The following is a 43,150-nucleotide window of genomic DNA, read 5'->3' on the forward strand; positions in this document are numbered from 1 at the left end:
TACTGAAACACCGCGGCGCCCGATCTCGCGACTGCGGCTCCTCCGCCCTCACCCTTCTTCCTCTTCTCCATGGGGCCGGGGCAGTTCCAGATCACCAAAAACCCCTGTAGCAGCTGCCGAAGGCTGCGTTCGGCTGCGCAGCAGTCGCGAGATCGGGCGCCGCGGTGTTTCAGTAAAACCGGGGGCTCGGGTTTTACGACTGCTGCGCAGCCGGACGCAGCCTCGTGCCTCGGCAGCTGCTACAGGATTGTTGATCTGTATAGAAGTTGTAACTGGGCGAACCGGATCATAGAAGTTAGAGTCTGATGGTTTCACGCAGGTTCGGACGTTGTTCCTGCGCCACTTCCAAGGAGCTTTTAATGCACACATTGCGCCGCAGCGCCGCCCTCCTCGCCCTCAGCGTTGGCACCGTCGCCAGCCTCCCGGCCCTGGCCGCCGACGAATTGCATTACAACCAGATCGCCCTGCGCGCCGAAGTCAGCCAGGAAGTGGCGCGCGACCTGATGATCGTGACGCTCTACACCGAAGAGCAAAACACCGACCCGGCCAAACTCGCCGCCGACGTCAGCACCACCATGAACAAAGCCCTCGGCCAAGCGAAACAGGTCAAAGACATCACCCTGCGCCAAGGCAGCCGCAACAGCTACCCGATCTACGACACCAAAGGTCAGAAGATCACCGGCTGGCGCGAGCGCGCTGAACTGCGCCTCGAAAGCTCCGACTTCGCCGCCCTGTCAAAACTCACCGGCGAACTGCTCACCGATCTGAAAATGGGCGGCATGGATTTCGCCATCGCCAACCCAACCCGCAAGGCCAGCGAAGATGCGCTGCTCAAAGAAGCCGTGACCGCGTTCAAGGCTCGCGCACAATTGGCCACCGATGCGCTCGGCGGCAAGGGCTACAAAATCGTCAATCTGAACCTGAACAGCAACGGTTATCCACAACCGTACATGCGCGCCCCCATGATGATGAAAGCGGCGGGCGCCGACGCCGCACCGGTGACGCCTGAAGTAGAAGCGGGCACCAGCCAGGTCAGTATGACCGCCGACGGCTCGATTGAAGTGTTGATGACGCCTTGATTCGATAACTCTTCACTCGCCAACCCTTCGCACCATGATCGTTCCCGCGCAGAGCGTGGGAACGATCAATGGTGCGTCACATCCCCCCATCTATGCCCGGATAGAGGGGTCCCCCTGAAAAAACGATATTTCCGCCCGACCCGTCAACAACGCTACTCTCCGAGGTATTCCGCTACCAAAATCCTCCGGGGACCTCATGCACAGAAACACCATCAAGCCGCTATTGCTCGCACTGACCCTGGCCACATTCGCTCCGCTGGCCCAATCCGCCACCACCCTGGTCTACTGCTCCGAAGCCAGCCCGGCCGGCTTCGACCCGAGCCAATACACCAGCGGCACCGATTTTGACGCCTCCGCTGAAACCCTCTTCAACCGCCTCACCCAATTCAAACGCGGCGGCACCGAAGTCGAACCCGGCTTAGCCACCAATTGGGACATCAGTAACGACGGACTCGCCTACACCTTCCACCTGCGCGACAACGTCAAATTCCACACCACCGACTACTTCACCCCGACACGCGACTTCAACGCCGACGACGTGGTCTTCACCTTTCAGCGCCTGCTCGACCCGGACAACGCCTTCCGCAAAGCTTACCCCGCCGAGTCGCCGTACTTCACCGACATGGACCTCAACAAAACCATCAAAAGCGTCGAAAAAATCGACGAGCACACCGTGCGCTTCAACCTCAATAACATCGACGCCGCGTTCATCCAGAACCTCGCCATGAGCTTCGCCTCCGTGCAGTCCGCCGAATACGCCGCGCAACTGTTAAAGGAAGGCAAAGCCGCCGACATCAACCAGAAACCCATCGGCACCGGCCCATTCGTGTTCAAGCGCTACCAGAAGGACTCGCAGATCCGCTACGTCGGCAACAAGGCGTACTGGAAACCCGAAGACGTGAAAATCGATAATTTGGTGTTCTCGATCACCCCCGACGCCGCCGTGCGCTTGCAGAAACTCAAGGCCGGCGAATGCCAGGTCAGCGGCTACCCGCGCCCGGCCGACATCGAAGTCATGGAAAAAGACCCGAACCTCAGCGTGCTCAAGCAAGCCGGTTTCAACCTCGGGTTCCTCGCCTACAACGTCACGCACCCACCGCTGGACCAACTCAAAGTCCGCCAGGCGCTGGACATGGCCATCGACAAACCGGCGATCATCAAAGCCGTCTACCAGAGCGCCGGGCAGCTTGCGCAAAACGCCTTGCCGCCCGCGCAATGGTCGTTCGATCCGAACATCCAGGACGCACCGCACGACCCGACCAAAGCTAAAGCGCTACTCAAGGAAGCAGGTATTGCGCCCGGCACCACCATCAATTTGTGGGCGATGACGGTCCAGCGCGCCTCCAACCCGAACGCGCGGATGTCGGCGCAGATGATCCAGCAGGATTGGGCCAAGGTCGGCATCAAAGCCAACATCGTCAGCTATGAATGGGGCGAGTACATCAAGCGCGCCAAGAACGGCGAGCACGACGCGATGATCTACGGCTGGACCGGCGACAACGGTGACCCGGACAACTGGCTCGGCGTGCTTTACAGCTGCGCCGCCGTGAAGGGCAGCAATTACGCCAAGTGGTGCGACCCGGCCTACGACAAGCTGGTCCAGCAAGCCAAAGTCTCCACCGACCGCGACGAGCGGGTCAAACTCTATCAACAAGCGCAGAAAATTCTTAAACAACAAGTGCCTATCACACCGATCGCCAACTCGACGGTGTTCCAGCCTTTGCGCAAGGAAGTCACTGACTTCAAGATCAGTCCGTTTGGCCTTACGCCCTTCTATGGCGTGGGTATAAATAAGTAACACCACGCGCCAACCGGGTGCGCCAAGCGCCCCGGTCGCCCTTCTGCGGTGCGTGGTTTGCACCGTAAAAGACGTGCGCAAACGGTCAAATGCGTCAAAATTTATACATATGCGACATTAAGGTACGTTCGTGCCACTGTTTAATGCTTGTAACAGCTCTGGATCTTGCAATGGGTATGGCCCCTGCATAAGTATCCGCAGGCACGACTCACGAGGTCGTCCTCTAATTCCAAAAATGACAACAAATCATGAGGCCACCATGTTCAAACACGCGGTCATTCCGTTTTTAGTCGGCGCCAGCATTCTCGCTAGCGCACCTTTCGCCCAAGCGGCGACTAACCTGGTGTTTTGCTCCGAAGGGAGCCCGGCCGGTTTTGATCCTGGTCAGTACACCACCGGAACCGACTTCGACGCCTCTGCAGAAACCATGTTCAACCGCCTGACCCAGTTCGAGCGCGGCGGCACCGCCGTGATTCCTGGCCTGGCGACCAGCTGGGACATTACCCCGGACGGCCTGACGTACACCTTTCACCTGCGTGAAGGCGTGAAATTCCACACCACGCCGTACTTCAAGCCAACTCGTGAGTTCAACGCCGACGACGTCCTGTTCACCTTCAACCGGATGATCAACAAGGACGATCCGTTCCGCAAAGCCTACCCGACCGAATTCCCGTACTTCACCGACATGGGCATGGACACCAACATCACCAAGATCGACAAACTCGACGACCACACCGTCAAGTTCACGCTCAAAGATGTTGATGCCGCGTTCATCCAGAACATGGCGATGAGCTTCGCCTCCGTGCAATCCGCCGAGTACGCTGCCCAGCTGCTCAAGGAAGGCAAGGCTGCCGACATCAACCAGAAGCCGGTCGGCACTGGCCCGTTCGTGTTCAAGAGCTACCAGAAAGATTCCAACATCCGCTACACCGGGAACAAGGACTACTGGAAGCCTGATGACGTGAAGATCGACAACCTGATCTTCGCCATCACCACCGACCCGTCGGTACGTATTCAGAAGCTGAAAAAGAACGAGTGCCAGGTCACCCTGTTCCCTCGTCCAGCCGACCTGAAAGCGCTCAAAGAAGACAAAACCCTGAAAATGCCTGAACAGGCAGGTTTCAACCTCGGTTACATCGCCTACAACGTGATGGACAAGGTCAAGGGCAGCAACGAGCCAAACCCGCTGGCCGATATCCGTGTGCGTCAGGCCATGGACATGGCGGTGAACAAGCCGCAAATCATTGATTCGGTTTACCAGGGCGCGGGCCAATTGGCCGTCAACGCCATGCCGCCGACCCAGTGGTCCTACGACACCACCATCAAAGATGCCAAATACGACCCTGAGAAAGCCAAAGCGCTGCTCAAGGAAGCCGGCGTCAAGGAAGGCACCGAGATCGTCCTGTGGGCGATGCCGGTACAGCGTCCGTACAACCCGAACGCCAAACTGATGGCTGAAATGTTGCAGTCCGACTGGAAGAAAATCGGCCTCAACGTGAAGATCACCAGCTACGAGTGGGGCGAGTACATCAAGCGCTCCAAGGGCGGCGAGAACCAGGCAATGATCATTGGCTGGAGCGGCGACAATGGTGATCCGGACAACTGGCTCAACGTCCTGTTCGGCTGCGACTCGCTGAGCGGCAACAACTTCTCCAAATGGTGCGACAAGAAGTTCGACGGCATCGTCAAGGAAGCCAAGCGCACCACCGATCAAGGCAAGCGCACCGAACTGTACAAACAGGCGCAACACGTCCTCAAGGACGCTGTTCCAATGACACCTATCGCTCACTCGACGGTGTTCCAACCCATGCGCAGCAACGTGCAGGACTTCAAGATCAGCCCATTCGGCTTGAATTCCTTCTACGGCGTCAGCGTCAGCAAATAAGATTTGGCAACGGCGACGTGTTTAACGTCGCCGCTGCTTTATCTGCCGGGAATGTAGGAATCAACTGACAGCTACAACCCCTGCGCACCGCACAAGCGTTGCAGGACGTTGGGTTGTTTCCTACGCGTTTTTCAGGCCTTTCCGTATTTACTGCCAGACCCACGGCTTCTACCGTCGGGATCTGACCAGTTGATGCGTGGGCTCTCGGTTTGCTGCAACGGGTTAGAGATCAATGCACCCACCACGTCCCCGGACGGGACGGTGGCGCATTGTTAAACACTAAAAAGAGGGAGCGTCATGCGCCATACCTTGGTTTTATCCGCGTTACTGGGCACCGGCCTGTTGGCCGCCACGTCCATGAGCCAGGCCGCCAGCAATAGCCTGGTGTTCTGCTCCGAAGGCAGCCCGGCCGGTTTCGATACCGCGCAGTACACCACTGCGACCGATAACGATGCCGCCGAGCCGCTGTACAACCGTTTGGCAGAGTTCGAAAAAGGCGCGACCAACGTTGTACCGGGCCTGGCGACACGCTGGGATATTTCCGAAGACGGCCTCACGTACACCTTTCATTTGCGCGAAGGGGTGAAGTTTCACACCACGCCTTATTTCACGCCGACCCGCGATTTCAATGCCGATGACGTGCTGTTCACGTTCAACCGCATGCTCGACCCGCAACAACCTTTCCGTAAGGCTTACCCGACCGAATTCCCTTATTTCAACGGGATGAGCCTGAACAAGAACATCGCCAAGGTCGAGAAGACCGGGCCGCTGACCGTGGTCATGACGCTCAACAGCGTCGACGCCGCGTTCATTCAGAACATCGCCATGAGCTTCGCCGCGATCCTGTCTGCCGAATACGCCGACAAGCTGCTCGCCGAAGGCAAACCGAGCGACATCAACCAGAAGCCGATCGGCACTGGGCCGTTCGTGTTCAAGAGCTATCAGAAAGACTCCAACATCCGCTACACCGGCAACAAGCAGTACTGGGACCCGAGCCGGGTCAAACTCGATAACCTGATTTTCGCGATCAACACCGACGCTTCGGTACGTGTGCAGAAACTCAAGGCCAACGAGTGCCAGATCACCCTGCACCCGCGCCCGGCCGACGTCGACGCGCTGAAGAACGACGCGAAACTCAAGCTGATCGAAAAACCCGGCTTCAACCTCGGTTACATCGCCTACAACGTGCGCCACAAACCGTTCGACCAACTCGAAGTGCGTCAGGCGCTGGACATGGCGGTGAACAAGCAAAGCATCCTCAACGCCGTGTACCAGGGCGCCGGTCAACTGGCGGTCAACGCCATGCCGCCGACCCAATGGTCCTACGACGAGACCATCAAGGACGCCGCCTACAACCCGGAAAAAGCCAAGGAATTGCTCAAGGCTGCCGGCGTCAAGGAAGGCACCGAAATCACTTTGTGGGCGATGCCGGTGCAGCGCCCATACAACCCCAACGCCAAGTTGATGGCCGAAATGCTCCAGGCTGACTGGGCGAAAATCGGCCTCAAAGTGAAGATCGTCAGCTACGAATGGGGCGAGTACATCAAGCGCACCAAGAATGGCGAGCACGACGTCAGCCTGATTGGCTGGACCGGTGACAATGGTGACCCGGACAACTGGCTCGGCACGCTTTATAGCTGCGATGCGATTGGCGGCAACAACTACTCGATGTGGTGCGATCCGGCCTACGACAAATTGGTCAAGCAGGCCAAGGTTGTCACCGACCGCGATCAACGCACCGTGCTCTACAAACAGGCGCAGCAGTTGCTCAAGCAACAAGTACCGATCACGCCAATCGCCCACTCGACGGTCAACCAGCCGTTAAGCGCGAAAATCGAAGGGTTCAAAGTCAGCCCCTTCGGTCGCAACGTGTTCTCGGGCGTCAGCCTGGAAAAATAACCGATTAGCCAGAAACGCTGAGGGCGGATTCCGCCCTCACGCAAGCGCTTTGCCTTAATTCGCCAATCAGGCCTAGAGCAAACGTTTGCGATGGTTCGAACGAGTTCAAACCAAATAGCCGGATCACCAAAAAAGACCGGCATCAAAAAAAAAGAAAGAAAGGAGCTTCACCCATGAAACTGAGCAGCACCGCGATATTAGCCTTGGCCATCAGCAGCATCACCGCCACGGCTTATGCAGAAACCCAGAGCCAGGCGTTCACGCCGGTTACCGTCAAAGAAAAAAGCGCCCAAAGCGAAGCCACTGGTTTCGTCGAAGGCCAATCCGTGACCGGTTCCACACGTAACTGGTATGCGAATGAGCAGTTCAAGCGGGGCACCAAGCTCAACTATCAGAAACATGGCGAGACCCGCGAGACTGATCGCCGGATCAACTGGGTGCAAGGCACGATCATCAAGTACAACTCGGGTTTCACCCAGGGCACTGTAGGTTTCAGCACCGAAGTGGCGGCTTACAACGCCATCGCCCTGGACCGTGATCGCAAGGACCTCGCGTCCGGCAACGGCGGTGCTCCGGAGCCAGGCCGGTCCGGTCGCGGCAACAACCGTACGCTGACCGAAAACGGCGGTGACGCGGTTGACCAGTGGAGCAAGCTGGGCCTGGCCAACGTCAAGGCACGCATCTCCAACACCACATTGACCGCCGGTCGCCAGAACTTCAGCAGCCCACAAGTCGACGTCATCGGCAACCGTCCACTGCCGTCGAGCTTCGAAGGGGTCACGCTGCACAGCGAAGAGCTGGAAAACCTGGCCTTCGACATCGGCACCTTCGATCGCAACTCGCCGCGCACCGAGCAGAGCCAGCGCAAATTCCGCTCCGAATACGGTGACGGCCGCGCTGAAGCGGATCACGTCAACACCGCCGGTATCACTTATCAGCCGTTCGCCAGTCTGACCACCAGCCTCTGGGGCACCCAGGCTGAAGACCTGTGGAACCAGTACTACTTCGGCGCCAGCCACGTATTGGGCGACAGCTCGGTACTGAGCCTGACCACCGGCCTGAACTACTACAAGACCGTCGACGAAGGCAAAAAACTGCTGGGCGAGATCGACAACGACACCTACTCGCTGTCGCTTGGCCTGACTCACCAGGCTCACAGCCTGACCTTCTCGTACCAGGAAGTGAACGGTAACGAGTACTTCGATTACCTGCACGAAACCAACGGCATCTACCTGGCCAACTCCTTGCTGTCGGACTTCAACGGCCCGAACGAGAAATCCTTCCAGATCGCCTACGGCCTGAACATGGCTGAGTACGGCGTACCAGGCCTCAAGTTCAACATCTACCAGGCTCGCGGCTGGGGCATCGACGGTACTCACTACGCCGGTGGCGGCTACGATGGCGTCCAGGCAATGGACGGCGAAAACCACTACGAATACGGGATCGGCGCGGCCTATGCCGTGCAGAGCGGCCCACTCAAGGCCACCGCTATTCGCGCAACCTACACCGCGCACCGTGCCAGCGAAAACCAGGCGGATGGCAGCCTCAACGAGTTCCGTCTCGTGACCACCATCCCGTTCAACGTTCTGTAACGCACTTGCCCGACGGCCGACTCATGGAGAGTCGGCCGTTGGGCTTTTATCTGTTCAACCGATTGCAGAGGGTTCTTGATGAAAATGCTTCCCCTACGTGCGGCCATCGCTGCCGCGTTGCTGAGTGTCGCTGTTGGCGTCTCGGCCAAACCCTTGGTGGTCTGCACCGAAGCCAGTCCGGAAGGCTTCGATATGGTCCAGTACACAACTGCAGTCACGGGCGACGCAGTCTCCGAAACCATCTTCAACCGTCTGGTGGCGTTCAAGCCTGGCACCACTGAAGTGATTCCGGCACTGGCCGATTCGTGGGACATCAGCGATGACGGCCTGACGTACACGTTCCACCTGCGCAAAGGCGTCAAGTTTCACACCACCGATTATTTCAAGCCGACCCGCGAGATGAATGCCGACGATGTGGTCTGGAGTTTCCAGCGTCAGCTGGACCCGAATCACCCGTGGCACAAACTGTCGAGCGTGGGCTTCCCGTACTTTGAAAGCATGGGCTTCAAGGAACTGCTGAAAAGCGTGGAAAAAGTCGACGACAACACCGTCACCTTCACCTTGACCCGCCGCGAAGCACCGTTCCTCGCCGACGTCGCCATGGCGTTTTCCTCGATCTATTCCGCCGAATACGCCGACCAGTTGTTGAAAGCGAACAAAACCGCCGACCTCAACAACAAGCCGATCGGCACCGGCCCGTTTGTCTTCCAGCGTTACGCCAAGGACGCCCAGGTGCGCTTCAAGGCCAACCCGGATTACTTCCTCGGCAAGCCACCGGCTGAAGCGCTGATCCTGGCGATCGCCACCGACAACAACGTGCGCCTGCAAAAACTCAAGGCCAACGAGTGCCAGATCGCGCTGTATCCGAAACCGGATGACATCCCGAGCATCAAGAAAGACCCGAACCTGAAAGTCGATGAAATGAACGCGATGACCGTGTCGTACATCGCCATGAACACCCAGCACAAATACATGAGCGACGTGCGGGTGCGCAAAGCCATCGACATCGCGTTCGACAAGGCGGCTTACGTCAACGCGCTGTTCGGCAAAGGCAATGCGACCGTGGCGGTCAATCCGTACCCGGACACGTTGCTGGGCTACAACCACACGCTGAGCAACCCGCCACGCGACCTCGACAAGGCCCGCGCCCTGCTCAAGGAAGCCGGCGTGCCGGACGGCACCGTGCTGACCCTGTTCACCCGTAACGGCGGCGGCCCGACCAACCCGAACCCGATGCTCGGCGCGCAGATGATGCAGGCTGACCTGGCCAAGGTCGGGATCAAGCTCGACATCCGCGTGATGGAATGGGGCGAAATGCTCAAACGCGCGAAAAACGGCGAGCACGATATGGTTTCCGCCGGTTGGGCAGGTGACAACGGCGACCCGGATAACTTCCTCACGCCTAACCTGAGTTGCGAAGCGGCGAAGAATGGCGAAAATTACGCCCGTTGGTGCAACGAGAAATTCCAGGCGCTGATCGACGACGCACGCGCTAAAGTAGACCCGGCCGAACGGGCCAGGTTGTACGAAGAAGCCCAAGTGGTCTTTAACCAGGACCAACCTTGGATCAACATGGCCCACACCCGTATGTTTACCGCAATGCGCAACAACGTAGAGGGCTATCACATTAGCCCCCTCACCACGAGTAACTTCGCCACCACTCAGGTGAAGTAAATAAGAAAACGCCCGGTGTCTCTGATCCCAGAAACACCGGGCACGCCTAACCGGCTGATGAGGTAGCACACAAGATGTTTAGTTTTATTGCCCGCCGACTGGGGTTGTTGATCCCCACGTTCTTCGGCATCACCTTGCTGACTTTCGCGTTGATTCGCATGATCCCTGGCGACCCCGTGGAAGTGATGATGGGCGAACGTCGGGTCGATCCCGAAATGCATGCCCAGGCAATGGAACGCCTTGGTCTGAACAAACCGCTGTATGCCCAATACCTGGACTACATCGGCAAGTTGGCCCACGGAGACCTTGGCGAATCGCTGCGGACGCGTGAAAGTGTCTGGACCGAGTTCAGCTCTCTATTCCCTGCGACCCTGGAACTGTCCATGGCCGCGCTGTTGTTCGCCGGCATCCTGGGCCTGTTGGCCGGGGTGATCGCGGCACTCAAGCGAGGATCCCTGTTCGACCATGGGGTGATGGGCATCTCCCTGGCGGGATATTCGATGCCGATCTTCTGGTGGGGCCTGATCCTGATCATGTTCTTCTCCGTGTCGCTGGGCTGGACGCCAGTGTCCGGGCGCATCGACCTGCTCTACGACATCGAGCCGCGCACCGGTTTCATGCTGATCGACACCTTGCTGGCGGATGACGTCGGCGCGTTCCTCGATGCGCTGCACCACTTGATCCTGCCAGCCATCGTGCTCGGCACTATCCCGCTGGCGGTGATCGCGCGGATGACCCGTTCGTCGATGCTCGAAGTGTTGCGTGAAGACTACATTCGCACCGCCCGCGCCAAAGGCCTGTCGCCGTCGCGCGTGGTATTCGTCCACGGCCTGCGCAACGCGCTGATTCCGGTGCTGACCGTGGTCGGCCTGCAAGTCGGCACATTGCTTGCCGGTGCGGTCCTGACCGAAACGATTTTCTCGTGGCCGGGCATCGGCAAGTGGCTGATCGAAGCCATTGGCGCCCGGGACTATCCAGTCGTGCAAAACGGCATCCTGCTAATCGCCTGCCTGGTGATTGTGGTCAATTTCGTAGTGGACATCCTCTACGGCTTTGCCAACCCACGCATTCGTCACCAGCGCTGAGATCACATGACCATGACCACTCCAGCTGCAACTTCAAATCAAGCGGTAACAGTCGATCAAAGCCTGCTGTACCCGTCGCCGTACAAAGAATTCTGGCACGCCTTTTCGCGCAACAAAGGGGCGGTCGCCGGCCTGCTGTTCATGATCCTGATCGTGTTCTGCGCGGTGTTCGCACCGTGGGTCGCGCCGCATGACCCGAGCGAGCAATACCGCGATTTCCTGCTGACCCCGCCAGCCTGGCTGGAAGGTGGGCAACTGCAATTTCTGCTCGGCACCGATGAACTGGGTCGCGACTTGCTGTCGCGTCTGATCCAGGGTTCGCGCCTGTCGTTGCTGATCGGCTTGTCGTCGGTGGTGATGTCGCTGATTCCGGGGATCCTCCTGGGTCTGTTCGCCGGTTTCTTCCCACGCCTGCTCGGCCCGACCATCATGCGTCTGATGGACATCATGCTGGCCCTGCCGTCGCTGCTGCTGGCCGTGGCGATTGTCGCCATCCTCGGCCCTGGCCTGATCAACACCGTGATCGCAATCGCCGTGGTGTCCCTGCCGTCCTACGTACGTCTGACCCGCGCAGCGGTGATGGGCGAACTGAACCGCGACTACGTGACCGCCGCGCGCCTGGCCGGTGCCGGCCTGCCACGCCTGATGTTCATCACCGTGCTGCCGAACTGCATGGCGCCGCTGATCGTTCAGGCCACCTTGAGCTTCTCTTCGGCGATTCTCGATGCCGCGGCACTGGGCTTCCTCGGTCTTGGCGTACAACCGCCAACCCCTGAGTGGGGCACGATGCTGGCTTCGGCTCGCGACTACATCGAACGCGCCTGGTGGGTGGTAAGTCTGCCTGGTTTGACCATTTTGCTCAGCGTGCTGGCAATCAACTTGATGGGTGACGGCCTGCGCGATGCGCTGGACCCGAAACTCAAGAACGCCGCCTGAGGAGATTCAAATGTCACTGTTAGAAATCAAGAATCTCAACGTCCGCTTCGGCGACGCGACTGCCGTGCCGGTAGTCGATGGCCTCGACATCACCGTGGACAAGGGCGAAGTCCTGGCCATCGTTGGCGAGTCCGGTTCGGGTAAATCCGTGACCATGATGGCGCTGATGGGCCTGATCGAGCACCCGGGGATCGTCACCGCCGACGCGCTGAATTTCGACGGCAAAAACATGCTCAAGCTGAGCAATCGTCAGCGTCGGCAAATCGTCGGCAAAGACCTGGCGATGGTGTTCCAGGACCCGATGACGGCGCTGAACCCGAGCTACACCGTCGGTTTCCAGATCGAAGAAGTGCTGCGCCTGCACCTGAAAATGTCCGGCAAACAAGCGCGCAAGCGTGCCATCGAGCTGTTGGAAAAAGTTGAAATCCCCGGCGCCGCCAGCCGTATGGACGCCTACCCGCACCAACTGTCGGGCGGTATGAGCCAGCGTGTGGCAATCGCCATGGCAATTGCCGGCGAACCGAAACTGCTGATCGCCGACGAACCGACCACCGCGCTCGACGTAACGATTCAGGCGCAAATCATGGACCTGCTCCTGGCGTTGCAGAAAGAGCAGAACATGGGCCTGGTGCTGATCACGCACGACCTCGCGGTCGTCGCCGAAACCGCTCAGCGCGTGTGCGTGATGTACGCCGGGCAAGCGGTGGAAGTCGGGCAAGTGCCGCAACTGTTCGACATTCCGGCGCACCCGTACAGCGAAGCGCTGCTCAAGGCGATTCCGGAACACAGCCTCGGCGCCACGCGTCTGGCGACGTTGCCGGGCATCGTCCCCGGTCGTTATGACCGTCCGCAAGGTTGCCTGCTGTCGCCGCGCTGCCCGTACGTGCAGGAAAACTGCCGTACCCAGCGCCCGGCCCTTGACCCGAAAAGCAACAGCCTCGCCCGCTGCTTCTACCCGCTGAACCAGGAGGTGGCGTAATGGCCGTCGTACTTACCGCCCGCGACCTCACCCGTCACTACGAAGTGTCCCGTGGCCTGTTCAAGGGCCACGCGACCGTGCGCGCGCTTAACGGCGTGTCGTTCGAACTGGAAGCCGGCAAGACCCTCGCCGTCGTAGGCGAATCGGGTTGCGGCAAATCGACCTTGGCCCGCGCGCTGACGCTGATCGAAGAGCCTTCCTCGGGCTCGTTGAAAATCGCCGGCCAGGAAGTCGCCGGTGCCGACAAGGCGCAACGCAAGCAACTGCGCAAAGACGTGCAGATGGTGTTCCAGAGCCCGTACGCCTCGCTCAATCCTCGGCAGAAAGTCGGTGATCAACTCGCCGAGCCGCTGCTGATCAACACCAATCTTTCCGCCGCCGAACGCCGCGAAAAGGTCCAGGCGATGATGAAGCAGGTCGGCTTGCGTCCTGAGCATTACCAGCGTTATCCGCACATGTTCTCCGGCGGCCAGCGTCAGCGGATCGCCCTGGCGCGGGCGATGATGCTGCAACCGAAAGTGCTGGTGGCGGACGAACCGACCTCGGCGCTGGACGTATCGATTCAGGCGCAGGTGCTGAACCTGTTCATGGATTTGCAGCAAGAGTTCAACACCGCGTACGTGTTCATCTCGCACAACCTGGCGGTGGTGCAGCACGTTGCCGATGACGTGATGGTGATGTACCTCGGTCGCCCGGTGGAAATGGGCCCGAAGAACGACATCTACGAGCGTCCGCTGCACCCGTACACCCAGGCGCTGCTGTCGGCGACCCCGACTATTCACCCGGACCCGAACAAGCCGAAAATCAAGATCGTCGGCGAGTTGCCAAATCCGCTGAATCCGCCGTCGGGCTGCGCGTTCCACAAGCGTTGCCCGTATGCGACCGAGCGTTGCAGCAGTGAAGAGCCGGTGTTGCGCTTGCTCGATAATCGTCAGGTGGCTTGCCACTATGCGGAGCAATTTCTGGAAAAAGGCGCGGCGTAAGGAAATTGTGGGAGTGAGCGAGCGGGTGTCAGTTGATTTTCAGGCGCCTGATAGATTGCTATCGCGAGCAAGCTCGCTCCCACAGGTTTCGGGCTGACAAGTAATGTGTTTGGTTTTACCGACCTCTTCCGCCTCGATTGCGCATCAATCCGGGCGGAAGGGGTTTTCTTTTGCCGGCGATTTACGTCTGGCTATCGCCTTCGTCTTCGTCAGTCATGGTGTCGTCATCGTCGGCGCTACCGCCCTGGCCTTGATCACCGGGCTCGGATTCAGACTTGGCGATCATCAGGTCAGCGTGGGTAACTTGCCCACTCGCGGCCTGCTTGTCGTGGCCCGGACACTCCGCCCACGCCCCCGCCGACACGCCGACGGACATCATCACCAACACCTTCAGAAACAGCACAACGCGTTGAAAAATGCTCATAGCCGATTCCATCCTTACAAAGTGCAGCGTGGGTATTCGTCACTCTCCAAGTAGGACGCTAACCGGCGCCGGTAATTGCAGCAGGTAGGAAGACTGCTTCGGAATAAGCGTTATGCCAACCAGCGATTTAACCCCTGCCCCTGCTTCCAATTCCCCTCGCCACAGGGTTTGTGGTCACCTCAAAACTCCGCAGAAAACACGACCTTGTAGGAGTGAGCCTGCTCGCGATGGGGCCTGCGGCTTCAACATATTCATTGGCTGATCAACCGCTATCGCGAGCAGGCTCACTCCTACAGGGGGAATGTGTTGGGCAATAAAAAACCCCGTGCTTTCGCGACGGGGTTTTGTTGTTACTGCTCAGCGCTTAGTGATGCTCACGGGTGGCGCGGAATTTCACGTCCGGCCAGCGCTCTTCCATCAGCGCCAGGTTGACCCGAGTCGGGGCCAGGTAGGTCAGGTGACCGCCGCCGTCAATCGCGAGGTTTTCCACAGCCTTGACGCTGAATTCTTCGAGCTTCTTCTTATCGCTGCAATCGATCCAGCGCGCGGAGTACACGGTGATCGGCTCGTAGGAGCATTCGACCTTGTATTCCTCTTTCAAGCGGCTGGCGACCACATCGAACTGCAGCACACCGACGGCGCCGAGGATGATGTCGTTGCTGCGCGTCGGGAAGAACACCTGCGTTGCGCCCTCTTCGGCCAGTTGTTGCAAACCCTGGCGCAGTTGTTTGGATTTCAGCGGATCGCGCAGACGTACACGACGGAAAAGTTCCGGGGCGAAGTGCGGGATGCCGGTGAAACCGAGGACTTCGCCTTCGGTGAAGGTGTCGCCAATCTGGATCGTGCCGTGGTTGTGCAGACCGATGATGTCGCCGGCAAACGCTTCTTCCAGTTGCTCACGCTCGGAAGAGAAGAACGTCAGCGCATCGCCGATCCGCACGTCTTTGCCGGTGCGCACGTGGCGCATCTTCATGCCTTTTTCGTACTTGCCCGAGCAGATCCGCATGAACGCGATACGGTCGCGGTGTTTCGGGTCCATGTTCGCCTGGATCTTGAACACGAAACCGGCGAATTTCTCTTCAATCGGCTCCACGGTGCGCTCGTTGGCGACACGGGCCAGAGGCTTCGGCGCCCAATTGACCACGGCGTCGAGCACGTGATCGACACCAAAGTTGCCCAGAGCGGTACCGAAGAACACAGGGGTCAGTTGGCCGTCGAGGAATTCCTGTTGATTGAATTCGTGACAGGCGCCCTGCACCAGTTCCAGCTGATCGACGAAGCGATCGTACTCATCGCCCAAATGCGCGCGCGCTTCGTCGGAATCGAGCTTCTCGATGATTCTGACTTCGGTGCGCTCGTGGCCGTGGCCGGCGGTGTAGACAATGATGTAGTCGTCGGCGAGGTGATAAACGCCTTTGAAATCGCGGTAGCAACCGATCGGCCAGGTGATCGGCGCAGCCTTGATCTTGAGCACCGCTTCGATTTCGTCGAGCAGTTCGATCGGGTCGCGGATGTCACGGTCGAGTTTGTTGATGAAGCTGACAATCGGCGTGTCGCGCAGACGGCAGACGTCCATCAGCGCGATGGTGCGTGGCTCGACCCCTTTACCGCCGTCGAGGACCATCAATGCCGAGTCGACCGCCGTCAGGGTGCGGTAGGTATCTTCGGAGAAGTCTTCGTGGCCCGGGGTGTCGAGCAGGTTGATCATGTGGTCGCGATACGGGAACTGCATGACCGACGTGGTAATGGAAATACCCCGCTGCTTTTCCATTTCCATCCAGTCGGAGGTGGCATGGCGGTCGGACTTGCGTGACTTCACCGTGCCCGCAATCGCAATCGCCTTGCCCATCAGCAAGAGCTTCTCGGTAATGGTGGTTTTACCGGCATCGGGGTGGGAAATAATGGCGAAAGTGCGGCGTTTCGCGACTTCGGCGGCCTGTTTGGTCATGGGAAATCGCCTGGCAGGTGATTCAAAAAAGGGCGGCGAGTATAGCCCAAAACACATCCTCCAAACCACCGTTCGCCCCATGTAGCAGCTGCCGAGCCCGCGAGGCTGCGTTCGGCGACGAAGTCGTCGTAAAACCAGACGCACGCTGTATCAGGCAGACCGCGAAAGGTGACTTGATGACAACTTTGACACCGGACCCAGCCTCACAGGCTCGGCCGCTGCTACATCGGGTAATCGAGATTTAAGGTGGCTAATTGCTGCCAAGTATGGAACCTTTTAAAAGGTGCAGACGTCCACTCCCCTGCTACAGAACTCGTACAGGGGCTGAAAAATCAGCAAGTTAGCCTGACGAGGCTGCGCTTATGGCTTGATCTCATGCGGTTTTACCAGCATGAAGAGCTGCTTCTCGCGAACGTTGATTGCCCCGGCAGCCAGTAATGGCATTGCCACAAGGGACTGCGTTCGCCGACCAAGAAAAAAAAGGAGTCCGCCTGTGGCTATTCGCTATGGCAAGGGGCTTATTGGAGGCGCGGTTGTCGTCGCTCTCCTGGCCCTGCTGGTCCATTGGATTGGCATCAACACGATCGAACATTACCGCGACGATTTGTTGTTTTACCTGCAAGCTCATCTGATTCTCGTCCTCGCTTCCATGCTGGCCGCCCTTGTAGTGGGCATTCCCGCCGGTATCTTCCTCAGCCGCCCGACCATGGTGGGCCGCGCTGAACGCTTCATGCAGATCTTCAACATCGGCAACACCGTGCCGCCTCTCGCCGTACTGGCCATCGCCCTGGGGATTCTGGGCATCGGCAGCGGTCCTGCGATCTTCGCCCTGTTCCTCGCCTCGCTGTTGCCGATCGTGCGCAATACCTATGAAGGCCTGAAAAACGTCCAGGGTTCCCTCAAGGAAGCCGCCGTCGGCATCGGCATGACGCCCAACCAAGTGTTGTGGCGAGTCGAATTGCCCAACGCCGTGCCGATCATCATCGGTGGCGTGCGCGTGGCACTGGCGATCAACGTCGGCACCGCACCGTTGGCCTTCCTGATTGGCGCCAACAGCCTGGGCAGCCTGATTTTCCCTGGCATTGCCCTGAACAATCAGCCGCAACTGTTGCTCGGCGCGGCGTGCACCGCCCTGCTGGCCTTGCTGCTCGACGGTCTGGTGACACTCACCAGCCGCCTCTGGCTCGAACGCGGCCTGCGCGCGTCTTAAGCCTCGGCAAAGGAATTGATATGAAACGATTGACCTTGTTACTGGGCTGCGCCCTGCTGTTCGCAGGATTTGCCCAAGCCGCTGAAAAACCGCTGATCCGCATCGGCGCCCGGGTGTTCACCGAACAGACCCTGCTGGCCGAAATCACTTCGCAATACCTGCGCACCAAAGGCTACGACACCCAAGTGACCGGCGGTCTGGGCAGCAACCTCGCCCGCAGCGCTCAGGAAAGCGGCCAACTGGACCTGCTTTGGGAATACACCGGCGTGTCGCTGGTGGCTTACAACCACATCACAGAAAAGCTCGACAGCGCGCAGTCTTACGCGAAGGTGAAAGAGCTCGACGCGCAAAAAGGCCTGGTCTGGCTCAGCCCGTCGAAGTTCAGCAATACCTACGCCCTGGCATTGCCGGACACCACGGCCAAAGCCTATCCGCAGATCAACACCATCAGCGAATTGAACACGGTGATGCAGGCAGAGGCGAAGACCAACCACCTCGTCGCCCTCGACACCGAGTTTGCCAACCGTTCCGACGGCATGGCCGGCATGGTCGAGCTCTATGGCATGAACCTGACCCGGAAAAACACGCGCCAGATGGACGCGGGCCTGGTCTACACCGCGCTGCGTAATGGCCAGGTGTTTGCCGGGCTGGTCTACACCACTGACGGTCGACTGAACGCTTTCAAACTCAAGCTGCTCGAAGACGACAAGCATTACTTCCCGGACTACACCGCCGCGCCAGTGGTGCGTCAGGTCTACCTCGACGCGCATCCCAAGTTGGCTGAAGAGCTCAAGCCGCTGGCCGAGCTGTTCGACGACGCGACCATGCGTGCGTTGAATGCGCGGGTCGATGTCGATCACGAAAGCCCGTCATCCGTTGCCGCAGATTTCCTGCGCCAGCATCCACTCAACTAAGAAGGAAAAGACATGGAATTTCTGAACGCCTTTTCCCATCTCGACTGGCCGCTGGTGCTGCAACTGACCTGGCAGCACATCACGCTGGTCGGCATCGCCGTGACTTTGGCCATCGTCGTCGGCGTGCCGCTGGGCGTGTTGATGACGCGCTTCCCGTCGCTGGCTGGCCCGTTGCAAGCGAGCGCCACGGTGCTGCTGACCGTGCCGTCGATCGCGCTGTTCGGTTTGCTGCTGCCGTTCTACTCCAAGTTCGGCCAGGGCCTGGGCCCGATGCCGGCGATCACTGCAGTGTTCCTCTATTCGCTGCTGCCGATCATGCGCAACACCTATTTGGCGCTGACCGGCGTCGAGCCGGGCATTCGTGAAGCCGCGCGCGGCATCGGCATGACCTTCGGCCAGCGCTTGCGCATGGTTGAACTGCCGATTGCGGTGCCAGTGATTCTCGCTGGCGTACGCACCGCCGTGGTCATGAACATCGGTGTCATGACCATCGCCGCGACCATCGGCGCCGGTGGCCTCGGTGTCCTCATTCTCGCTTCAATCAGCCGCAGCGACATGTCGATGCTCATCGTCGGCGCCGTGCTGGTCAGTCTCCTGGCCATCTTCGCCGACCTGCTTCTGCAATGGCTGCAACGCACGCTGACTCCAAAAGGATTACTCAAATGATCGAACTTCAAAACCTCAGCAAGACCTTCCAAAGCAACGGCAAAGATGTGAAAGCCGTGGACTCGGTAAGCCTGACCGTCAATGAAGGCGAAATCTGTGTGTTCCTCGGGCCATCGGGCTGCGGCAAAAGCACTACGCTGAAAATGATCAACCGCTTGATCAAGCCGACTTCCGGCAAGATCCTGATCAACGGCGAAGACACCACCGACCTCGACGCCGTGACCCTGCGCCGCAACATCGGTTATGTGATCCAGCAGATCGGTCTGTTCCCGAACATGACCATCGAAGAAAACATCACCATCGTTCCGCGCCTGCTGGGCTGGGACAAACAGAAATGCCACGACCGCGCCCGCGAGTTGATGAGCATGATCAAGCTTGAGCCCAAGCAGTATCTGACGCGTTACCCGCGTGAGTTGTCCGGCGGCCAGCAACAGCGGATCGGCGTGATTCGCGCACTGGCGGCGGATGCGCCGCTGTTGCTGATGGATGAGCCGTTCGGCGCGGTCGACCCGATCAACCGCGAGATGATCCAGAACGAGTTCTTCGAGATGCAGCGCGCGCTGAACAAGACCGTGATCATGGTCAGCCACGACATCGACGAGGCGATCAAGCTCGGCGACAAGATTGCGATCTTCCGCGCTGGCAAGCTGTTGCAGATCGACCACCCGGACACGCTGCTCGCACACCCGGCGGACGACTTTGTCAGCAACTTCGTCGGCCAAGACAGCACGCTCAAGCGTCTGTTGCTGGTGAAGGCTGAAGACGCTGCGGACAACGCGCCGTCGGTGAGCCCGGAAACCCCGGTGGCCGAGGCGCTGGAGCTGATGGACGAACTGGACCGTCGTTACGTGGTGGTCACCGATGGCGAGAACAAGGCGCTCGGTTATGTCCGTCGTCGCGACTTGCACCGCCAGACCGGTACGTGCGCGCAATACCTGCGCGAGTTCAACGCCACGGCGGCGTTCGACGAGCATTTGCGCATCCTGTTGTCGCGCATGTACGAGTTCAACCGCTCGTGGCTGCCGGTGATGGACGCCGAACGGGTGTTCCTCGGTGAAGTGACGCAGGAATCGATTGCCGAGTACCTGAGTTCGGGTAAATCGCGTGGCGGCAAGACCAGCATCGTTTCGCCGGCCGAGACCGCTGTCGCCTGATCTGACCCTGTGGAAAAACAGCTCCCTGTGGCGAGGGGGCTTGCCCCCGTTGGGCTTGCCCCCGTTGGGCCGCGAAGCGGTCCTGAAAGCGGAGAATGCGGTTGTTTTGATGACCGCATGATCTGGTTTTACGACTGCTGCGCAGCCGAACGGGGGCAAGCCCCCTCGCCACAAAAGCAATGCAATCCCTTCAAAAATCCCTGTTCAGGGAACATCACACTGTCACGCAGGTCGGTTACATCAGTACCTGTGGGGCATCACACGACGAAAGCATGCAAAAACGCGACATTTTTTGTTGCATCTCATCCCCCTCACGCCCTAAAGTTCGCGCCGAACGTCCATGCTGGAAACGATCCATCCGGCTCAAGTACTGACGACGAGACAGCAAGGTCCCCCGAGGCGCAGCGCCCGGGAGACCTTTTTGCTTTCGGCGACATGCCTTGGGAAGTAGGCGAACCAAAGTGGGGATACGGAGGGCGTTCATTTGCACCCATTGATCAATCAGTTTGCCACCAGGAGTTCCCAGCATGTCGATCAACGTCGATGACTATTTCGAGCGCGAAACCTTCCAGAAAATGAAGGCGTTCGCCGACAAGCAAGAAACCCCGTTCGTGGTGATCGACACCGCGATGATCAGTAAGGCCTACGACGACCTGCGCGCCGGTTTCGAATTCGCCAAGGTCTACTACGCCGTCAAAGCCAACCCGGCGGTGGAAATCATCGACCTGCTCAAGGACAAAGGCTCGAACTTCGACATCGCCTCGATCTACGAGCTCGACAAAGTGATGAACCAGGGCGTTGGCCCGGATCGCATCAGCTACGGCAACACCATCAAGAAATCCAAAGACATTCGCTACTTCTACGACAAGGGCGTGCGCCTGTACGCGACCGACTCCGAAGCCGACCTGCGCAACATTGCCAAGGCTGCGCCGGGTTCGAAAGTCTACGTGCGCATCCTCACCGAAGGCTCGACCACGGCTGACTGGCCACTGTCGCGCAAATTCGGCTGCCAGACCGACATGGCCATGGACCTGCTGATCCTCGCCCGCGACCTCGGCCTGGTGCCTTACGGCATCTCGTTCCACGTCGGTTCGCAACAGCGCGACATCAGCGTCTGGGACGCCGCGATTGCCAAGGTCAAAGTGATCTTCGAGCGTTTGAAAGAAGAAGACGGCATCGTCCTCAAGCTGATCAACATGGGCGGCGGCTTCCCGGCCAACTACATCACCCGCACCAACAGCCTGGAAACCTACGCCGAAGAAATCATCCGTTTCCTCAAGGAAGACTTCGGTGACGACTTGCCGGAAATCATTCTCGAACCGGGCCGTTCGTTGATCGCCAACGCCGGCATTCTGGTCAGCGAAGTGGTGTTGGTTGCGCGTAAGTCGCGTACTGCCGTCGAGCGTTGGGTTTATACCGATGTGGGCAAGTTCTCCGGCCTGATCGAAACCATGGACGAAGCCATCAAGTTCCCGATCTGGACCGAGAAGAAAGGCGAGATGGAAGAAGTGGTTATCGCCGGCCCGACTTGCGACAGCGCCGACATCATGTATGAAAACTACAAGTACGGTCTGCCGCTGAACCTGGCGATTGGTGATCGTATGTACTGGTTGTCGACCGGTGCCTACACCACCAGTTACAGCGCCGTCGAGTTCAATGGCTTCCCGCCGCTGAAGTCGTTTTACGTGTAACTGACGTTTCGGATTACCGCGCGTGATAAAAAACCCATGACAGTGTCATGGGTTTTTTTATCGCACAGGTTTTGTCAGAAGACTCTGGCCATCTTCAACAGCTGGTCAGACATTGATTTGACTTCATTCAGTGAGCCGGTGATCAACGGCATCGATGCCTTGGCGCGCATCATTGTTTGATGTGGATGATGAGTGGCCAGCGACTGCTTGGCTTCATCAAGCATATAAGTCCAGCGATAACAGAAATCGCTGAGATTGCCGACGGCAATACTGACCTTTCGGTAAAGGTCATTCAAACGGTCCATGTGCGCCTCGGCCATTTGCCGCCGTTGCCATTGCGGATACGGTTGGCCTGGATCGTAGTCCATACCGGGCAATCCGATCCGACCCAAAGTGTAATAAGCCTCAATCTTGGACATCGGCCCCTCGGTGCTTAACGGCAATGTCAGTGATTCAATGAACCGAATGAAAATACTATGGATCGATGCTTCAAGTTGAGTCACCTGCACCTTGAAGTCGGTCACTGCATTTTGGCAACGTTCAAGCCGCGCATAGAGTTCGCGCAGCACCTCAATGATATTGGCACGCGGTGCATTGCCCCAGCCGGTAGACCTGACCACCGCAAACTGCAGAGGATCAATCGCCGAAATTGCCGAACGCCGATTCGCGCTGACACTGACAATCATCTGAAACTGGCGAATGAAGCCACTCACCTCTTCCAACGTCCGGGCGGATACTTTGCCCAGGCAAGGCACGGTAATACCGATTGCGCGCCAACACACAGCGTTGTCACGCGCGACCTGGATCAGTGCCTGAGAATCGGGCCGTGGCAGCAATGTGTGCCCGGAGCGGGCGATTGAATCTGAAAACCGGTTGATCTCTTGAAGTGAAGTGGGCAAGTCGTTCAAGAAAACAACGTATTGCTTTAACGAGGCAAAATTCTTTTCTGCCAATAAATAATCCAGCATTAGTCTCTCCTTGACCTGATAAAACCTCGACTGCCAGCGTCAAGTTCCACACTGGCAGCGCGAGATCAATGGTGGATCAACGCATTGGCATCGATACTGGCGCAAGAAACCTGATGAACAACGCTGCCTGAGCCTTGAATGCGTTGGTCATAGTTTCGATATCGGTGAATTGCGCCGGAGCGGTGGCGGTCAGAAATTGCTGATAGGCGTTCACTGCGCCGCCGTAGATATCGGCATATGTCTGGCGCGAGTCTTCAATCAAAAGAATGGCCTGCAAATACTTCATCCTGCCTAGCGAGGCCTGAATGATCGAGTTCTCGACATCGATCTTCTCGACTTGGGCATCAATCTTCAGTTTCAACTTGTCGCTCTCACGAAGCATGTCGATGAAAGCGATCGACTTGCTCGCGTCGATCAACGTTTTCTTCAATTGTTCGATTGCCATCATCACCAATTGTATCTCTGGAGGCGCAAGGCCTAACTGAGTGACTTTACTCAGCGTCAGTTCAATATCCTTGGCAAGGTCTTCGATGCCTGCCTTTTGCAGCGTAGCAACGGCATCGGAAAGGATTTGACGTTCATCTCGCAGAGCCTGCAACTGTACTTGCAGCTCAGCGAGTTGGTCTTTCGCGACTTGTTCGTCGTGAGCAAAATCAGCAAGGTAAGTCTGGACCAGACGACGATCAAACGAATCGCTGATGTTCCCAAGACATCCCTGAAGCCTGGCCGAATGAACTTTGATGGTCGCGGCTGCGCGTTGCAGAAGTTGCCGGCGATCACCGTCAATTTCTTCGATCACTAGAGGGTCGCTTTCGCCCAAGCGTTCCTGTTCCAGGCTTTCAAGTGACTCCAGCAATGTTTCGAGTTCGTATTTACTGGTTTGGCTAGCGCTCTGTAACGCGCTGCTGCTCTGGCCGACCTCTTTGACGGTGCTATCGAAGCGACCAAACAAATCCGGCAAATAACCGAGTTTTACCTGCCAGCCGTGTGCCTGAGTGCGGGCACCACGCATTTGTCCGTGACTGGCACTCAAGGTCGCCAGATCCAACGGTGGATAAGCGGCGTTAAATAAACTGACAACTTTCATCGAGCGTGCTCCCATCAGGTTATTGCGCGAATATTCTTCCTGAGCTTCCTTGAACACCTGAATCAGCGCGTCGGCATCGGTCTCGATTTTCTTCCATGGATTGACCACTAGCCTGAATTGCGTAATGAACTGCCGCAGGGACAATGCGTTATTGATGGTGGCAATAGCTTTGGAAGAATTTTCAACGGCGATGTACAAGAGATTCCAGGTATAGATGAGGTTTTTCGTTGCAATGTCGGCATCGATCGCCACGATCTCCAGACTTTGCAAGTCATGCTTTACTCGCGCCAAAGAACCCAGCGTCTGATTCATGTTATTGAGTCGCGAAATGTCTTGGTCCTGGACCGCATACAGCTCATTACGCGCCGCCCGGATGTTCTCCGCCTCAACCCCCATATAGATGGCCATCGCCAAACCAACTACGTTCATACCCGCTGCCGCTTTCAGTGCTTCCTGGACGGCGGCCTTGTACTCGGTATTCTTCAGTTCGATTTCCTTGGCGCGATCATCAATTTGCGTCTGGAGCCTTTTGATCTCTGCCGACAAGGTATTCTTCTGGATCAAACCAACTCTGTGTTGGATGCCGGGCAGAATATATTCCTGAAGATCCGAACCAAACGCATCGAGGTCGGTCTTGATACCTTTGGTAACTTGCAGGTTTTTCTCGACCTCTTCGAAGATTCGATCAAGGAAATAACCCAAGTCACTCAGCGTATCGCTCTCCAGTTGAAGACCGGGAAACTTGTCACCCAACTCAAGCTCCACCAGCCTGAGTTGTTCAAGGGTTTTAACATCCCGTGCGTCCAACAGTTTTCCAGCCCTGACGTCGGAATAAACCTCTTCAATTGAAGCACTGTAAGTCAACATGCTTGTAGCAAAGTTACTGAGACCACGACCGGTCATCATGATGCGTTCGCGCAAGTCCGTCCAACGCGCGGCATGGTTGTGAGTATTGAGGAACGTGGTCAGGAAATCCGCAGGCGACAGGCCCGGCCCGCCATCTTGACCGACACCGAAGCGCAAGTAATCGGTCACATCTTTCAAGTTGCGCGGGAGTCTGAAAGCCGCCGCTTGATACTTGTGCAGGTCGATAATTTGTTTCTTGGTCAACAACAGTCCCGTGGCGCGGACTTCGCTGTTGGCGTCTGACGCCGAAGCATTGATCAAGCGTGCCGGAGCCTCTGCCGCGTACTGCATGATCTGATCGGGAGACGCGTTCTTCAGGGCACCATCCCACAAGTTATTCGCAGACATAATTATTCCTTTAATTAGTCAAAATGAGTTATCAAACAATAAAATGCGCAGCGGGAGTTTAAACTGAACCCAAACTTCGCGATCTGAATAGAACACAACATGACACGACGCAGAAGTGCGGAATCAAGAAGATATATTTATAAAAGATTCCAACTAACTATTATTGGCAGGGAAGCCAGTTGTCACTCGCCCAGTTGCTTGGCCGCCCGAGCGCGATATTCCACCGCCATGGCTTGCACTTGCGCGTGCGGCGCGCTCGACAATGTTTGTGCAGCGTTAACCAGAAACTCCGAATGCCCCGCGAGCATTGCCCGGCGATACCACTCCAGGGCTTCTTCGATGTGCGAGAGTTCCACCAGAACGCTGGCGTAACTGAACTGCCCACGAAAATCGCCGCCCAGCGCCGAACGTCTATACCAGTCAAACGCGGTCACCGGATCGGCCGGGCAATACCGGCCCTCTTCCAGATAACGCCCGAGCAAGTTCATCGATTTCGCATGGCCCAACTCCGCCGCGCAGCGATACAGGCTCAACGCTTGCGCCTGATCTTCAACAACGCCGCGCCCGGTCGCCAGCAGGTTGGCGTAGTTGTACATCGCCCAATCCAGGCCGCTTTCAGTCGCAACACGATAATGCGCGGCGGCAATCGGAGCATCGGCAGTGCAACCCCAGCCATGCTCGTGGCAGCGCCCGAGCATGTTGCGCGCCATCAGATGACCGCCGTTGGCGGCGATGGCGAACCAGCGCACGGCCAGCGGCTGATCCTGCGCGATGCCCAGCCCGTCGAGGAGGATTTGCCCGAGCAAGGCCTGTGCGTCGAGCACGCCTTCACGCGCGGCGATCAGGATTGCCTGGGCGGCGCGCGCCGGGCTCTCTTCGAGCATGGCTTTGAGCTGGTCGCCGTCGAGGACTTCCTCGCGGCGCAAATGGAAGGTCATACCTCGACCCAGCGCCGCAGCAAGTTGTGATAGGTGCCGGTGAGGCGGATCAGCGAAGGATGGTCGGGGATGTCCTGGGTCAGTTGCTGGATCGCGCCGTCCATTTCATAGAGCAAGGCGCGTTGGCTGTCTTCGCGGACCAGGCTTTGCGTCCAGAAAAACGCGGCATAACGCGCGCCGCGCGTGACGGCGTTGACCTTGTGCAAACTGCTGCCGGGGTACAGGACCATGTCGCCGGCCGGTAACTTCACGCGTTGCGTGCCGAAGGTGTCGTGGATTTCCAGTTCGCCGCCGTCGTAATCCTCCGGCTCGCTGAAAAACAGCGTCGCCGACAAGTCGGTGCGCACCCGCTCGATGCTGCCCTTGGGCTGACGCACGGCGTTGTCGATATGAAAGTCGAAACTGCCGCCCGCCGTGTAGCAATTCAGCAACGGCGGGAACACCTTGTGCGGCAGCGCCGCCGACATGAACTGCGGGTTGGCCCACAACCGCTCAAGCAGCGCCGCGCCGATTTCCTTGGCCAGCGGATGACCTTCAGGCAGCTGCAAGTTGTGTTTGGCTTTGGCCGACTGGAAACCCGCGGTGATTTTGCCGTCGGCCCAATCGGCCTGCTCCAGCGCCTCGCGAATGCGCTGCACTTCTTCTTTCGCGAACACGCCGGGAATGTGCAGCAACATGACAACGACACCAGAACTCGAAGGGGCGCCAATGGTATTGATTCTTATTGACTGTGTAAAACCCCGCAGACGAACGAATCAGCAGAAACCGTAAGGATAAATTGTAAAGAATGTAAATTCGTCTCAAATAGCAACGTTTCGCAATTGATACAAATACCTGTTTACCCTATATTCCGCGACCTCAAATCCTTGGGGAGGGGAATTCCAATGTCACGCCAACAACCACAATTACCGGTCAATTCACCGCGCTTGCTCGCGTCTGCAATTGGCGTGGCGATCACTGCCGGCTCTGCTGGCCACATGGTTTTCGCTGCCGAGCCGACTGACGAAAAAGCACCGGGCAATGCGATTTCCCTCGACGCTACCGCGATCACTGGCGAAGCCCAGGACGCGACAACGTATAACGTCGAAAAAGCCTCCTCGCCCAAGTACACCGCCCCGTTGGTGGACACGCCGCGCTCGGTCACGGTGATTCCGCAACAAGTGCTCAAGGACACCGGCGCACTGAACATGCAGGACGCGCTGCGCACCGTTCCGGGCATCACTTTCGGTGCCGGTGAAGGTGGCAACCCGCAGGGCGACCGGCCGTTCATTCGTGGTTTTGACGCCCAGGGCGATACCTATCTGGATGGCGTGCGCGATACCGGTTCGCAGAGCCGCGAAATCTTCGCCGTCGAATCGATTGAAGTCAGCAAGGGCCCGAACTCCGCCATCGGCGGTCGCGGCGCGGCAGGCGGCACCATCAACCTGGTGAGCAAAAAAGCGCACCTCGGCAATTCGTTTGACGGTGGTTACACCTTCGGTTCCGACCAGACTCAGCGTTACACCGTGGACGGCAACTATCAGTTCTCCGACAGCGCCGCCGGCCGTCTGAACCTGATGAGCCACGAAAGCAATGTCGCTGGCCGCGACAAAGTCGATTACGACCGCTGGGGCATCGCGCCTTCGCTGGCATTCGGCTTGGGCACCGACACCCGCGTCAACCTCGATTACTACCATCTGGAAAGCAACGACACGCCAGACTCGGGCATTCCGTACTCGATCCCGACTGCCGGTTCGGCTGCGCGGACCAAGTCCAACCCGGACAAACCGAATGCCGGCGGCGACCACAACAATTTCTACGGCCTCGACCGTGACTTCCGCAAGGGCCGCACCGACACCGCGACCTTCGCCATCGAGCACGATTTGAGCGACGCGCTGACCGTCAAGAACACCCTGCGCCACGGCAGCAGCATGCAGGATTACATCCTCACCCAGCCCGACGACAGCAAGGGCAACGTCAACAATGGCAGCGTCTGGCGCCGGGCCAACACCCGCGTGAGCAACACCGAAACCACCACCAACCAGACCGATCTGTTTGGCGACGTGTACATCGCCGGGTTCAAGAACAGCTTCTCGACCGGCATCGAGTTCAGCCGCGAGGAAAGTCAGAAGTCTTCGTACAGCGTCAACACCGACACGACGCCGCGCACTGCTGCCGCGACCACCAACTGCAACCCGGGATTGATCGGCGCACCGAGCGGCTACAACTGCACCTCGCTGGCCAATCCAAACCCCAACGATCCGTGGAACGGCGCGATCTCGCGCAACTACGCCGGCACCGACACCAAGGCCAATACCTACGCGCTGTACGTGTTCGACACGCTGGAATTGTCTGATCAGTGGCTGGTGAACATGGGCCTGCGCTACGACCATTTCGACACCCAGTACAAAACCTACAACGGCGCCGGCGCGACCACGGCCAAGGGCGATGACGTCAGCGAATTCGTCACCGGGCAGTTCGGCGTGGTCTACAAGCCTGCCGAAAACGGCAGCATCTACGCGTCTTACGCCACTTCGGCGACACCACCGGGGGCGACACTCGGCGAAGGCATGGACGGCAACCCGCTGGGCGGCTCGACCGATCGCAGCGGCAATTTGCTGAGCAGCGACATGGAGCCGGAAACCACCAAGAACTACGAAGTCGGCACCAAGTGGGATTTCCTCGACGAGCGCCTGTCGCTGACCGCCGACATCTTCCGCACCGAGAAGGACAACGCTCGCGTGCAAGTCGACACCACGTCGTATGAAAACGCCGGCACCACCCGCGTGCAAGGTGTCGAACTGTCGGCGACCGGCAAGCTCACCGATAAATGGCAGGTGTTCGCCGGTTACGCGTTCATGGACAGCGAGCAAGTCGACGGCGGCCCGCTGGGCAAGGCCAACGATGGCAATCAGCTGCCGAACACGCCGAAAAACAGCGCCAGCCTGTGGACCACTTACCAGGTCACGCCGAAGCTGACCATCGGTGGCGGCGCGTTCTATGTTGATGAGGTTTTCGGCAGCGTCGCCAACACGACGATGGTTGATTCCTACGTTCGCTACGACGCGATGGCCGCTTACAAGCTGAGCAAAAACGTCGATCTGCAATTGAACGTGCAAAACCTCACCGACGAAACCTACTACGACAAAGCGTTCTCGACCCACTTCGCCAACCAGGCCGCCGGTCGCACCGCATTGCTGAGCACCAACTTCCACTTCTGATTCGTCCAGGAGTGGCCTCTGTGGCGAGGGGGCTTGCCCCCGCTGGACTGCGCAGCGGTCCCATAATCTGCAAGCGTGGCCTGTCAGATGTCTCAGATGCAGATCATGGGGTCGCTGCGCGACCCAACGGGGGCAAGCCCCCTCGCCACATTGGTGTGTTCGCCACAGGAAGTCGCTGTGGCGGTAATCGCCCCGTTCATCCAGGTGAACGGGGCTTTTGCGCGTAATAAAGAATGTTTCTCGACAACCCACGGCATAATGCGCGCCGTGATGACTATTTTCGAACGAACAAGGCGAGCGACGTGTTGAAGAAAACCCTGTTCCAGTTGCACTGGTTTTTTGGCATCAGCGCCGGACTGATCCTGGCCCTGATGGGCATCACCGGGGCAACGGTATCGTTTCAGGATGAAATCCTGCGGGCGCTCAATCCTTCTGTGTTGCAGGTGGAAAAACAGGTCGCCGGGGTCCTGCCGCCGGCCGAATTGGTCGAGCGCGTCGAAGCCGCGTCCGGCAAAAAAGTCTCGATGCTCTGGGTCGAGACCGACAGCGGCAACGCTGCCCGCGTGGTCTTCACCCCGCCACCGGGCGAACGTCGCGGCGAGATGCGCTACTTCAACCCGTACACCGCCGAATTCATGGGCGACGCCACCGGCCAGGGCTTCTTCGGCTTCGTCCTGCAACTGCACCGCTTCCTCGCAATCGGCGACACCGGTCGGCAAATCACCGGCGCGTGCACGCTGATCCTTGTGTTCTTCTGGCTCTCCGGGCTGTACCTGCGCTGGCCGCGCCAATGGAACAAATGGCGCGCTTGGCTGACCCTCGACTGGAAGAAAAAGGGCCGCAGTTTCAACTGGGATTTGCACTCGGTGGCGGGCACCTGGTGCATGCTGTTTTACCTGTTGGCGGCGCTGACCGGGTTGACCTGGTCTTACGAGTGGTTCAACAAAGGCGTGACGCAATTGTTGTCGGACGCGCCGCAAAACGAGCGCGTGCGCAACCGTGGTCCGGCGCCGAGCGGCCCGGCGCCTACTGCCGATTACGCGGCCATGTGGAGCAGCATCTACAGCGCCGCCGGCCCGCAACTGTCCGCTTACAACATCCGCATGCCGCCCGTGGCCGGCCAACCGGCGACCGTGTTCTATCTGCTGAACACTTCGCCGCATGACCGCGCGCTGAACCAGATCAGCCTCGACCCGGCCACCGGCATCGTCAAACGCCATGATCGCTACAGCGACAAGAGCCTCAAGGCGCAGTTGCTGACAAGCATTTACGCGCTGCACACCGGCAGTTATTTCGGCATCGTCGGGCGGATTATCCTGACCCTGACCGCGCTGAGCATGCCGCTGTTTTTCGTCACCGGTTGGTTGCTGTACCTCGACCGTCGGCGCAAGAAACGCCAGATCAAGGATGCGCGCCAAGGCCTGGTGCAGCCGGGCAGCGATGCGCCGGCGTGGCTGATCGGTTTCGCCAGTCAGAGCGGCTTCGCCGAGCAATTGGCCTGGCAGACCGCCGGCCAGTTACAGGCCGCCGGATTGCCGGTGAAGGTTGCGCCGCTGGCCAATGTCAGCGAGCAGGATCTGCTTGATTCCAGCAACGCGCTGTTTGTGGTCAGCACCTTCGGCGACGGCGAGGCGCCGGACAGTGCTCGTGGTTTCGAGCGCAAAGTGCTGGGCCGGGCGTCGAGCCTGCAAAGCCTGAACTACGCGGTGCTCGGCCTCGGTGATCGGCAGTATCAGCACTTCTGCGGTTTCGCCCGGCGCTTGCATAACTGGCTTGGCGAACATGGCGGCAAGACCTTGTTCGCGCCGGTGGAAGTCGACAGCGGCGACCCCTACGCCTTGCGTCACTGGCAGCAGCAATTGGGCCTGCTGACCGGACAGGCGCCCGTGGACACTTGGCAAGCGCCGAGCTACGACAACTGGACGCTGACCCGCCGCAAACTGATGAACCCGGACAGCAGCGGTGCGCCGGTGTACCTGATCGGCCTGAGCGCGCCGAACACCAGCAGTTGGCTGGCCGGCGATCTGGTGGAAGTGATGCCGCGCAATTGCCCGTGGGCCATCGAGCATTTCCTCGACGGGCTGGGCATTGATGGTCGCGCGATGGTCGAACTCGATGGCCTCGCGCAACCGCTGGATCAGGCACTCGCCACCCGCCAATTGCCCGAGAACCGCGCGCATTTGGTCGGTCTGCATGCGCAGGCCCTGGTGCAGGCATTGGTGCCGCTGGCGATGCGCGAATACTCCATCGCCTCGATTGCCGCTGACGGCATTCTGGAACTGATCGTGCGCCAGGAACTGCACCCCGACGGCAGCCTGGGCATCGGTTCTGGCTGGCTGACTGAACACGCGCCCGTGGGCGGCAGCATCAGTATGCGGGTGCGGCGCAACAGCAGTTTCCATCTGCCGGTCGAGCCAGTGCCGATGATTCTGTTGGGCAACGGCACCGGACTCGCCGGGCTGCGCAGCTTGCTCAAAGCGCGGATTGCCGATGGCCAGCAACGCCATTGGCTGCTGTTTGGCGAGCGCAATCGCGAGCATGACTTTTTGTGCCGCGACGAGCTTGAAGGCTGGTTGATCGAGGGTGATCTGGAACGCCTCGATCTGGCGTTTTCGCGCGATCAGGAGGAGAAGGTTTACGTTCAGGATCGCTTGCGTGAATCGGTGGACCTGTTGCTGAAATGGCTGGATGAGGGCGCCGTGATCTACATCTGCGGCAGCTTGCAGGGTATGGCTTCCGGCGTGGATCACGTGCTCAACGAACTGCTCGGGATTGAAGCGGTAGACCGCTTGATCGAACAAGGCCGCTACCGCCGCGACGTCTATTAAGGCGCCCCCTCACCCTAACCCTCTCCCCAAAGGGGCGAGGGGACTGACCGAGGTGTTCTTAGAGCTACATCGACCTGAAACATCGAGTCGACCTCAGGTCTTTAAACAACGCAAATCTGCCTTTCCTCCTCCCCACCGGGGAGAGGGGGCTGACTGAGAAGCTCTTTGAGCTACATCGACCTGAAATATCGAGTCGAAGTCATGTTCTGAAAACATGCGGCTTCGAGCCGAACCCCGACCTCGAAAACGATAGAGATCGGCCCCCTTTCCCCCTCTCCCCTCTGGGGAGAGGGTTGGGGTGAGGGGTCGATTTCAAGCCAAACGCCAAAACTCTGCCTACAGTAAAACCTCCATCCCCTTCACACGGACGTGAAGCATGCTCACCCGCCCTACCCTCGACCAGCGCCAATTCGCCCGTCAATTACGCGCTAACCAAACCGACTGCGAACTCCTGCTCTGGCAGAAGTTGCGCGCCCGACAAATCGCCAATCTGAAATTTCGTCGGCAGTTTCCATGCCCGCCGTATGTGCTGGATTTCTACTGTGCCGAATTGAAACTGGCGATAGAACTTGATGGTGGGCAGCACTATGAAACCTCGGGCAGGATTCATGATCAGCGGCGCACGCTCTACCTGCGGCAGAGAGGGATTGAGGTTGTCAGGTTCAGTAATCTGGAGGTGATTGAGCGGATGAGTGATGTGTTGGAACAGATCATCAGGATTGCTGCGAATCGAATGCGGTGATTCTGATCTGGAATCGCCCCTCACCCCAGCCCTCTCCCCAAAGGGGAGAGGGAGCCGACCGAGGTGTCTTGCGCTATGCATCGACCTGAAAGATCGAGCCGAACTCAGGTTTTGAAAACGATAGAGATCAGCCCCCTCTCCCCAAAGGGGCGAGGGGACTGACCGAAGTGTCTTGCGCTACACATCGACCTGAAAGATCGAGTCGATCTCATGTTCTGAAAACAAGCGGCTTCGAGCCGAACCCCGACCTCGAAGACGACAGAGATCGGCCCCCTTTCCCCCTCTCCCCTCTGGGGAGAGGGTTGGGGTGAGGGGTGGCTTTTGAAATCGAAGAAGATCAAACCGGCTGCAACCTCTGTTCAAACACGCTCACCCCATCCAGATCCCGCAACACCACGCTCATTTCGCCGCTCTGCCCTTCGATGTTCACTTCGCCGAAGAACTGAAATCCGGCAAACGGCGAGGTGTTTTGTGCGGGAGGGGCTTTCTCGAACACCACTTCCGGGCCAAAAGTTTTATCCAGTGGATTCGGCCCGAAGCTGCCGGCATTCAACGGCCCGGCGACGAATTCCCAGAACGGCTCAAAGTCCTGAAACGCCGCGCGGTCGGGGTGGTAATGGTGCGCGGCGCAGTAATGCACATCGGCCGTCAGGAACACGAAATTGCGCACCTTCTGCGCGCGCAGGTAACCGAGCAATTCGGCGATTTCCAACTCGCGGCCCTGCGCCGGTCCCGGGTCGCCATTGGCCACCGCTTCCCACCGCGTGACGCCCGCGCTGACCTCGCCATCCGGCACACCGAGGCCAATCGGCATGTCCGCGGCAATGACTTTCCACTGCGCGGTCGAGGCTTGCAGCGACGTCTTCAGCCAGTCGAGTTGTTCGCGTCCGAGGAATGGTTTGGCGGCGCCAAGGTTGTCGTCATTCGCCTCGCGATAGCTGCGCATGTCCAGCACAAACACATCGAGCAGCGGCCCGTAACCGAGCTTGCGATAGATCCGCCCGCCGTTGTCAGCGCTCTGCAAACGCATCGGCGCGTATTCGAGCCAGGCCTGGCGCGCACGGCCGACCAGGCTGTGGATATCTTTGCTCTTGTAGCGCTCATCGAGTTGCTTGCCCGGCGACCAATTGTTCACCACTTCGTGGTCGTCCCACTGCCAGATCTGCGGCACTTCGGCGTTGAAGCGGCGGACGTTTTCGTCCATCAGGTTGTAGCGATAGTTGCCGCGATAGTCGTCGAGGGTTTCGGCGACATGGCTTTTCGCTTCGCTGGTGATGTTGCGCCACACCCGGCCATTTTCGGTGGTCAGTTGCGCCGGCACCGGGCCGTCGGCGTAGATGGTGTCGCCGCTGTGGATAAAGAAGTCCGGCAGACGCAGGCGCATCGCTTCGTAGATACGCATGCCACCAATGTCCGGGTTGATCCCGAAACCCTGGCCGACGGTATCGCCGCTCCAGACAAACCGCAGGTCACGCCGGGCCGTCGGCACGCTGCGCAAATGACCGAACCACGGCTCGCTGGCGACGCCGCTTTGCGCGTCTTCAAAATGCACACGGTAGAAAATCGCCTGATCGGCGGGCAGGCCGCTGAGTTCGACGCGGGCGGTGAAGTCGGTGCGCGCGTCGGCCAGCGGCGAGACGAAACGTCGGGGGTTGGTGAACAGGCTGCGGGTGTCCCATTCCACCACCATCCGCGCCGGCCGGTGGCTGCGGCTCCAGACCATCGCGCGGTCGCCGAGCAAATCGCCGGACTGCACGCCGTCGGTGAGTTGCGGGCGATCCTGAACCGAGGCGATCACCGCTGGCGCCAGGCCCGGCAACAACAACCCGGCGCCGACCGCCTGAATGACGCGACGGCGACCGAGATCGAATTCGCTCATGGTGTTCTCCCTGAGAAAAGGAAAACTTAAGCATGTGCAGATGAAACCGCTGTGACACCCCACATCCCTTGTAGGAGCGAGGCTTGCCCGCGAAGGCGATCCAACAGTCAGCACATGTGTTGAATGCTAAACCGTCTTCGCGGGCAAGCCTTGCTCCTACAGAACAGGGGTGTCAGGCGTTGACCGGTTCTACCGCCAATTCCACCACTTCCGGCCGTTTCAGCAGTGCATACGTCACCGCCGTCAGCAGACTCCCGGCGACAATCGCCAGCAGATACAGCAGCGCGTGGTTGATCGCATTCGGGATCAGCAGGACGAACAAACCGCCGTGCGGCGCCATCAGCTTGCAGCCGAAATACATCGACATCGCACCGGTCAGCGCGCCACCGGCGATGCTCGCCGGAATCACCCGCAACGGGTCCTTGGCAGCAAACGGAATCGCCCCTTCGGAGATAAAGCACAGGCCCAGTACAAACGCCGCTTTACCGGCCTCGCGTTCAGTCTGGGCGAACTTGCGTCGGGCAATGAACGTGGCGATGCCGAGGCCAATCGGCGGCACCATGCCGGCGGCCATGGTCGCGGCCATCGGCGCATAACTCTGCGAGGCCAACAGCCCCACCGAGAACGCATAAGCCGCCTTGTTGATCGGCCCGCCCAAGTCCACGCACATCATCCCGCCGAGCAACACACCGAGGAGAATCGCGTTGGTGGTGCCCATGCTGTCGAGGAAATGCGTCAGCGCTTCGAGCATCCCGGCGACCGGTTTGCCGACCACGTAAATCATCACCAGGCCGGTGAACAGACTCGCCAGCAACGGGATGATCAGAATCGGTTTCAGCGCTTCAAGACTTTGCGGCAAACGCGCATAACGATTGATCGCCTGCGCCGCGTAACCGGCAATGAAACCGGCAATGATCCCGCCGATAAAACCGGCGCCCAGGGTGCTCGCCAACAGCCCGCCGATCATCCCCGGCGCGAGGCCCGGACGGTCGGCAATCGAATAAGCGATATAACCTGCGAGCAACGGCACCATCAGTTTGAACGCGGTCTCGCCGCCGATCTGCATCAGCGCCGCAGCAAGCGTGCCTTCTTCCTTGAACGCGGTGATGCCGAAGACGAACGACAACGCGATCATCAAGCCGCCCGCAACGACCATCGGCAGCATGAACGACACGCCGGTGAGCAGGTGTTTGTAGACGCCGGACTTCTCTTGTTTGGCCGGGCCTTTGGCGCCGGTCGCAGCGGTTTCCTGCTTGCCTTCGGCCAAGGCTTTATTGAGCGTGGCTTCGGACTGTTTCAGCGCGATGCCGGTGCCGCAGCGGTAAATCTTCTTGCCGGCGAAACGCTCGGTGGCGACTTCGATATCGCACGCCAGCAGCACCACATCGGCATCGGCAATTGCCGCCGCGCTCAGTGGATTGCGCGCACCGACCGAGCCCTGGGTTTCGATCTGCAAGTCATAACCCAGACGCTTGGCCGCTTGCTGCAAGGCTTCGGCGGCCATAAAGGTGTGAGCAACGCCGGTCGGGCACGCGGTGATCGCGACCAGACGCGGGGCGTTTTTGGCGGCTGCAACCGCTTCGTCAGCCACATAAATTTCAGCTTCTTCAGCGCCACGCCGCAGCACCGCTTCAACATCTTGCAGCGCTTGCGCCGGGGTGCTGCGAAACACACGTTTGCCGACGAATCGCGACATGTCGACCGGCGTGCTGGTGACCAGCAACACCCACTCGGCGGACTCAAGGGTGGCCGCCGACAACTGGCGTTCCGGGTGCGCGGCGTCGACCACTTCGACGCTGGTGCTCCAGCCCTGCCGCTGGGCCGCGGCGTCGAGCAGCCGGGCGCACAGCACACTGGTAACCATGCCGTTGGGGCAGGCCGTAACGATGGCTAACTTCATGACAACCCCTCTTATTGTTCTGTCAGGAGGCGCACGCGCACGCCCTGTTCGAGCTGCGCCAGGTGCGCGACATCACTGATGCCGAAACCGATCTGCGTGACCGCCATCGCGGCAATCGCGGTGGCCGTGCGCAAGGTCTGCTCAGGCGTGTCGGCACTGAGCAAACCGTGGAGCATGCCGGCCAGCAGCGAGTCGCCGGCACCGACCGTGCTGACCACGCTGACCTTCGGCGGCGTGGCGTGCATCGCCGCGCCGACACTGAACCAATTGACGCCATCGGCGCCGTGGGAAATCACCACATGTTCGACGCCTTGCGCGTGCAAACGGCTGGCGGCCTGCGCCTGCGCAGTCACCGAAACCACTTCGCAACCGAGCGCTTCGGCGAGTTCTTCGGTGTTCGGTTTGATCAGCCACGGCGCAGCCGCCAACCCTGCGCGCAAGGCCTCGCCGCTGGTGTCCAGCGCCACGTTCAAACCAAGACTTTTCAAACGCACGATCAACCCCTGCAACCACTGCGCAGTGACCCCGCGCGGCAAACTGCCGGCAACCACCACGGCATCGTGGCCCGGCGCGATCTGCTCGAGCCGATCAAGCAACGCCTGTTGCGCGGCGGCGCTGACCTGCGGGCCGGGGCCGTTGATGTCGGTGATGCGTCCGTCGCTTTCAGCCAGTTTGATATTGCTGCGGGTTTCGCCGGGCACGCGAATGAACGCGTCGACAAAACCGCGTTTGGCGAACAGGGTTTCGAACGCTTGCAGGTTGTCTTCACCGAGAAAACCGCTGACCGTCAGTTGATGCCCGAGGTCGGCGAGCACTTGCGCGACGTTCACGCCTTTACCGGCGGCGTGGGTGTGCATCTCGTCGCTGCGGTTGACCTGACCGGGCGCCAGCGCCGGCAATTCGACGGTGAGGTCAAGTGCCGGGTTGAGGGTCAGGGTTAGAATCTTGGCCATTACAGGGCCTCCACTAATGCGCGCACTTCATTGGCGCTGCCCACGGCCAAGGCCTGTTGGGCGAGAATTTGCGTCTGGGCCAGGTCGAGTTCGCGGATGCGTGCCTTGACCTCGGCGATGCTGCGTCCGGAAACACTGAGCTCGTCGACACCGAGGCCGACCAGCACCGGCACCGCCAGCGGGTCTGCCGCCAGTTCGCCGCACACGCCGACCCATTTGCCGTTGGCATGCGCGGCACGCACGGTGATGTCGATCAGTTGCAGCACCGCCGGGTGCAAGCCGTCCGCCTGGGCCGACAAGGTCGGGTGCCCGCGATCGATGGCCAAGGTGTATTGGGTCAAGTCGTTGGTGCCGACGCTGAAGAAGTCCACTTCCTTGGCCAGCACCGGCGCCAGCAAAGCTGCCGACGGCACCTCGATCATGATCCCCAGTTGCAGATCGGCGACCGGGATTTCCAGACGCAAGCGCTCAGTCATGTCGCGCGCCTGCCGCCACTCATCGACGCTGCCGACCATGGGAAACATGATCCGCAATGGACGGTTATCGGCAGCCCGCAGCAAGGCGCGCAATTGCGCTTCCATGATCTGCGGACGTTGCAGGGTCAGGCGAATCCCGCGCACGCCGAGGAACGGATTTTCTTCCTTTTCAATCGGCCAGTACGGCAGCGGTTTATCGCCACCAACGTCAAGCGTACGCACCACCAATGGCCGACCGGCGAGACCATCGAGGACGCGGCGGTATTCGATTTCTTGCGTGGCCTCGTCCGGCGCTTGCGAATGCGCCATGAAGATCAATTCGGTACGGAGCAAACCGATGCCTTCGGCGCCCTGCTCGACCGCAGCAGTAACCCCGGCGCTTTCACCGATATTGGCGAACACTTCGACCGCGTGGCCATCACGGGTCAGCGCCGGTTGATGACGTTGTTCAGCGGCGGCTTTCAAGCGTTGTTCGCGGGTGTCACGCTCTTCGGTGGCGCGCTGCAGCGTTGCAGCATCGGCGTCGACGTGCAGGCGACCGCGCTGGCCGTCGATCAGCAACGGCGTGCCCGGCGCCAGCAGCAACACCGCTGCGCCGGCGCCGACCAAGGCCGGAATGCCCAAGGCGCGGGCGACGATGGCGCTGTGTGCCGTGGCGCCACCGCGAGCGGTGAGAATCCCGGCCACGCGCGCCGGATCAAGACGCGCGACGTCGGACGGGCCGACCTCGTCCATCACCAGAATGTACGGTTGCTCGGGTTCGCTCGGGGTCTCGATGCCGCACAGTTGCGCCAGCACGCGACGGCCGATATCACGCAAATCGGCGGCACGCTCGGCGAGCAGCGCGTCCTTGAGCGATTCCTGTTGTTTGGCCGCCGCTTCGATCACCGCCATCCACGCCGCTTCAGCGCTTTCGCCCTGCTTCAGGCGCGTGTCGACTTCATCGGTCAATTCCGGGTCGTCGAGCATTTCCTGGTGCGTGATGAAGATCTCGCGAATCGCCTTGGATTTGCTGCGTTCGATCAAACCTTGAATGTCGCGCCGAACATCCGCCAGTGCACTGTGCAGACGCTCGCGTTCGACCGCCGCAGACTCGCCGCGCAGCGGGTAATCGATGGCTTGCAGCACTTGAATATGCGCCGGGCCGATGGCGATGCCGGGCGCCGCGGCGATGGCCTGAATCAGGCTGCCGGACTTGGGCGCCAGCAGCACTTCGGCGACATCGGCAAACACTTCGCGTTGCTGACTGACTGCCGGCAACGGCTCGACTTCTTCGCCGAGGCCTTCTTCGATAGCCGCCAACAGCGCCGGCAAGGCATCTGCGGCAATGCTTAGCTCGGCAATAAATTCCAGCACCTGACCGCGTCGCGCGCCGAGGCTCAGCAGTTTGCTCAGGCTCTTCACCGACACCGCGCTGTCCGCGCCATCGACGATGCGCACACGAATCTCGCCGTCAAAGTTCTTCGCCAATTGCGCGAGGATCTTCGCCGGGCGCGCGTGCAAACCGTGGGCGTTGGCCAGGGCAATGCGCGCGCTCGGCCAATCGACCGGCACTTCACCGCCGAGCACTTCGAGGACTTTGCGGCTGCTGGTGGCGCGGCCCAATTCGTGGCCGCGCCCTTCGATCAGCAACGCGCACAGTCGCTCGAGCAACGCCTGATGCGCTTCGCCAAGGCTGGCGAGGCAGAACAGGCCGCTCAGTGGCTGGCCGAGGTAGCGCATCGGTTTGTCCGGGGTGACGAACGCCAGTCCCGGGCGCTTGACCGTTTGTTCACTGTGCAGCCACCACAAACCATCGCCCAGCGGCAGCGCTTCGACTTGTTGCAACACCGCGGCGAAACCGTTGCTCACGCAATCGGCCTGACGCAGCAGACGCGCGCCGCGCCAGACCAGTTCTTCGAAGTCATCGGCCGACACGCCGAGGCCGATCATTTGCGCGTCCAGGGCCAATTCCTGCGGCGCGCCCTGGAGCAATTTGAGCAACGCTTCGGCGCTGCTGGCGCGGCGCAAGGCCTCGCCCAGATCGGTCTCGCCGAGGGCACGGGTCAGCAGTTGCAGCAAGCGCAGGTGTTCATCTGATTTGGCCGCAATGCCAATCGCCAGGTAGACGATCTGGCCATCACCCCAATCAACACCTTCGGGAAATTGCATCAGGCGCACGCCAGTGGTGAACACCTGATCGCGGGTTTCCGGAGTGCCATGGGGGATCGCAATACCTTGACCGAGAAAGGTCGAGCCCTGCGCTTCGCGCGCCTGCAGACCGGCGAGGTAACCCTCGGCGACCAACCCGTCGGCGACCAAATGCTGGGCCAGCAGGTGCAGCGCGGCGGACTTATCCACAGCCGTCTGGGCCATGGATATCTGCTCTATGGTGAGCTCGAGCATGCTTTCTCCTTTTTGGCGCCAAGGGACGCCAGGTATTGTTCTGAATGAATCAGCTTTAAATTGAATCAGCTTAGGCCTTTTGCGCACACTTGGCGGTTTCGCGGCAGAACCGGCCAATGCAGCCTTAACGCAGAAAATACGCTTGCTGAAACGTTTAATCTAGAAAGTTTGGCACGTTACTCGATTATGACTCATCCTAGAAGTCCAACTTGTCGGATGCGGTGCGACATGGGTCGCCTGCCTGAATCGGGTAGGATTGGCGAAAATGTCGGGGCAAGCTCGAAAAAACAAGGAATTCCCGAGTTGAAACTCAGTGATATCGCACAGTTGGCCGGCGTGTCCGTGACCACCGCCAGTTATGTCATCAATGGCAAAGCTACCCAGCAACGCATCAGCAGCGCGACGGTCGAGCGCGTGCGCGCGGTGGTCGAGCAGCATGGTTTTACCCCTAATCCGCAAGCCGCCGGTTTGCGCAGTCGGCACACCCGCACGCTGGGTTTCATTCTGCCGGATCTGGAAAACCCCAGTTACGCGCGCATCGCCAAACTCTTGGAGCAAGGCGCCCGCGCACGCGGCTATCAATTGCTGATCGCCAGTTCCGACGATGCGCCGGACAGCGAGCGGCAGTTGCTCAAGCTGTTCCGTGCACGGCGCTGCGATGCGCTGATCGTCGCCAGTTGCCTGCCGACCGATGACGACAGTTATCGCCAGTTGCAGGCCAAAGGCATGCCGATCATCGCCATCGACCGGGTCATGGAGCCTGAGCATTTCTGTTCGGTGATCAGCGACGACCGCGAGGCCAGTCTGCAACTGACCCAGAGCCTGCTGCAGCCGTTGCCCAAGCAGATCGCGCTGATCGGCGCGCGTCCCGAGCTGAGCATCAGCCAGGAACGGGCCGCCGGGTTCAAGCAAGCGCTGGCCGGGTTCAAGGGTGAAATCTTCATCGAGCAAGGCGAGTCGTTCAGCCGCGAGTGCGGCAAGCAACTGATGGAAGAATTACTCCAGCGCCTGGGGCATTTGCCGGATGCGCTGGTGACGACTTCCTACGTATTGCTGCAAGGCGTGTTCGACGCTTTGCATGACTTCCCGTTGAAAACCCGGCCGCTGCGCCTCGGCACCTTCGGCGATACGCAGTTGCTGGACTTCCTGCCGTTGCCGGTCAACGCCATGGCCCAGCAGCACCAGTTGATCGCCGATAAAGCGTTGGAATTGGCCTTGGCCGCCATCGAACAATCGGATTATCAGCCGGGCGTGCAGGCCATCGCGCGGACTTTCAAGCAGCGCATTTTGCAGGACTGAACCGTGCAGCTGATCGACAGCCACACTCACCTGGATTTTCCGGATTTCGACGCTGATCGCCCGGCGCTGCTGGAACAAAGCCGCGCCCTCGGGGTGCGGCAGATGGTGGTGCTGGGGGTTCATCAAGGCAATTGGCAGCGGGTCTGGGATCTGGTCTTGAGCGATGCCGATTTGCACGCGGCGTTCGGTTTGCACCCGGTGTATCTGGATCAGCATCAACCCGAAGACCTGACAGCGCTCGGTGATTGGCTGACGCGCCTGGCCGGTCATCGGCAGTTGTGCGCGGTGGGCGAGATTGGCCTGGATTACTTCATCGAAACCCTTGACCGCGAGCGCCAGCAGGCATTGTTCGATGCGCAGTTGCAACTGGCAGCGGACTTTGAATTACCGGCGCTCATTCATGTGCGTCGCAGTCACGCGGCAGTGATCGCCACGCTCAAGCGTTTTCGTCTGAAGCGCGCGGGGATTATTCACGCGTTCGCCGGCAGCCAGGAAGAGGCGCGCGAATACCTCAAGCTCGGTTTCAAACTCGGCCTCGGTGGCGCCGCGACCTGGCCGCAGGCGTTGCGCATGCATAGGGTGTTGGCGCAGTTGCCGCTGGATGCAGTGGTGCTGGAAACCGACTCGCCGGACATGGCACCGGCGATGTTTCCCGGTCAGCGCAACAGCCCGGCGCACTTGCCGGCGATCTGCGCGGCGCTGGCCGACATTATGGCGATCAGCCCTGCGCAACTGGCGGCGGCGAGCACGGCGAATGCCTGCGAATTGTTTAACTGGTAGGTAGTTGCATACATTCCCTGTGGGAGCGAGCTTGCTCGCGATGGCGCTGTGTCAGTCATCATCAATGTTGACTGTCAGTACGCCATCGCGAGCAAGCTTCGCTCCCACAGGGGATTGCGGGGTAATCAGACGCGGAATGCGCTGATCAGTTGTTTCAGTTCCAGCACTTGCGCCGACAATGCGCGGCTGGCGTTTTCGGTCTGATGCGCGCCCTCGGCGGTGCGCTCACCGGCGCGGTTGATCTCGACGATGTTCTGGTCGATGTCGTGGGCCACCGCTGTTTGCTGCTCCACGGCGGCGGCGATTTGCTGATTCTGGTCGACGATCATGCCGACCGCGCCGAGGATGTTTTCCAGCGCTTGCTGGACCTTCTCCGACTGCCCGACCGTGCCACTGGCCATCTGATGACTGACGCCCATGGCTTTCACCGCCGCGCCCACTCCGCCGTGGAGCTTGGCGATCATCTGCTCGATTTCTTCAGTGGATTGCTGAGTGCGCTTGGCCAACGTGCGCACTTCATCCGCCACCACCGCAAAGCCCCGGC

The 43,150-nt window shown here is 59.5% G+C and carries 31 protein-coding genes; 20 read left to right on the forward strand and 11 right to left on the reverse strand.

All coding sequences use genetic code 11. The annotated features are described in order from the left end of the window. Positions 1-359: 359 nt before the first annotated feature. From BI292_RS18115 to BI292_RS18160, 10 genes are all read left to right on the forward strand, one after another. A complete protein-coding gene (locus tag BI292_RS18115) occupies positions 360-1,079 on the forward strand; it encodes an SIMPL domain-containing protein (protein WP_092273364.1) in 720 nt (239 codons plus the stop codon). Between the two features lie 196 nt (positions 1,080-1,275). After that, positions 1,276-2,877 (forward strand): ABC transporter substrate-binding protein, encoded by a 1,602-nt coding sequence (locus BI292_RS18120; protein WP_101208672.1) that lies wholly within the window; start codon positions 1,276-1,278, stop codon positions 2,875-2,877. Positions 2,878-3,136: 259 nt separating this feature from the next. Further along, a complete protein-coding gene (locus BI292_RS18125; protein WP_092273370.1) occupies positions 3,137-4,762 on the forward strand; it encodes an ABC transporter substrate-binding protein in 1,626 nt (541 codons plus the stop codon). Between the two features lie 297 nt (positions 4,763-5,059). Continuing rightward, entirely contained in the window at positions 5,060-6,661 is a 1,602-nt protein-coding gene (locus BI292_RS18130) for an ABC transporter substrate-binding protein (protein WP_092273373.1), read from the forward strand. 173 nt (positions 6,662-6,834) lie between these two features. Further along, positions 6,835-8,253: an OprD family porin gene (locus tag BI292_RS18135; RefSeq protein WP_092273376.1), complete on the forward strand. Its 1,419-nt coding sequence runs from the start codon at positions 6,835-6,837 to the stop codon at positions 8,251-8,253. A gap of 78 nt (positions 8,254-8,331) precedes the next feature. After that, a complete protein-coding gene (locus BI292_RS18140; RefSeq protein ID WP_101208673.1) occupies positions 8,332-9,927 on the forward strand; it encodes an ABC transporter substrate-binding protein in 1,596 nt (531 codons plus the stop codon). Between the two features lie 74 nt (positions 9,928-10,001). Next, positions 10,002-11,012 carry an ABC transporter permease subunit gene (locus BI292_RS18145; RefSeq protein ID WP_092273383.1) on the forward strand — a complete coding sequence of 337 codons (1,011 nt, stop codon included), beginning with the start codon at positions 10,002-10,004 and terminating at the stop codon, positions 11,010-11,012. Between the two features lie 12 nt (positions 11,013-11,024). Continuing rightward, the gene (locus BI292_RS18150) at positions 11,025-11,948 is read left to right on the forward strand and encodes an ABC transporter permease subunit (RefSeq protein WP_101208689.1); all 924 of its coding nucleotides are present in this window, start codon (positions 11,025-11,027) and stop codon (positions 11,946-11,948) included. Between the two features lie 10 nt (positions 11,949-11,958). Further along, positions 11,959-12,927 (forward strand): ABC transporter ATP-binding protein, encoded by a 969-nt coding sequence (locus tag BI292_RS18155; protein ID WP_092273386.1) that lies wholly within the window; start codon positions 11,959-11,961, stop codon positions 12,925-12,927. Further along, complete coding sequence (locus BI292_RS18160; RefSeq protein ID WP_101208674.1) at positions 12,927-13,910, forward strand: peptide ABC transporter ATP-binding protein; 984 nt, start codon at positions 12,927-12,929, stop codon at positions 13,908-13,910. The genes BI292_RS18155 and BI292_RS18160 overlap by 1 nt, the downstream gene beginning before the upstream one ends. 181 nt (positions 13,911-14,091) lie before the next feature. On the opposite strand, the gene BI292_RS18165 is transcribed toward BI292_RS18160, so the two are convergent. Together BI292_RS18165 and BI292_RS18170 are read right to left on the reverse strand one after the other, a co-directional pair. Then, positions 14,092-14,334 (reverse strand): hypothetical protein, encoded by a 243-nt coding sequence (locus BI292_RS18165; protein ID WP_101208675.1) that lies wholly within the window; start codon positions 14,332-14,334, stop codon positions 14,092-14,094. A gap of 364 nt (positions 14,335-14,698) precedes the next feature. After that, positions 14,699-16,282, reverse strand: a complete 1,584-nt coding sequence (locus BI292_RS18170) for a peptide chain release factor 3 (protein ID WP_092273398.1) — start codon at positions 16,280-16,282, stop codon at positions 14,699-14,701. Between the two features lie 493 nt (positions 16,283-16,775). Between BI292_RS18170 and BI292_RS18175 the strand changes: the two genes are divergently transcribed. The 5 genes from BI292_RS18175 (at position 16,776) to BI292_RS18195 (ending at position 21,917) form a co-directional block, all read left to right on the forward strand. Continuing rightward, on the forward strand, positions 16,776-17,492 hold the full coding sequence (locus BI292_RS18175; RefSeq protein WP_092273401.1) for an ABC transporter permease: 717 nt from the start codon (positions 16,776-16,778) through the stop codon (positions 17,490-17,492). A gap of 20 nt (positions 17,493-17,512) precedes the next feature. Next, positions 17,513-18,406 carry a glycine betaine ABC transporter substrate-binding protein gene (locus BI292_RS18180; protein ID WP_092273404.1) on the forward strand — a complete coding sequence of 298 codons (894 nt, stop codon included), beginning with the start codon at positions 17,513-17,515 and terminating at the stop codon, positions 18,404-18,406. 12 nt (positions 18,407-18,418) lie between these two features. Then, entirely contained in the window at positions 18,419-19,072 is a 654-nt protein-coding gene (locus BI292_RS18185; RefSeq protein WP_092273408.1) for an ABC transporter permease, read from the forward strand. Then, the gene (locus BI292_RS18190; RefSeq protein ID WP_033058082.1) at positions 19,069-20,226 is read left to right on the forward strand and encodes a betaine/proline/choline family ABC transporter ATP-binding protein; all 1,158 of its coding nucleotides are present in this window, start codon (positions 19,069-19,071) and stop codon (positions 20,224-20,226) included. The genes BI292_RS18185 and BI292_RS18190 overlap by 4 nt, the downstream gene beginning before the upstream one ends. A 527-nt stretch (positions 20,227-20,753) precedes the next feature. Continuing rightward, entirely contained in the window at positions 20,754-21,917 is a 1,164-nt protein-coding gene (locus tag BI292_RS18195; protein WP_101208676.1) for a type III PLP-dependent enzyme, read from the forward strand. A gap of 74 nt (positions 21,918-21,991) precedes the next feature. Here the strand turns inward: BI292_RS18195 and BI292_RS18200 are convergent, their stop codons facing one another. From BI292_RS18200 to BI292_RS18215, 4 genes are all read right to left on the reverse strand, one after another. Next, on the reverse strand, positions 21,992-22,885 hold the full coding sequence (locus tag BI292_RS18200) for a hypothetical protein (protein WP_101208677.1): 894 nt from the start codon (positions 22,883-22,885) through the stop codon (positions 21,992-21,994). A gap of 76 nt (positions 22,886-22,961) precedes the next feature. Continuing rightward, on the reverse strand, positions 22,962-25,226 hold the full coding sequence (locus tag BI292_RS18205; protein ID WP_101208678.1) for an alpha-xenorhabdolysin family binary toxin subunit A: 2,265 nt from the start codon (positions 25,224-25,226) through the stop codon (positions 22,962-22,964). 182 nt (positions 25,227-25,408) lie between these two features. Next, positions 25,409-26,164 (reverse strand): tetratricopeptide repeat protein, encoded by a 756-nt coding sequence (locus BI292_RS18210; RefSeq protein ID WP_101208679.1) that lies wholly within the window; start codon positions 26,162-26,164, stop codon positions 25,409-25,411. Continuing rightward, positions 26,161-26,841 (reverse strand): Fe2+-dependent dioxygenase, encoded by a 681-nt coding sequence (locus BI292_RS18215; RefSeq protein ID WP_101208680.1) that lies wholly within the window; start codon positions 26,839-26,841, stop codon positions 26,161-26,163. The genes BI292_RS18210 and BI292_RS18215 overlap by 4 nt, the downstream gene beginning before the upstream one ends. 207 nt (positions 26,842-27,048) lie before the next feature. Between BI292_RS18215 and BI292_RS18220 the strand changes: the two genes are divergently transcribed. From BI292_RS18220 to BI292_RS18230, 3 genes are all read left to right on the forward strand, one after another. Further along, on the forward strand, positions 27,049-29,364 hold the full coding sequence (locus tag BI292_RS18220) for a TonB-dependent siderophore receptor (RefSeq protein WP_101208681.1): 2,316 nt from the start codon (positions 27,049-27,051) through the stop codon (positions 29,362-29,364). Between the two features lie 302 nt (positions 29,365-29,666). Beyond that, positions 29,667-32,192, forward strand: a complete 2,526-nt coding sequence (locus BI292_RS18225) for a sulfite reductase flavoprotein subunit alpha (RefSeq protein WP_101208690.1) — start codon at positions 29,667-29,669, stop codon at positions 32,190-32,192. A 376-nt stretch (positions 32,193-32,568) separates the two neighbouring features. Next, entirely contained in the window at positions 32,569-32,934 is a 366-nt protein-coding gene (locus BI292_RS18230) for an endonuclease domain-containing protein (RefSeq protein ID WP_101208682.1), read from the forward strand. 337 nt (positions 32,935-33,271) lie between these two features. Here BI292_RS18230 and BI292_RS18235 read toward each other — a convergent pair whose 3' ends face one another. The 4 genes from BI292_RS18235 to ptsP all read right to left on the reverse strand — a co-directional run bounded on the left by BI292_RS18235 (position 33,272) and on the right by ptsP (position 40,527). Beyond that, a complete protein-coding gene (locus BI292_RS18235; RefSeq protein ID WP_101208683.1) occupies positions 33,272-34,813 on the reverse strand; it encodes an alkaline phosphatase in 1,542 nt (513 codons plus the stop codon). A 172-nt stretch (positions 34,814-34,985) separates the two neighbouring features. After that, positions 34,986-36,713, reverse strand: a complete 1,728-nt coding sequence (locus BI292_RS18240) for a PTS fructose-like transporter subunit IIB (protein ID WP_101208684.1) — start codon at positions 36,711-36,713, stop codon at positions 34,986-34,988. A gap of 11 nt (positions 36,714-36,724) precedes the next feature. After that, a complete protein-coding gene (pfkB, locus tag BI292_RS18245; RefSeq protein WP_101208685.1) occupies positions 36,725-37,666 on the reverse strand; it encodes a 1-phosphofructokinase in 942 nt (313 codons plus the stop codon). Continuing rightward, complete coding sequence (gene ptsP / locus BI292_RS18250) at positions 37,666-40,527, reverse strand: phosphoenolpyruvate--protein phosphotransferase (protein ID WP_101208686.1); 2,862 nt, start codon at positions 40,525-40,527, stop codon at positions 37,666-37,668. The genes pfkB and ptsP overlap by 1 nt, the downstream gene beginning before the upstream one ends. Before the next feature lie 303 nt (positions 40,528-40,830). Between ptsP and cra the strand changes: the two genes are divergently transcribed. Next, on the forward strand, positions 40,831-41,826 hold the full coding sequence (gene cra, locus BI292_RS18255) for a catabolite repressor/activator (RefSeq protein ID WP_101208687.1): 996 nt from the start codon (positions 40,831-40,833) through the stop codon (positions 41,824-41,826). 3 nt (positions 41,827-41,829) lie between these two features. Further along, positions 41,830-42,606 carry a TatD family hydrolase gene (locus tag BI292_RS18260; RefSeq protein WP_101208688.1) on the forward strand — a complete coding sequence of 259 codons (777 nt, stop codon included), beginning with the start codon at positions 41,830-41,832 and terminating at the stop codon, positions 42,604-42,606. A gap of 125 nt (positions 42,607-42,731) precedes the next feature. Here BI292_RS18260 and BI292_RS18265 read toward each other — a convergent pair. Next, on the reverse strand, positions 42,732-43,150 hold a 419-nt coding region (locus BI292_RS18265; RefSeq protein ID WP_256592708.1), incomplete at its 5' end, for a methyl-accepting chemotaxis protein.

This window comes from Pseudomonas sp. 43NM1, from assembly GCF_002836905.1.
Taxonomy (GTDB): domain Bacteria; phylum Pseudomonadota; class Gammaproteobacteria; order Pseudomonadales; family Pseudomonadaceae; genus Aquipseudomonas; species Aquipseudomonas prosekii.

Excerpts from the sequence above, each read along its gene's own strand:
- BI292_RS18195 (WP_101208676.1), top strand. The coding sequence starts at position 20,754 with ATGTCGATCAACGTCGATGACTATTTCGAGCGCGAAACCTTCCAGAAA.
- BI292_RS18125 (WP_092273370.1), top strand. The coding sequence starts at position 3,137 with ATGTTCAAACACGCGGTCATTCCGTTTTTAGTCGGCGCCAGCATTCTC.
- BI292_RS18130 (WP_092273373.1), top strand. The coding sequence starts at position 5,060 with ATGCGCCATACCTTGGTTTTATCCGCGTTACTGGGCACCGGCCTGTTG.
- ptsP (WP_101208686.1), bottom strand. The coding sequence starts at position 40,527 with ATGCTCGAGCTCACCATAGAGCAGATATCCATGGCCCAGACGGCTGTG.
- BI292_RS18190 (WP_033058082.1), top strand. The coding sequence starts at position 19,069 with ATGATCGAACTTCAAAACCTCAGCAAGACCTTCCAAAGCAACGGCAAA.
- BI292_RS18120 (WP_101208672.1), top strand. The coding sequence starts at position 1,276 with ATGCACAGAAACACCATCAAGCCGCTATTGCTCGCACTGACCCTGGCC.
- BI292_RS18150 (WP_101208689.1), top strand. The coding sequence starts at position 11,025 with ATGACCACTCCAGCTGCAACTTCAAATCAAGCGGTAACAGTCGATCAA.
- pfkB (WP_101208685.1), bottom strand. The coding sequence starts at position 37,666 with ATGGCCAAGATTCTAACCCTGACCCTCAACCCGGCACTTGACCTCACC.
- BI292_RS18185 (WP_092273408.1), top strand. The coding sequence starts at position 18,419 with ATGGAATTTCTGAACGCCTTTTCCCATCTCGACTGGCCGCTGGTGCTG.
- BI292_RS18215 (WP_101208680.1), bottom strand. The coding sequence starts at position 26,841 with ATGTTGCTGCACATTCCCGGCGTGTTCGCGAAAGAAGAAGTGCAGCGC.
- BI292_RS18170 (WP_092273398.1), bottom strand. The coding sequence starts at position 16,282 with ATGACCAAACAGGCCGCCGAAGTCGCGAAACGCCGCACTTTCGCCATT.
- BI292_RS18135 (WP_092273376.1), top strand. The coding sequence starts at position 6,835 with ATGAAACTGAGCAGCACCGCGATATTAGCCTTGGCCATCAGCAGCATC.
- BI292_RS18180 (WP_092273404.1), top strand. The coding sequence starts at position 17,513 with ATGAAACGATTGACCTTGTTACTGGGCTGCGCCCTGCTGTTCGCAGGA.
- BI292_RS18205 (WP_101208678.1), bottom strand. The coding sequence starts at position 25,226 with ATGTCTGCGAATAACTTGTGGGATGGTGCCCTGAAGAACGCGTCTCCC.
- BI292_RS18145 (WP_092273383.1), top strand. The coding sequence starts at position 10,002 with ATGTTTAGTTTTATTGCCCGCCGACTGGGGTTGTTGATCCCCACGTTC.
- BI292_RS18165 (WP_101208675.1), bottom strand. The coding sequence starts at position 14,334 with ATGAGCATTTTTCAACGCGTTGTGCTGTTTCTGAAGGTGTTGGTGATG.
- BI292_RS18240 (WP_101208684.1), bottom strand. The coding sequence starts at position 36,713 with ATGAAGTTAGCCATCGTTACGGCCTGCCCCAACGGCATGGTTACCAGT.
- BI292_RS18160 (WP_101208674.1), top strand. The coding sequence starts at position 12,927 with ATGGCCGTCGTACTTACCGCCCGCGACCTCACCCGTCACTACGAAGTG.
- BI292_RS18200 (WP_101208677.1), bottom strand. The coding sequence starts at position 22,885 with ATGCTGGATTATTTATTGGCAGAAAAGAATTTTGCCTCGTTAAAGCAA.
- BI292_RS18220 (WP_101208681.1), top strand. The coding sequence starts at position 27,049 with ATGTCACGCCAACAACCACAATTACCGGTCAATTCACCGCGCTTGCTC.
- BI292_RS18235 (WP_101208683.1), bottom strand. The coding sequence starts at position 34,813 with ATGAGCGAATTCGATCTCGGTCGCCGTCGCGTCATTCAGGCGGTCGGC.
- BI292_RS18230 (WP_101208682.1), top strand. The coding sequence starts at position 32,569 with ATGCTCACCCGCCCTACCCTCGACCAGCGCCAATTCGCCCGTCAATTA.
- BI292_RS18210 (WP_101208679.1), bottom strand. The coding sequence starts at position 26,164 with ATGACCTTCCATTTGCGCCGCGAGGAAGTCCTCGACGGCGACCAGCTC.
- BI292_RS18140 (WP_101208673.1), top strand. The coding sequence starts at position 8,332 with ATGAAAATGCTTCCCCTACGTGCGGCCATCGCTGCCGCGTTGCTGAGT.
- BI292_RS18115 (WP_092273364.1), top strand. The coding sequence starts at position 360 with ATGCACACATTGCGCCGCAGCGCCGCCCTCCTCGCCCTCAGCGTTGGC.
- BI292_RS18155 (WP_092273386.1), top strand. The coding sequence starts at position 11,959 with ATGTCACTGTTAGAAATCAAGAATCTCAACGTCCGCTTCGGCGACGCG.